A 57,671-nucleotide genomic window follows, 5' to 3' on the forward strand; every position below is an offset into this window, starting at 1 on the left:
GGGCTTACCCGTGAGTTTGCGGAAGGGGCATGCCCGTTGATCTGGCATGTGGCAGAGGTGGATACCGGTTACCGGGAGATCTGGAAGAAGGACTGGCGGCATCCTCAGACCGGAAGCTCAGGTATCGAGACTCTGCTACAGACTCTTACGGGAGCCGGTGACTCTGCAAGTCTGCGGGAAACAACCGGACTAGAATCCGATTTCTTCCTAGACGGCCTTAAAGCGAGCGGCACTAAGCTACTGATAAACCACGGCACGCATGATGCCTTTACCCTCAGCCGATTCAGCTTTGCCTTCGCGGCCTTAGTCCGGAGTCGCGGCATTCCACTTCGCCATGAGATCGGCTACCGCTTCGGGCATAACAACTGCACGGACCTTTACGAGCAGGCTGCTCTGTGTCTAAAAGCTATACTACAGGAACAGGAGCTTGAATTCACGGGGACTGTGCATTATCGCAGACGCAGTCCAGCTGCGGGCGAGTGGGAGCAGACGGAACGTTTTGTTCCGGTTCATCAGCCAGTTTTTCTGGAGGCACCGAAGTTCGTTGCGGTGGGTAGTCCAGTGGCTTGGACTCTTTATGGAGAGCCGGGAATGGAATACCGCCTAGAGCTGGGAATCCTAGATCAGCAGGCTTGGGAACAGAAGCAGCAAATAGTCCGGAATGAGCGCATTACACTCGCGTCCGGTGAATTGCCAGATAAACAGCATCCTCTTGAGCTCTGCTCGTGGCAGGATGGGGCAAGCCAACTCGCTGACGGGCAGCATGAGGGTTATTATCTATATGAGTTGTCTTATAGGCTCAAGGGTGAACAGGACTGGAACGTAGTATCTCCATCCCGTGTGCCACAGCCCGGCGTGGAGCCGCAGGCGATACTCCGCATATTGGAGGAGCAGCCCAATCCGGCGAGCGAAGCGTTCCGGGCGGAAGCGGCCGTCCTATGTATTAGCTCAGGGCTAAGTGAGGCCTAACCTAAACGTCATAACATGAACATAAGCGGTGTACGGCCATTTCGGTGCGTACATCGCTTTCTTTTGAAATATAAGAAAGTATAAGTTTCATACCATACTCTACCTCTTATATTTCTCGCATAAACACTCCAGCAAAATAAGTAGCTTTACAAACGCTTTCGCAGGGTTACCGGATTTCGAGGATTCGAAGGAAGCGCTATCATTTAAATATAACACTAACAACGCCTGACCGGAGTGAATCTTGGCTTCGGGAGGAAGGAAGGACAGGAGCATGATTGGAAAAACCACTGAACTAAATCCTTTAATGACTAAGAAAAAGAAAGGTTATCCTGTGCGGCGTCTATTTAGAGATTGGTCCTCTTGGATATTAATTGTCCCTACGCTTTTTGCCTTTTTCTTTTTTTCCTGGCAGCCGCTGATCAAGGGCATTGTGCTCTCTTTTTTCAATACAGAGGGTTATGATGCCGTAAGCTTTGCCGGACTGCAGAATTACAAGGATGTGATACAGAACTCAGCGTTTCAGCAGACACTGACCAACTCTTTTGTATATGTGTTTTGGTCGCTGCTGATTGGATTTGCTGTACCCATTATTGTCGCAGTTGTGATCAATGAGCTCAGGCATGGGAAATCGTTCTTCCGCTTTTCAGTCTTTTTTCCGAGCATGGTTCCCGGCATTGCTGCCTCGATGTTATGGATGTTTCTGTTTGAGCCTGGGAAGGGCGGCGTGCTGAATATTATGCTGAGCGCTCTGGGATTCCCGGTGCAGCAGTGGCTTCAGGACCCGGACATGACGATTATGCTGATTATTTTCACGATTACCTGGCGGAATTTTGGGGGAACGGTGCTGCTCTATCTAGCCAGTCTGCAAAGCATTAATCATGATCTGTACGAAGCGGCTTCCATCGACGGTGCGAATGTATGGCGAAGATTTAAAAGCATCACCATTCCGCAAATCTCCAGTATGATCGGATTGATGATGATTTTGCAGATTAGCGGTGTATTCCAGATCTTCAACGAGCCTCTGGTCATGACCGAGGGGGGGCCGAATAATGCCTCAATGACGTTGATGCTGCAAAGCTATTATTATGCATTCCGGAGTTTTGAAGCAGGGCATTCCATGGCGCTGGGGGTTATTACTTTTCTTGTTCTGATGGTGCTTACTATTATTTATTTCCGGCTGGATAAGAAATTGAACAGGGAGTAGAAGCTATGAAAACAAAAGAAGCATATGGCATTATCGGCAATATAGAATATAGATCACCTTGGGTGCGCGTGCTGTATTGGTGCATGTTCATTCTGATGATTGTGCTTGCCGCCGTCTGTATTCTGCCTCCGGTCTGGATTATGGTCTCGAGTCTTAAAGACATCAAAGAGTTCTATGCGATCCCGCCCACCCTGATTCCTCGCTCATTCAATGTTGGCAAGCTATGGGAGACCTGGCAGGAATTTAACTTTCTCAGTTATTATCTGAATACGGCATACTTAGCTGTCGGTTCTGTACTATTTTGCCTTACGTTTAACGGGCTGGCAGGATATTTTTTTTCCAAGCTTAAGCCTCGAGGGAGTGCACTGCTGTTTGCTCTGATCGTGTGGACCATGATGGTTCCGAATACAGTCGGGATGGTGCCGCTGTTCAAAAACCTGATTGATTTTCCATTGTTACACTTGAACCTGACCAATACTTACTGGCCGATGTGGTTTATGGCTGCTGTGAATCCGGTGGTAATTCTGATCTTCAAGAATTTTTTTGATACAATCCCTCTGGCGCTGCTGGAAGCGGCCAAAATTGACGGAGCGAGCACGATCGGTATCTTTATCCGGGTGATACTTCCGCTCAGCGGACCGGTTATGGCAACAATTACGATACTAACGATGAACAGTGTCTGGCAGGATTTCTTTTGGCCTTTTATGGTGCTGAAGGATAAATCGACCTGGTCGGTCATTGTGGCCATTTACAATCTGAAAGCGACTTTGCCGCAGGACATTCAGTTTATTGCGCTGACGTTTGCGATCCTGCCGCCGATTATCCTGTTTGTTTTTTTCCAAAAGTACATTATGAACGGGCAATCCTTTGGTGGAAGTATTAAAGGGTAACATCACCCGATCACAAACCATTTCACAGTTTTGCCCCGTAGGGTGCTGCAGAAGGTGCGTGGTAAGATGATTTCAGATTCAAAAGAAAGCGCTTTACATGTTGTGAAGAATGCTTTAACAATAAGCTTAGGGGGAATTACATTGAGAATCGAACACACCAAAAAAATTACAGCTACACTGGCGCTAACATTACTTCTTACGGCCGGTCTGGCTGGTTGCGGAGGTTCCAAAGAAGAGAACGCCGGAGGGAATACGGAAGAAGCGAGCAATAAACAAGTGACGATCAAGGTCAGTAACTGGCCGAAGCCGAATGAGGAAGCCAAAATCGCCCAGTATGAGCAGGTTATGGCGAAGATGAAAGCTAATTTTCCGGATATCATTGTGGACAAGGATGAATGGGGGTATGACGTCAGCTCTTTCCTGCCTAAAGCGGCCAGTGGTCAGCTTCCAACGGTTTACGAGACCTTTTTTACAGAAACAAGCAAAATTATCAAAGCAAATTACGCAGCTGATATAACGGATACTATGAAAAAATATGGTTATGATCAGGCGATCAATCCAGATCTGCTTAAGATGGTTACCAAAGACGGAAAATATTACGGGATTCCGAAGGACGGATATGTCATCGGCATGCTCTACAATTTGAATCTCTTTAAGGAAGCTGGTCTGTTGGACGATAAAGGCATACCAAAGTTCCCTAAGACATATGATGAGCTGGCAGAAACCGCGCAGATCATCAAGCAAAAGACTGGTAAGGCGGGAATGTTCCTACCAACAAAAAGTGGTCAGGGCGGTTGGATGTTCATGAATATTGCCTGGGCTTACGGCGCGGAATTCGAAAAACAGGTAGATGGCAAATGGCAAGCGGTGTTCAATTCTCCAGAAGCAGCGGCAGCACTGCAATATGTGAAGGACTTGAAATGGAAATATGATGTTCTGCCAGACAATAATCTGGTGGATGTTACGAATGATATGTTCCGCTTGTTCGGAACTGATCAAGTCGCTATGAGCTTCGGCACGAATGACTGGTCTCCAGTCATCCAGCAGCAGACTAAAATGTCTAAAGATAATGTGGCAATGTCCGCACTTCCAGTCGGACCGATCGGTAAACCTGTAACCCTGCTCGGCGGTGGTCTATATATGTTCTCGCCTAATGTAACACCTGAGCAGATTGATGCTGGATTCAAATGGCTAAAAACCTACGGATTCACTCCGGAATCCTCAGAGGAGGCGTTGACTGGTTGGGATATCGAGAAAAAGACACTGAGTGATCAGGGGCTGATCGTAGGCCCATACGGACTGCGGATTTGGACAGATGAGAAGCGGATCGGTGAAGAACAGAAGATTCTCGACAAATACAACAATGTAAACTTGGATTTGTTCCGTGATTATATGGACAACGGCAGTAAAGGCATGCGGGCAGAAGAGCCGGTCAACGCTCAGGAATTGTACCAGAAGTTGGATATTGTACTGCAAACCGTCCTAACGGACAAAAACGCAGATCCACTGGAGGTTTTGACTAAGGCTGCTGAAGAATTTCAACGTGATTATCTCGACAAGGTGAAATAAACACAGTCAAACGGCGGCGTCGTCCTTCTAAAGGGCGGCGATGCCGTTTCTGCGTACATTGCCAAAATCTACTCTAAGGGATAAAGGAGAGGTGCATTATATGGCAGCAAAAGAATGGGGAGACTGGAACGCGCGATGGATCTGGCCTTTGGACGAGGAAGGAACTGAAAGTTGGGAGCAGCAACACGAGCGGGTGTATTTTCGCAAAATGTTTGAGCTGCCAGCTGGAGCGGGGAGGGCCTACAGTCTGAATTTGGCCATTACAGCTGACAGCCGCTACAGACTCTTTGTTAACGGGCAGCGTTTATGGGCCGGTCCTTGCAAGGGTCATGGTCATGTACACTATTATGAGGAGTTCCATTTGAATGACGTTTTGCAACCAGGTATAAATGTGATTGCTGTTATGGTAGTTCATTATGCTGGGACTTCGCCATTTGAATTGGGTGAAGACGGTCCTCTATCGATTTGGCGCTCGCAAAAAGGCGGCTTGCTTGTAGAAGCGGATGTTATGAACAATGGGCAGATTGTACAGGAACTTAATACGGATACCTCATGGAAAAGCATTAGGGACCACAGCTACCGGCTTCAGCCGTTTCCGATTATGCGCTGGATGGGCGGATTGGAAGAGGTGGAGGGGGACATGTCGCTGCTGAATTGGATTCTGCCGGAATATGACGACAGCGCCTGGCTAGCCGCAGGGATTGTACAGCCGGTGCGGGATGATTTTGGTCAATTAACCCCCTGGCAATTGGCGGAGCGACCGATTCCGCTGCTGTATGAGCGGGATCAGCTCTTCCTGAAGCTGATGCGCAGCAGCAGTGGTGAAGGGGAAGCCCTTTTTGAAAACGGGCATAGTCTGGAGCTGCGGAATGAAGCTGGTGGAGCTTCGCGGCCATTAGCAGGAATACACGTGGAAGCGTGGCAGCAACTCTGGCTGGAGCTGGATGCAGGAGAGCTAATCACAGCTTATCCGCAGCTTAAGCTTCTTGGGGGGAAAGGTAGCCGGATCACCCTGCTGTACGCCGAGTGCTACGAGAAAGAGACTGGAGATGACGAGATCCGCCGCAAATCCATCCGTGATGATATGCAGGAGCATGTGTTAAGAGGAGGATATGACTGCTATCATCCTGCCGGTTATGGCTCCTCGGTGCAGATGGAAAGCTATGAGCCTTTCTGGTTTCGTACCTTCCGGTATATCCGGCTGGAGGTGAATACTGGAGCCGAACCTTTGACGATATCCGGCTTCAGTTATCGGGAGACCGGATATCCTTTGCTGCAGGCAGGAAGCTTTCATTGCAACGATGAACGATATAACCAGCTCTGGGAGCTGAGTGTCCGAACACTTCAACGCTGCATGCATGAGACCTACGAGGATACGCCGTATTATGAACAGTTGCAATATACCATGGATACCAAACTGATGATGGAATTTACGTACCTGTTATCAGGAGACGACCGATTGGCACGGAGGGCAATGGAAGATTACAGGGCTTCGCAGCTGCCAAATGGCATGTTGCAAAGCCGATACCCCTCCGTGCTGCCACAGGTCATCCCCTCCTTCTCTTTATATTGGATCGGGATGATTCATGACCACTACAGATCCTTTGGAGATCTGGCACTGGTAAATCGGTACCGACTGCCACTGTTATCCGTATTGGACTGGTTCGATCAGCGACTGACACCGCAAGGTCTGGTGGACAGAACGCCTCGCCAATATTGGAATTATTTTGACTGGGTAGAAGAATGGCCACTTGGTGCACCAGACTGTACGGATGATACACCTGCGACCATGCTTAGTTTGATGTATGCGGCCGCGCTGGAGCAAGCGGCTGAATTGCTTGCAGCCAGCGGCTGGACACAGATTGCTGGTGAACTACGTCAGCGAAAAGCCGCAGTCAACGCTGCAGTGCTGGATTGTTGTCGCCAAACGAACAGCCTGATGTTCCGCGACAGCCCGGCGGCAACAGCGGAAACACAGCTGAGCCAGCATACGCAGGTCTGGGCGATTTTAGCTGGCACGGTGGACGCTGTAGAGGGTGCAGCACTACTAGAGATTACAATGGCTGACACATCACTGGCCAAACTTTCGCTGCCGATGAGCTATTATCTTTTTCGCGCGTTGGAACATTGCGGATTGTATGACCGCTCCTTCGGACTATGGGCTCGTTGGATGAAACAGCTGGATTTGAACCTCACTACACTCCCGGAAATGGACTCTGTTGGAACCAGAAGTGACTGTCACGCCTGGAGCGCTCTCCCGATCACTGAGTTCACAAGAGGGATATTGGGTGTCCGGCAAGGGATAGAGGGAATAACCGTAAAGCCACATTGCGGCGATCTGCAACAGGCCAGTGGAATCGTAAGCACAAGTCTGGGTCCAATACATGTAAAATGGGAAATCCATTCAGAAGCGGGACATAAAAACTTCCATTTTGAAGCTAACTGGCCAGCCGGTTCGGCGATTACAATTATCTTGCCTAATCATGAAGTGCTGCTGACAGATGCAGGTTCTTTTTATAAGGCGATCGACATTAGTCACTTTAGCTGATAGTCTGATTTCAATTGATCTTCGTTTTCGTTGATTCATACACCAGAGGGGGATGGGGAGTTATATGTTCAGATCATTCGGCCGCAACATCCGCCTTGTCCTGGTGCTGTTTATTACCGTTTACATTGCCGCTTCGAGTTTCATTTTGTACCGTACTATGGAGCATAGAAGTTTGGATATGTTGCGGCAGTTGTCCGTTCAATACACTGGCCAGCAGCATAAGAACACTCTTTTGTTCATGAACTGGCTAGAGGAGACCTCCAAGCTTATCTCCAACAATCAGGTGGTACAGAATGCGTTGAAAAAACCAGCGTACGACGGAGCGATTTCTCCTATACTTGAGGGCATTCGCTCCTCTAGCAGTGACATTCTCGGCATTTATATTTGGGGTGAAGCAGGGGGGACCTACTCCTCGAGCAATGTGTCTGGGCTTCTCCCCTTTACAGAGATCAAGAAAGTTCCGGGGATGGAACAATTTCTGGATAATCGGGAACAGGCTTTGCGCTGGACGGTGCTGAACCGGGAACATCTGATGAACGCGCCTTCTGATCTGCGCGACCGTCTGCTGCTTGAGGTGAAAATTCAAAACACGGAGGGGCAAATTTTAGGTCTGCTCTCGCTCGAAGTTGAAATTGACAAGCTGTACAGCTTCTATCTGTCAGGTAAGAATACGATCTACGGCGAGAATGAAGTTTATCTGCTGACAAGTAACGGAAAGCTATTGAATGCGGCGGATGTTCCCATGAAGCGACTGCAAGAAATTAGAACTGCGCTGGCCACACCAGAGAAGGATAATCCAGCTATGCCGGAAGAACAAGATAGTTCTAGTAGCGGTGCTATGGATTTGTTGGAGCGTGAAACGGCCGACGGCTTGATTTTGCTCTATCCGCTGCCCGAATCGGACGAGCGGATTGTCACCTATATCTCTGCAGACGGAATGAATGCAGAGCTGCGGACGTTTAAGTATTTAATGATCGGATTAAACATCATGGTGTTCATAGTTTTCTGGTTGCTGATCTCAATGCTTAGTGGCAGTATTGTTAATCCGCTTAAACAGTTGTATTTGAAAATTAACTCCACGATGAAAGACTAAGATTGGCAGTCGGAATCTATGAAAAATAGCTGTGGAATTTCAGGCTACCCGCTAAAGTCAGCAAAAGGTCACTGACTTGCAGTGTTTATATCTACTCAGACATAGAGGTGTCCTCCAAAGTAATTTAATTGGTTGCTTATGCTTTGGACGCTTTTGGTGTTTTTAGTAGAATGAATGGGAGTAGAGGGAGATGGGATCCACAAAGTAACCTTTGTTTCACTAATATATCTCTCTGGCAGATAAAACTAGTGTGCTTTAGCTGAAGTGTATTTCATACAACTAAATGAGGGCAATTAACGTCTGAGGCAATGTTTAGTTGCATTCACTACACTTATTATTCGAGAAAACAGTCCTAGCCAACAAAATTGGAAACTATAGATGTACCAAATACACTTAAACGTCCGCTCTTTGCAAAATAGGGCGTTTTAGTTGTACGAAATACAACTAAAACACCTCTAATCGGAAGGAATCTAATTCGTCTGAGTCATCTGATTTACTCAGTATCACTATTTCACCAGCGACTTCCAGCTTTACGCTAGCCTCCTCATCATCATATTACATTCAAAACGTTTAACTTACGGGCAGATTCGTTACAATTTATGGTGCTATAGCGTTATGTCATTAGAATTAGGTTATGTAATGATACTCTGATATTCATGAATTGGAATAATGTGGTAAAGTGTAATAATGGGAGAAGTCATCAACAAAAATAGAGGAGGGAACAAATATTTCATGGGCAACGACTTATACAGAAAACTAGGTGCATCCTTTCTAATTTCCGCTGGAGTAATCTATGCTATCGAACGTGTGGGCTCTTTGAAAGCTCGCAGCCATGAAATTGTAGCGTTATACGAAGCAAAAATGTTCGAGGCCCTACCTGAAACTCATATTACAGGCTTCTTCGATAATATCTTTGTGCCAATCCTTTCGTTCTTTGGTATGATACTTTTCGTATATGGGTTCCCGAAAAAATAAAATGAGATTTTTTGTTTTGAAGCTATGGCAAAAAACTCAATTTTCATGGTACTTAATAAAGTGACAGAGGAGGTACTTAAATGGCGGAAAGAAGATGTGGTATTGTCAAATGGTTCAAAGAAGATGAAGGTTACGGACGAATAATGCTAGACGGGCAGGAAGGTAACCATGTTTTTGTTCACTTTAGCGAAATACTACCAGACCCTATTAAGTTACCGAACGGCTTTCGGTTTCTTAAAGAGGGTCAAAATGTTGCATTCGACCTATTCGAGTTCCCTAGTATAGTTGATTCTCAACGTAGGACAGCTAAGAATATGCAAATTTTAGAGGACTGAAGAAATCGAGACGTACTTCACAAATATATAGACTTTCGGGACTCATAATTAAGCTCTAACGGGACACGTTACTTAAATGAAATAGCGACAGTCTGGACTTTATTTTATAGACTTTTTATGTCGCTGTTTCAATTTCTAGGGGCAGTCTAAAACTTATATTATGGATTCTGATGCATGCATTTAAATTGATAATTATGAATACGTAATTTTTGAAAAAGAGGGATTACAATGGTTTCAATTGTTCAAATGATACTTTATGATTCTTATAAAATTCGCGACATAGACCGTTCGGAAACAATAGAATTGACGTACAAATTAAAGAACGGGGTACTTGAAGAAATAAAAACAGCATATGAATGTCCCAGATGGACAGAAGATATCTATCTAGAGATAATATCCCGATATGAATATGAACTCACCAATTGGTGGTACGGCTTTTGGAGCATTTGACGGAGATAAACTGGTCGGGTTTGGTGTTTTAGCTCATATGATCAGGGGTTATGATAATGACAGCCTTAAGATTGACCTTATGTATGTGACACGGGAATATCGAAGAAAAGGAATCGGTAGCCTTATTATGGAATCTCTGAGTACAGTAGCGATTGAAAAAGGGGCGAAGCACTTATATATTTCGTCTACCGAGACTGAATCTGCGGTGAAGTTTTATACTAGTCATGGTTCAGCAATTACATCAGAGATTGATTTGGAATTATTTGAAAAAGAACCTAATGACATTCACATGATAAAGAAATTATAATCACCAGAATAAAGTTGGATTTTAACTAAACGGGTAGGATAGTTGAATTATTCAGGGGCATGATATTACCAAAAAATTTGGAGGAATCGCCCTTGTTTAAATCGATTATTTCATTGATTTTAATCTTTACGCTGTCTGCTGGAATCGCATCAGCTAAGCTTACGTTAGCTTTTTCAAATGTGGGGTTGGACAAGCTAAAAAAAGTTGCGGAATTCAAACTACTAGTACCGTCTCACTCTGTTAAAGGTTATAAGTTAGAAATAAAGGAACCTTATCCGCTTGTTCTTAGTCAATCAGTTTCAAAAGTTAGACTTCATTTTTTTGATGAATCAGGAAAGACATATTTATTTGGCATTGAAGAACATAAGGCTGTTGGTTATAAAATAAACCGAGTTGTCACTAGTTTAGATGTTCGTAACCAGATAAGTACAACAAGAACTATAGTCGAGGATTTTAAATTTAATGAACGTGGAGAGAAAATTAACATAAACGGAATCGAAGGGCGTTTTGAACTATGGGCTAATCATACACCAGGAGGATACCTTCGATGGGTACAAGATGATACTTTCATTGAATTCGACAGTGGGGATTTGACTAAAGAGGAAATGGTCGCGTTAGCAAAATCAATGAAATGATTAAGTGGTTGAACAAAAGGATTATGATTTCTGAGGGCTTGCCATGGTAATGCTCCTCTTTTATTTATTGAAGTGGCATTTTTAATAGTGTGGAGGGAGAATGATCGATGAAAGGTCGAGTTTATGTAGAGTATAGGCGTTGAGGTTCGTAATGGACACCCTTCCTTTGGAGATGAACTAATCGGAGGGCTTAATTCACTTGGCGAAAAGTCAGAATAACTATCTACACTACTCACACGATAAAAAAAGAAATCGCACTTTATGAGTAAAGTAGATGTACCACCTACCTCTCAAAAAAGGAACGATTTCTTTGTAATGTCCGCATTCATTATCAATCTTAGCTAATTGGGCAGCTCCTTCTTCAAGCTAATCGTAACCGTAGTGCCTTGACCCGGAGTGCTGGAGATGCTTAGCCCATATTGAGGACCGTATTCCAGCTTAATCCGTTCGTCCACATTTCGCAGGCCATATCCGCTCTGGAACAGCACATCTTCCTTGGCTTGGCTAAGTGTCGCGCCGTTGGCAAAGCCGACTCCGTCATCTGCCACTGTAAAGCGAATCTCATCCTCCAGCAACTCGCCTTTGATCCAAATCCGGCCCATGCCACGTTTCTCACTGATACCATGTTTGATCGCATTTTCTGCGATAGGCTGAAGAATCAGCTTCAGAATGCGGACTTTGCGCAGCGATTCCTCAATATCGTATTCAATCTCGAATTTATTCGGAAAACGCATTTGCTCGACAGTCACAAAACTTTCCACTAGGCGAATTTCTTCGTCGACAGTGACGAATTTGTCGCCTTTATGCAGGCTAATCCGAAAAAAGGTCGCCAGAGAAGAAATTAGCCGCTCAATGTCGGGCTGCTTCTTTAGCCGGGCAATCCAGGCGATCGCATCCAGTGTGTTGTAGAGGAAATGAGGATTGATCTGCGATTGCAGCGCAGTCAGCTCGGCTTTGCGTTGCTTCTCTTTCTCTTCATCCTTTTCCAGCATTAATTGGCTGATCCGTTCTACCATCTGATAGTAGCTGTTCTCTAGCTGGAAAATCTCATCGACCTGTGCCCGCTGCTCATAGACAGCAGCTAAGTCTTTTTTGCCAAACAGACTCAGCTTCTTCTTCAAATTCAGTAGTGGACGGGTGATTTTGGCCGCCAGATAAAAGGAAAGAATCAGTAGGACAATGAAGGTAACACTGGCGAAAAGAAGGGCATTTCGGTTACCCTTGGCAATTCCCTCCAGCAATTTGTGGCTAGAAATCACACTGGTGAACTCCCAGCTAACGCCAAGCGTCTCCAACCTAGGATTCAAAGGATAAGTAGCAATGATGTAGGAGTTACCGTTATCTGACCAGGTGCGATAGCCTTCCTTCTGACCCGGATGAAGGGGGGCGTTCTCCTCCAAAAAATTGCCCAAGAGCCGCTTGTCGGGGTGAGATATAATCCGGTCGCTGGAAGTCAGGAAGGAGTAGCCAATGCCAGTGAAACTGGAGGAATAAAGATCAGCCAAGGCGGATTCTCTGACATAGATGATGACAACCCCGATATTTTGCCCCGTATTGAAGTTCCGGAATTGCTGTCCGAAAGGAATATAGGCATTGCCGTCACCATCCCGTTTGATCTCACCGACAACAGGCATGCTGCTCTCCTGTATCCGTTTAATAAATAAGGCTTCGGGAACCTCAAGCATCTGCTCCTTGGACTGATAAGAATAAAGCATATTGTCATTTGTGCTTATAATCACATTGCCCACGAGAGCATTCTGGGTCAGCATGCCGTCGATGATAGCTCCGATCCGTGATTCCTTGTCTGTTACCGGCAGGGAATCGTTATTAATGATCTGGTAAATATCACTGTTCACTAGAAAGCGCAGAAACAACATCTGAATATCATCGACCATCAACTCCACACTGAGACCAATTTGGCGCTGAGTCTGGACGACATGGCGGTACAGATCCTTTTGAAGATAGGTATAGGAATAGAAGTTGAAAATAACAAGCATCAGCACCAGATGCAGTGACAATCCCACTAACAGAACAACAACAATCCGACTTTTGATCTTGAACCTCCGCATCAAAGAATTAATCCGGTTGGCCATCGTTAGCTTAACCATAGGTTTTTGCATATTCGCTCGGTGGGATGCCCGTCATCTTTTTGAAAATCTGGCTAAAGTATTTGGAGTCAGTGAAACCAACCTGATTGCCCACCTCATAGACCCGGTACATCGGATTGCGCAGCATACGTTTGGCTTCTTCAATCCGATATTCCGTCAGACATTCATAGAAAGTCTTGTTCAAATCTTTGCGGAATAGATGCATTAAATGGGTTGGACTGACGAACACCGCAGCAGCAACCATCTCCACGGTAATGTTCCCAGCATAATGCTCCCGGATAAAAGCGAGGGCGTCTCTGATTTCACGCCGGCATCGAGCTCCGGCCTCTTCTTCAGCGTACAACACGCGTTCAATACCAGACAATGCACGCTGCGCAGCAAGCCAAGCCTGTTTGTATGAATCTACGATTCCGTTCCATTCTTGAGTTGGTTTGCCGATGCCTACGCTAAGAGCCTGGCCGAAGTGCTGCTGGCTCCATTCCGATAGCTGCTTACCTAATCTGCGGGCAGAATCACCGGCAAGCTCAGGTTCATCGGTTCGGAGAATCATAACCCACTCCAGATGACTATCGCGGAATAGACAGAGCTGTTCAAAAGAATACGCTTCCAGAATAACCGCTGCTTCATCCACCAACGCTTTGCCTACATCAGTTCCTTGAAGACCATTATCAGCAGGGAAGGCTATGGACAGCGGCAGCATAGCTTTTCCTGGTTCCAATTGCAGCTCCAGCAGCTTTATTTTGCTGGTAATGAATTCCTCACTATGCAGCTGGCCATGCAGTAAATCCTGCCAGAATTGTTTGGATATCGCGGCAATTTCCTCATTAAGCTGCGAATATCGCTTGGAGAGTTGCTTTTTCCCCAGGATTTCATCACCAACGCTTCTTACTGTATCTGCGAGTTCTTCTATGTTAATGGGCTTCAGCAAATAGGTGGAGGCACCATAACGTAATGCAGCCTGCGCATATTGAAATTCGTCATAACCGCTAAGTACGACAATGCCTACGAGCATGTCCTGCTCCCGTATTTTCTCGATGAGTTCAAGACCATTCATATAGGGCATACGGATATCGGTAATAATCACATCCGGGCGGTGTTGTAGTGCAAGCTCCAAACCCTCCTCACCATTGCTGGCTTCTCCTATGATCTCAACGTTGTATTCTGCCCAGTCTATGGTTTGAGTGATGCCCATACGGACGAGATATTCATCATCTACTATAAGCGCTTTCAACATTGGCCTCACCTCGAAGTAGTTTCTAATATGTCTTACAGCCATTATAAACATGAAACCTCTTTTAGAGGAGCGATAATTTCTTAGTTGTCAGGATCACAAACGATTTCGCAGTATGTTCCCCGGTGGCTTTGTACAACGATAACCTCATAGCGGATGTTCTAAATATTTCAACAGCTTAACAAACCGTTTCATAGGATTCCATCCTAACTTTTGCAAAATGTACTGTGATAGACTTTAACCGTAAAAGAGCGGTAAGCGCTTTTATAAATACATGACATCGAAATTGAACGCTGTAGGAGGAGTACCCTTGATGCAAAATTCATTTATTCCATTCGGGTTTCAATATTACCGTTCCCCGACCCCATTCCGGGATCAATGGGAAAAAGACCTGAGCAATATTGCCGGGCAGGGCTTCAATTGTGTGAAATATTGGGTGCAGTGGCGCGCCAGCGTGTCTAAAGAAGGGATCTACGAGTTCGATTATATTCAGGAGCTGATGGATATTGCTCAACGGAACGGCTTAAAGGTCATTTTGAACGTGATTTTCGATGTGGCGCCAGCCTGGTTTTATAAAAAATATCCTGATTCCAAAATGATCACAGCAGACGGTTCCGTACTGGAACCAAGGTCAATTAACTGCCGCCAGATTGGCGGAGCTCCTGGACCTTGTTATCACCATGCAGCTGCAGCCACGGAGAAGGCGAAATTTCTGTCGGAAACAGTGAAGACATTCAAAGATCATCCTGCACTCTGGGTGTGGGATTTATGGAATGAGCCTGAGCTGACGACAGGGATTAAGCGCAAGTTGTCATTTGACAACCAGGTATGTTATTGCGGGCACTCCGTGCTGGCATTCCAAGAATGGCTGAAAAATAAATATATTACTCTGGAAGCTCTGAACGAATCATGGCAGCGGACTTACGGAAACTGGGAGGAAGTAGAGGCACCGCGTGGGCAAGGCGTATTCAATGATTTGGTGGACTGGCGGCTATTCATGTCCGGTACTTTAACAGATGAGCTGCGGAGCCGGGTAGATACTGTGAAGTCACTAGATCTGCTGCATCCTGTTATGGCACATACTGTGCCAGCTCCTATCTTCAATATGATTACAGCAGGATCAGACGACTTTAAGCTGGCTGAGCCCTGTGACCTGACAGGCAATAGCCTAGGGTCCTCAGCTTGGTCGGCTGATCTACTGATCTCTGCCGCCAAAGGCAAACCGATCATCAACTCAGAGATTCATGCGCTGCCTGGCAATACGGCGATGAAACCGCACCAGCCGGAGCTGCGAGAAATGAAGGGGCATATTCTGACCCCGCTCGCCCGTGGCATCACGGGATATCTGTTCTGGCAGTATAGACCGGAGATATTAGGACAGGAGGCTCCGGCTTGGGGCAGTGTGTATTTGGACGGCAGTCCAACCCCATGGTACAAGGATATGGCCCAACTAAATAAGCTTGTGCAAGACAATAAGCAAGAGCTTTTACAGGCAAAACGGCGTGGGGACGGGATTGCTATTCTATTCAGCCCGCAGAACCAAATCGCAAACTTTGCTGCCCATGATCATTTGGACACCTATAACGATTCCCTGCAAGGTGTCCATAAACTGCTACATGATCTTAATTATAAAGTGGAATTTCTGCATGAGTCGGATGTTACGGAACAGACATTGGACCAATACCGCTGCCTGTGGATGCCTTATCCACTGTATCTGAACCGTAAACTGTGTAACCTCCTGCGTGAGTGGGTTGAAAAGGGAGGCATATTGATTTCGGAATGCTCCTTCGGAGCGCTTCAGGCAGAGAATGGCTGTCACAGCTATACAGTTCCCGGTTACGGATTTGATGAAGTCTTTGGGGTTCGGGAGACTTGGATTCATTCTGCCGAGAATCTGGATCATAGCTATCATCAGGTAGCATTCGAATCACGGACGGCGATCCCACTCCTTAATGTAATGGAGCACAGCAAGGAAGGGGAAGCAGCCGAAGATGATAAGGCACACGGCTCCTATTACAAATCAGATATTTCGCTGCAAAGTCATGTGAAGGTCCTAGCCGAATTTGCCGAGGACAACATGCCTGTGTTGACGGCCGCCGCTTATGGCAATGGGCGTGCTGTGTGGTTCGGTACCTTGCTTGCGGCTGCCTACTGGCAGGATGGACATACCGGAACGCTCCAGTTGGTGCGCGATCTTTTACAGCAGGAATTGAAGCTACAGCCGAATGTGCATGTAAGCGGCGGTGTCCGCGTCGACCTTTCCGAGTGGGAAGTTGCAGAAGACAGAGGTGCGTTCCTCTATGTGCATAATGAAGGGAACATGTTGGCAGAAGCCAAAGTTACGCTGCCTGCCAATTATACTTCAGCAGAGCCATGGTTTGACGATGGGAACGCCACAATCCAGCCAATAAATCCGTCTGAACCTTCACCAACTCAACTGTCTATACGGGTAGAAGCTGGAGATGTTCAAGTATTTCGATTATCTTAGCCGGCAGCAGTTAAGATCGAAGATTATAGAGCTGGTGTAAGCCAGCCAAAGGAGTGTATCCATTTGGGTTTGTTAGATTATGTTAATCCATTACAGGGGACTAAGTCGGATTTCCGCTACTCACACGGTAATACGCTGCCGCTTACAGCGATGCCATTTGGCATGGCGGCTTGGAGCCCGCAAACCCATGAAGCAGGGGGGACCTGGTTCTTCCATCCGCACCATCGCCACCTGGAGGGTATACGACTAACTCACCAGCCCAGTCCTTGGATCGGAGATTATGGACATCTTACACTGTTGCCGCAGACTGGACCGTTATTGCTCAGTCCTGGTTCGCGATCTTCTTCCTTTAAACCGGAAGAGATGCAAGTGTCCCCACACTACTTCGGAGTGACTCTTCAGCGATATCGTACCCGACTGGAGCTGACCCCTACAGAGCGCTGTGCGGTGATTAGAATTACATACGCTAAGGGACAGCAGAACAGGCTCATAATAACACCGCTAAAAGGCGAGTCTCAACTCACCTTTCAACCGGAGAAACGCAGGATCATCGGCTTTACAAGGGGGCATACCGCCGGGGTACCCGATAATTTCGCGATGTATTTCGTCTTCCAATTCGACACAGACATTCTCATGGAGGATTCGGGAATCTTTGACGGGGAGTACCAACCTTTAGGGACGTATGAAGGAACCGGCGATAAGCTGGGCGCATACGTAGAATTAAACATACCGGAATCCGGTGTAATAGAAGTGAAATGCGGCACTTCCTTTATTAGTGGGGAGCAAGCGCAATTGAATCTCGATCGGGAGGTTGGTGGGCACAGCTTCGGAGAGATCTTGAGCAAAGCAGAGGCAGGCTGGGAAGAACGGCTGAGCCGTATCGTAGTCGAAAGCGCGGATGAAGAGAACCTCCGTACCTTTTACAGCTGTATGTACCGGATCTGCCTGTTTCCTAGAACATGGCATGAATATAACGAGCAGGACGAGCAAATTCATTACAGTCCTTTTAACGGCAGCATTTGCCGGGGTCCAATGTATTCAGATATCGGACTGTGGGATGTATACCGGACTAGCTTCCCGTTATACAGTATCCTGTTTCCATCCTTGCTCGGTGAGATCATGCAGGCTTGGACATTAGCTTACGGTGAAAGCGGCTGGCTGCCAAAGTGGCTGTCACCAGGCGAACGCAGTGCCATGCCCGGCACTCTGATCGATGCGTCAGCTGCGGATGCCGTAGTTAAGGGCATCGGCGGCTTCGACGTAGAGCTACTATATGAAGGTTTGCTGAAGCATGCAGATCGTCCGGCTACAGACGAGAAGCTGGGTAGACGAGGGCTTGAATTGTATTTGCAGCACGGTTATCTGCCACATGATCGTTTCCATGAAAGTGTAAGTAACACGCTGGATTATGTATACGGAGATTTCTGTATTGCTCAGGTTGCCAAAGCACTTGGCAAAATGGATGACTATGAGCGTTTTATGGCCCGGGCCCAGAATTATAAGCTGCTATTTGATCCGACGGTTGGGTTTATGAGAGGTCGCAACGAGGACGGTACTTGGCAGGAGGAATTTGATCCCCTAACATGGGGTGATCCGTTCTGTGAAGGTGGGGCTTGGCAAGGGAGCTGGGCAGTTCCCCATGACTTCCCGGGATTATCCAGTCTGATGGGTGGCGAGGAAGCTTTTGTTCAGCGTCTGGACCAGTTAATGGCCGAGGAACCGATATTCAAAGTGGGTTCTTATGGCTTGGAAATTCATGAAATGTCAGAAATGGCCGCGGCCGATCTGGGGCAGTTTGCCATCAGCAATCAGCCCAGCTTCCATATACCTTATATTTTCGCCCGACTCGGGGCGTTGTCCAAAACACAGTACTGGGTTCGCAAAACCATGGCTAAACTGTTCAACAGTGGAATGGATGGGTTACCCGGTGACGAGGATAATGGCAGTATGGGTGCTTGGTATATTTGGAGCGCCATCGGCCTGTATCCGTTAAGTCCCGGAATTCCGGAATATGTGCTCGGAAGTCCCCTCTTTGATAAAGTAACGATCCAGCTTGAAAATGGGCGGCAATGGGTCATTGAAGCGGAAAACAACAGCTCCGCCAATGTATACAGTAAATCGATTCACTGGAACAATGCGCTTTGGAATCACCATTCTTTGCCTCATGAAGATATTATGAAAGGCGGCGTCCTGAGCTTCAGTATGTTTTCGGGGTTAGCCCCAACATAAGAGCAATGCTAAGCAGTCCGGAACATTCCGGGCTGTTTTTATATTTATAGATGGAGCATCTTGCTCTTTTTAGGCAAATGGTGAAATGGCAAACCATTTCGCAGCATTCCCGCCTGTTTTTTCAAAGGTAACATGTCTAAGATCGAAGAGAATGAAAGCGCTTAATATGAGTGCGGAGAGGAGGAATCAACTTATGACTTTAAGACTTCATTCCAAAAGAAATCGACTTATCACTATTCTGTTCGCAATGATTGCTGGAAGCCTGCTGCTGATTGGCGCGATGAATGTGCAGGCTCCACAACAAGTAGAAGAACCACTTCTGACCCTTAACGGACAGGAGGTCACTGCAGCGGAGTTCAACTGGCATCTTCAAATGAATCGGGCACTGACTGCTGATTACTTCAAACAGACCTACGATGCCGACTACTCAGAGAAATTCTGGTCTACCGACTATACCGGCGAAAAACCAATCCACAGGTGGATAAAAGAATCCCAGACGCAGCTACTGACGAAGCGGATGGAGTTGCAGCTTGCTCAAGAAGCAGGAGTGGTATCGGATATCAGCTTTGAAGGTTTTCTAAAAGGAATGGGGCGTGAGAATCAACGGCGGAGTCAGGCGGTAGCGAATAAAGAAGTGGTGTATGGTCCTCTTCATCTGGAAGCGCAGGCCTATTACAGTTATTACATGAGCGACCTTGAGGATGCCACGATTGAGGCAATGCGCAGCAACGGAGGTATCGTGATTTCAGATGAACAGGTAAGGCTGGAATATGAAGCAAATCTAGCTGCTAAATATTCTCGGCCGGGAGCTATACGTCTTGAATGGGCGTCACTTCCTTTTGGTCCGGAAACAGAATACAAGGATCAGCAGGAGGCCTTGGAGAAAATGGAATTGCTCAGGGCAGCAGTAATAGCAGCAGAAATAAGATCAGACACTGGCATCCATCAGCAGGCAAAAGAGCTGGGTATAAACCTGGGCGAAGTCAAAATAACAAGTGCTTCACGACGAACAGCAGCTCTGGAAAATCCTAAGGCATTGCTTGCTGCAGATCAGCTTGCACCGGGACAGATTAGTGGCTTGTTTGCTGAAAATGGGGCCATTCATCTACTTTACTGTCTATCGGTAGAGGATGCAGGAGTTGAACCTTTCAATCAAGTGAAGGATGCCATCACACTTCATTTGGCGCAGCAAAAATTTAGATCCATGGTGGACGATCAGTTAGGCAAAGCTGTCGCAGAATGGAATTACCCGATGGCCGAAAGACTCGCAAACCAAGCCAATCAATAAATATTCAAGGGGGAATCCTACAACAATGTTAAAAAAACTCGCAAAATCACTGCTAATGATAGTGCTGATCTTCACGGCAGTGTTCCCTGTAATGGGTGCTTCTGCCCATGCTGAAGAGACGTATGCCGATGATTTCTCTGCTCTGCCAGCAGCGGAGCTGCGTTCGGAGAATTGGCTGATTGACAGTAGCAATCCTCAATTCTTCGGCGGGGATGCTACGCGGTTGGTCAGGACATCCACGGATACTGGTTATGCTGTTTATTCATTAACAGGGGTTCAGTCGTTTACGCTTCAGGCCTATTATTTCTCTGGCTCAACAGCCGTAATCAAGTTCTACGGATCGAGTGATGCGACAGCGTGGACGGAGATTCCGGCCATTAATGACAGTCCCACAGCAACTGGTTCTGGTTGGTATGGAACAGTATACACGCCCACAGGTGCACTTCCGAATGATATCAATTATCTCAAAATCGAGATCAGCGGCGACCTCGACACCTGGTTGATGCAGCTTGGACATCTTACGCTCTCCAATATATCACTTGTACCCCAAAGGATTAACGATGAGATTGATGACGTTTCACAGCTCTATGCATTTAGTACAAATTGGTCTTTAGATACGAGCAACCCTACTTTTTTTGGCGGAGATCACTCTCGTGCGGTGAGAACAGCAGATTCGGCAGAATCACTTGTGTACCATTTGCATAATTTGCAGCATTTCATCATCCGTCTGCATTCCTTTGCCGGCTCTAGCGGAAGCATCAAGTTCTATGGGTCGGCGGATGCATCCTCGTGGACAGAGATTTCAGCGATACATGAAGCTCCACAGGCCACAGGAGATTCAGCTTGGACAGGGACGAATTATACCCCAGCCCAAGGGGTTCCTTCCGGTATTCATTATTTAAAAATCGAGCTCAGTGGCGATTCCGCCCCTTGGCTTATGCAGCTAGGTTCAGTCTCCATATCCAACCAGTTGCCTGAAGGTGGAGGGAACAGCGGAGGAGACGGTGATTATTACGTCGATTCAATTGCGGGCAGCGACAGCAATGATGGAAAAACACCAGAGACCGCCTGGAAGTCCTTCTCTGTAGTTAACCAGACTACCTTTGAGGCTGGAGACCGAATTTTGTTAAAGAAGGGCGGAATCTGGAACGAACAATTATATCCTAAGGGTAGCGGAACAGACGATAAACCGATAACAATCACTGCCTATGGCAGCGGAAGTAAACCGACTATCAATGGTGGAGGCATGGCCGGAGCAGCTGTATACCTGCGCAACGCCTCAAACTGGAGCATCCGGGATTTGGAGGTCACTAACTATGCTTCCGAGAGAGGAACCGTTTACCGGGAAGGCATAATGGTGGAGAACGCAAACGGTGGAACATTAAGAAATATCCGCATCCAGGATAACTATATACATGATGTATCAAGCAGCTTCCGTTATCCGACAGTTTCCGGTGCAGAAGGTGGTCCACATGCGTTCGGTGGAATCTCCGTATATGTGGGCGGAACGACGGGCACGGACAAATTTGATGGGGTATGGATCGAAGGTAACACGGTCGAACGAATTGGACGGACAGGAATTGTGGTATGGGATCAGCGTTTCAACGGAGCCGACTATGCTACGGTCAATGTTACGATCCGCGGAAATTATGTCAAACAAGCAGACAGCGACGGCATCCTCACCTTCGGTGCGGACGGAGCGTTAATTGAGCATAACATAGCAGAAGAAGGTGGGAACTACTCCGAAGAAGGCGAGTTTAACGGCTCAGCCGCAATCTGGCCGACCCGGGGCAAGAATAATATCGTGCAGTTTAATGAGTCCTTTAACACAAATAAACCAGAGGGAGATGGTCAGGGCTTCAATCTGGATATCGATACTATGGACAGTGTAGTTCAATATAATTACAGCCATGGCAATAAGGGCGGATTCATGCTTTTTGTCGATGCCCGTTTAACTCCAGGAGTGCTGACCGGCTCCTCTAACAATGTAGTCAGATACAACATCAGCCAGAATGATCTGACGCATACGTTTAATTTTGCAGGCGGGGTTACGCCGGATACGCAAATCTATAACAATACGATCTATATCGGCACTGGGCAAAACACCAAAATAATCGACCATGAATGGGATGACGCAGGAAATATCAACGCTCCCTATACGTTCAGGAACAATTTGGTCTACAACCTTGGACAGGGGGGTTATAATCTGCCCGGGGTAAATGGCAGCTTCGACCACAACCTGTTGTATGGAAATCATCCAGTAAGCGAGCCGGAAAATACGAATTCCGTCACAGCGAATCCGCTCTTGGTTGCTCAGGGCAACGGAGGAATTGGCTGGAATACAGTGGACGGTTACAAGCTGAGAGAAGGTTCTCCTGCACTTGGTGCTGGTGCTATTATTGCAGGTAACGGCGGTCGGGACTATTGGGGAAACGCTGTTTCAGCAGAAAATCCACCGAATATCGGAGCCTATAATGGACCCGGACTTGATCCTGCCATACTGCCTGAAGCACCTGTAGATGATCTGCGATTATATTTTCAAGGCTTAAAAATTGCTCCTCATATTACAGATGGTAGAAACGGAGGCCTATCCCTTCAACTTCAGTTTACAAACAGTTCTGGAGTAGACCCTCTGAGAATTAACAAAATTTCCTGGAAAATAGGAGAAGGAAGTGGCCAGATTAGCGGGAGTCAGCTGCAACTGGCCGAAATCGCTCCTAATAGCCGATTTACTTATCCAATTCCTTTGCCGGGATTCTCTGAAGGCGTTAAATATCCCCTAGAGTTGACTGTTGACCTTGAAGGCTATGAGTCAGTTCACCTCAAGCAAAACATAGATATTAACCGGATGCAGCATCAGACAGATACAGGAACTCCCGCGCTGATTGATCTTGCAGACGGAACCCCTTTGCTGAGCGGGTATAACGGTGTGGATGATCTTAGCGGAACAGCACAACTACGCTGGGACGCGGATAACATCTATTTGACCACCGACATCCGTGATGATGTATTCAACCATAACGCTTCCGGGATTAATATTTGGCAAAATGACAGTATTCAGTTCAGCCTTGCTCCCGGTGTACCGGGCGATAGCCAATCCTGGTATGAATATGGAATTTCGCAGACACCAGAGGGGCCACAAATTTACCGTTGGCTGTCTATGAAGGGAGCCGCTACCGGATTGTTGACCAAGGGAACACTAAGTGTAACCCGAAATGAAGCGACTAAGATTACCTCATATGCACTGGCACTGCCGTGGAGCGAAATAAGTCCAATTCGAGGAGCGGGAGGCAATGTCTTGAGCTTCTCGATGTTGGTCAACGATAATGATGGTGCGGGCCGAAAAGGATATATTGAGTGGGGATCAGGCATTGGCGCTGCGAAAGATGCGACACTCTTCCGTACCTTCCAGTTTATGAATGTCGAAGATGAGGAGGAGACGCAACCGAGTGATAATGCTGATTTAAGCCTTTTGAGTATAGAGGGTTCAGAAATTCCCGGGTTTGACCGTAACACACTTTCCTATACAATTAACGTGCCCTTTTCTAAAACAGCCGTGACTGTAACAGGGATACCTTTAGATCCGAAAGCCAAATTAACAGTAACAGGCGGAAGTGAACTTAAGGTAGGAGAAAATAGAGTCGATATCAAAGTTACGGCTGCAAACGAAACTACAACAAAAAGCTACATTTTGAATGTGGTACGGAGTGAAGACCGCGGGGGAACAGATACACCCGGCAGTTCGTCCGGCAACAATAATGACGGGAACAATAGTAACAGTGGAAACAGTGGAGGGAAAATAGTTCATCCAGTGAATATAATCTCAGCCGGACGTATTCAGATTCAGGATTCACCTGATACTGAAGGAATGCGCCTTGTACAGCTTCCCACTGGAGAAATTAACAAAGCGATGAAGGGAGTGCAAGATGGTGCATTGGTACTTGAGCTTACTGCGGAGGAGGCCATTGCCCGTAGTGTTACTTTTCAAGTGCCCGTTACCGAACTAAAAGAGAAGGTTACCTCCCTTAAAATAAAAGCAGGAGCCACCATCATAACGCTCCCTATTGAGAAGATGGGTGGCAATATTCCGGAAGGTTCCAAGCAGGTGGAGCTATCCATTCATATTGTTGATCCTTCAACCCTTTCTGTTGCATTAAAAGAGAAATGGCAAACGCATGCCGTGTACCGGATCTCCTTGATGGTAGACGGAAAGCAAATAGAAACACTAGGTCAATCTGCGGCAATGAAGGTCTCGTTTGGATATAAATTGAATCCTAGTGAAGCGCCGAATCAAGCCATCGTCTATTCTATTACCCGCGAAGGGCTGGCGGAAGTGGTCAAAAACTCCAAATACGTTTCAGGTACAGGGAGCATCACGTTCACAACACGGAACTTCGGATTATACGCTGCGGCGAATGGAGATATACACTTCTCTGATATCAATTCGGACTTAGCTGTTATCCTAGAAGCATTGGCTTCCCGTGACCTGGTGCACGGCACAGGCGATGGCAAATATGAGCCTGCCCGCCAAATCACCAGAGCGGAGTTTGTTCAACTGCTGGTATCGGCACTGGAGCTTCAGGCTGAGAACAGCAATACTTTCGAAGATGTGAGTCCAGACGCTTGGTATTCCCAAGCTGTCTCAACAGCTCAGGCACTAAAGCTGGTTAACGGACGCAGCGAAAGCTTATTTGGCGCAAAAGAACCGATTACTCGCCAAGAAATAGCTGTTATCTTATACCGCGCTCTGAGCTTAGTTTCACTTCAGCCGGATTATTCCAGCAAAACCGTAGTATTTGCTGATCAGAAGCAAATCGGAGCTTATGCCAGAGAAGCGGTTGAGCACCTGCAGCAGTCAGGAATTATCAATGGTTATTCCGACGGCACCTTCAGACCACTGAATCTGACCACCCGTGCGGAGGCTGCAGCTTTGATTTATAAAATTTTGGGATTGTAATCATCACAAAAAAGCTTGAGCCAAGTGTATTTGGCTCAAGCTTTTTTTCTTTTGTGAGTATAATATATTATTTCTTCAGGTTGGCCACGCAACATATCTCATGTCCGCGACGTTCGCCTTGCCATTTGGCTAATAATGCCATTCGTTCTACAAATGGAGTATTCGGCCCATAGTAAGGATGCGCATCGATCAATACATCGGAAGCGGGAACCAGCTGCCGCGTGAATATCGAACTGATCTCAAATCCAGCCTGATTGAGTAAATCACGCACATTAGCCTCCGTGTAATGATACAGGTGATCGGGTTCAATAAATAACGGTGATTCAGGTCCGTAGACTTCATTGGTTATTGAATGGCTATTGGGAATACTGAAATAAATTTTCCCTTGTGTTGTCAAAAGAGTACGAATATCTTTCAAAAATGCAAATGGATCGGAAATATGCTCAAGCACATGCCAGAACACTACCGCATCATAACGAGGAAGATCAGGATTTTCAGCCGAGTCCGAGTCATCGTCTTGAGTTCTTTTCCATTCATCTTTAACCAAATCCACACCATATTTATATTTTGCATAGGCTCGAGACATTTGTGAGGGTTCAATGCCCATCGCTCTCCAGCCGCCATTTCCAGCCGCATGTAAAAATTCACCTGTTCCAGAGCCAATCTCTAGCAATGCTCCTTTTTCTGGACTGAACATTTCCAGCAGCATTAAATTAAAGAGAGCATGATCTGAATAGGTAGCTTGAGCATATTTTTCACGCATTGCAATCCATTCTGTATTATAAATATCTGCGATTAAGCCGGTTGTATCAATCTCTGCAATATTCGCTCTAAAGATAAGACCGCAGTTGCTACACCGCATCAACGTAAACGAATGATACTCATGGAATACCGTGATAGCTGGGGCAGGACCACACAAAATACATTGCATATAAAATACACCTCCGTTATTCGTTTCACATACTCCTCCCAGGCTACTAGCTTGGGGTTAGGGCATCATAGTTCAATTGGAGTGCTTGGAGTGGGTTTTATTTCTTTCATTTTATTATCAATCTCGATAGAATATGCTAGTCTCACTAATCCTAGACAAGGTCAAACTTCAATAGATTTATAGTATAGCTTTCTAGGAATTTAATATTAGGTGGCGCGGATATTGGGAATCCTTCCGTTGTCGTTGTGCTTGATTGTAAAGGATGAAGAAGCAAGCACATTGTTACAATCCATGATTACGCCAAAAGATTGTTGGCTTCGGAAATGCCTGTTACTATTGGAATTAGAATCGTCTCATAGATTGGAGTGACAATGTTATGAAGGTCATTATTTTTGGAGCAACAGGTATGGTTGGTCAAAGTGCGTTGCGTGAATGTTTGATAGATGATAGAGTTCAAGAAATACTTACGATTGGGCGTAAAAAGACGGAGCATCACCATACAAAACTAAGACAAATTCAACTATCCAATGTATCTGAATTATCAAGTATACAAGATGAAATCACAGGTTTTGATGCATGCTTTTTCTGCCTTGGGGTTTCCTCTGCTGGTATGAAGGAAGATGACTATAAAAAAGTAACATATGATATCGCGCTATCCGCCGGAACAACATTAGCAAAATTGAACCCTCAAATGACCTTTGTATATGTTTCTGGAAGTGGGACGGATAGTTCAGAAAAAGGACGCTCTATGTGGGCGAGAGTGAAAGGGAAGACAGAGAACGATTTGTTGAATCTACCTTTTAAGGACGCATATATGTTCAGACCGGGTGTGATTCTACCCCTATATGGCATACAATCCAAAACAAAACTGTATCAGATTTTTTATGATGTGATGAAGCCACTTTATCCCTTGCTAAAGAAGTTAAACAGTGTCATTACATCTGAACAATTGGGACGAGCCATGATTCAAGTAACGATTAACGGTTATCCAAGACCCCGAATAGAAAGCAATGAGCTCAAATCCACGATCAGGAGGTTAAATCAATGAACATTATCATTAGACAAGAAAAAGTTCAAGATATTAACGAAGTCTACCATTTAATCCAAAAATCATTTGAAAATGCGGAACATTCAGATCATGATGAACACAATTTAGTAAATAGACTAAGGAGCTCGACAAAGTTTATTCCAGAGTTATCACTTGTAGCAGAATACGAGAATAAGATCGTCGGTCATATCCTTTTTACAGAAATACTAGTGGGTGATCAAACTCTGGTTGCGCTTGCACCTGTTGCAGTTCTGCCAGAAATGCAAAGCAAGGGCATAGGGAAGCTACTGATTATTGAAGGGCACAAAATCGCAAGGCAGCTAGGATATAAGGGCGCTGTCGTTTTGGGTCATGATAAGTATTATCCGAAGTTTGGTTATAAAAAAGCTAGTCAATATGGTATAAAAGCACCCTTCGAAGTAAGTGACGCTAATTTTATGGCTATTGAGCTTATGAATGGTGGTCTCTCAGATGTCCAAGGTGTTGTAGAATACGCTAAAGAGTTTTTTGGAAATTAGATTAAACGTAAAAAGTGGAGCAAATGCTACGGCAGTTGCTCCACTTTTTTATTTGTTTACAGAATCATTTAGCACCTTTAAAAAAAGGATTGTGGAAAAGCCGAACTGAAAACGGCTTGACGAACAACTCTATCCTGTATAAAATTAAGCAGTGATTTAGTAAATTAGTAAATTAGTAAATTGGAGTGAAGCAATGAAAATATCAAAAACGTTAAAGCATAATCCTATAGCCATGTTGGAGAGTTTGAGAAAATAAAAAAAACAGAAAAGGATTTGGGGTATTACTATGTTTTCTAATCGTTATGTTCGAACAATTATCCTCTCCCGTGTGTTGTTGCAGCTCGGAATATGGATACGGAATTATGCCGTCCTTCTTTATGTTTCTGAATTGACAAATAATAATCCAGTAGATGTATCTTTAATATCGGTAGCTGAATTTGCACCGATCTTTATATTTGGCCTGATTGGTGGGACCTTTGCCGACAGATGGCGGCCGAAGAGAACCATGGTATGGAGCGATTTGTTATCTGGCCTGTCCGTTGGGGTGGTGCTGATTGCGGTCATGAATGGCGGATGGGTTGCGCTTCTTGTCGGATCTTTTGTATCTGCCAGCTTATCTCAATTTTCTCAGCCTTCGGCGATGAAGCTGTACAAAAGACATGTGCCAGCTGAACAGCTGCAGGGCGTCATGGCGATGTCCCAAACCCTTGTCGCTGTCTTTACGGTTTTGGGACCCGTTATTGGTACGTTTATTTTTATTAAGTTTGGAATTATCGTATCTCTGATCCTGACAGCCGTTATGTTTCTGGGCTCTTCGCTTATATTGTCTTCCCTTCCTCGGGATGAAGAAGAATCGAGGTCAGGTAAAGCCAGCGGCTTCCTCAAAGAGTTAACGGCTGGCTTACGCTACATCGGGTCGAGTAAACCCTTAAGAACACTTAGTTTAACTTTCTCGGCGGTGGGATTGGCATCAGGACTAACTCAGCCGCTTCAGATTTTTCTTGTCATTGAGAATTTAGGTAAGGACAAACAATTTCTTCAGTGGCTTGTGATGGCTAGTGGGGCAGCCATGTTAGTAGGCGGAGCTGTAATAATCGGGATAGCCAAAAAAGTAAGGCCACAGCTATTGCTTTTAATAGGCTTACTTGTCAATGCCGTCTGTACGGTTGGAATGGGTGCTTCCAAGCAAGTTTGGCTGACGATTATTTTCTTGGTGATCAGTGGTTTGTTTTACCCTTGCATTCAAGGGGGGATTCAGACACTTCTTGTGCGAAATACCGAAGGGGCCTTTATTGGCCGAGTTTCAGGAGCAATCATGCCTATTTTTATGGGGATGATGGTGGTTGGCATGTTCATTTCCGGCTACCTCAAGGATACGTTCTCCTTGATGGGCGTATTTATGGCGAGTGGTGTATTTGTGATTATCGGTGCGCTTTTTCTGCTTCCTATTGTGGTTAAGAAACGAAGAAAAGTGGAGCTGGAATCGCTGGGAAATTGAAATTCCAATTACAATTACCATGAATTAAATATCTACGATAAGGAGAGAAAAATATGGATATGAATAAACGCAAAGAGCTGATCGAGGAGTATAAACAAATTAAGATTTATATGGGTGTTGCTCAAATCAAAAACCAAATCAACGGCAAAATATTTATCGACAGCTATCCTAATTTGAAAAACAAATGGCTTACCCTGCAAATGCAGTTGGATTCAGGGAGATTTGCAAATGCACAGCTCCAGAAGGAGTGGAACGAATTCGGTGCGGATGCGTTCACCTATGAGGTAATAGAGCAGAAGGACATAGATAAGGTAACTGATATTCGCTGGGAACGGAAGAAAATCTTAAAGCCATGGTTAGAGAAATTACAGCCTTACGGAGACAGAGGGTATAACAAACCGCGAATTGACTAACGATGAGATCCAAGATAAAATGAAACCGTCGTTTAGTAAATTAGTAAAATAGTAACTGGAAGGAAGAAAAAAATATGAAAATACCTACAACTTTAAAACATAAGCCTGTTGTCGTGTCGGAGAATTATGAGAAGGTTGACGGCCGAATGGCTGGAAACACAGATGCGAAAGGTCTTTCCTTGGGATTGGCGCAGTGGAATGATAGAGGAAAGGTCGATATTTCGGCTAAGGTATGGAGATATACCGGAGAAAAATGGTCCAGACAATCTGAGGAACTGCCTCTTCATCGCGTGCTAGATTTGTCCATTCTAATTTGCCGGTCGTTGGAACATTTCCGCGAAGCATATCGATATGAGAATTTATATGACCCGGAGCAGCCCGTCATCGACAGAGTTGGCCTGCAAGGGGATGCTATGACTGTAGCGGTATGTACAGATAATGAGCGAATTAATGAAGATATTAAGCTGTTTAATCAAGCTCTTAGCGATGATGATGAAATGATCGGTGAGCGTCTGAGCACATTATCCAAAATATTAAAGGATATGGGATATTAATTAGTAAAGTGGTAGTCAATCGAGGCAAATAAGCCTTCGTGACTGCCACTTTTTTTATATAGTTTTAAACAATTCCGGCCCCCGTCCAGGAGTATATCTATGGGTAAGTATTTTGTAACACTTAAATGAGCAGCATCAGTTCCAAAAGCATTTTTAGTACATCTCTTTGCCATTAAGGAAGTATTCGTATAAGGGTACGTAATTTATATTCTGTTCGGAGTCCTAAAAAATTGCGTTGCTCAATAAGGGATTGTGCGGATAATTCAATTATAATTATTTTTACTATCCAGTTTATCAATACCATCTTGTAAAATATACATAAATTGATCGTATTTGGAAACAAAGATTAAGAAATTTACTCGTGTGAAAAACCGGAATTAACCATAAGTGAAATTGAAAATGTATTAGGAAATCATCTTGGACCCGGTGCGGTTGAGATTACACCGCTGTCTGGTGGCAACATAAGCAAAGTGTTTTCTTTCAACCACGAAGGAAAGGGCTATGTTGTGAAATTCAGTGATCGATCATGGAACGAATGGAAGGACGCAACCTAACCGATTGCACTTCAGAGGAACAAACCCTTCAGTTGCCTGAAATTATCGACATTTTGACAAGAATGGCTGCAGCGGATATTGGGTCAACTAACGGCTATGGGTGGATCGCTGTTGACGGCAACGGGACCTATGCATCTTGGAAGGACTTCGTCGTTGCCGTAAATGCGGAGGATCAAACAGGGACGTTTTGGGAAAACTGGCATGATCTCTTCCACACCTCTTGCTTGGAGAGAGAGGTGGATGGAACGAAGCTTATCAGAACACACGGCAATTTCTTTTAAACCTGAACGCTTAACACTGTAGGTATCTAGGAAAAAAATCTATTAGTACATACATGAAACCCTGAACAAAGCCAATCGTGATTCTAAGAATAATAAAAGATTGAGAGCACCTGTTGGTTTAAATGGGGGTTTTTTTTTATTTATGGAGCCAAAGCGGATGCATGCACTAAAGCTTCAGACTTACAATCTGTAATATTTGCACCTGGACTTGTCATTAATCCACTATCTAGAGCTTCGTCCAACTTGATAAAATGTAAGCGCAATCATAAAACTATCGATTGGAGGAGTACGGCATGAAAAAGATTGGTGCAGGTTTTATATTCTTATTTGTGATGTGTGTAGCAATATCCACTACTGCGTTCGCTAAACAGCCTTATTCATCCTACTGGTTTCCAGAGCAGTTGCTTCAGTGGAGTCCTGCATCCGACCCGGATGCGGCATTCAACCGAAGTACAATTCCGCTGCAAGACCGCTTTGTGACAGATGGAGTCAATGCTCATGCGACAAAAGCGCCGAAAGTTATGGCTTTATCAGCACTGAACTCAGGAACAAGTGGTGTGCCATCACAGGGATCAGACAAATTTGGAGCTAATACGTTTACTTATTGGCAATATGTTGACAAGCTGGTCTATTGGGGCGGATCTGCCGGTGAAGGAATCATCGTACCGCCAAGCGCCGATACAATCGACGCAGCACATAAGAATGGCGTACCGATCGTCGGAACGGTGTTCTTCCCGCCAACTGTTTATGGAGGGAAATTTGAATGGGTGAAGCAAATGCTTCAGCAGAATAGCGACGGTTCCTTTCCTGCCGCAGATAAGCTGATCCAGGTTGCGAAGTATTACGGATTTGACGGTTGGTTTATTAACCAGGAGACAGAGGGTGGAACACCAGCTGATGCCCAGAAAATGAAAGCTTTCCTAAGTTATCTAGAATCGCATAAATCTGCATCTATGCAAATCGTATGGTACGACTCCATGACCAAGGAGGGCAGTATCAGTTGGCAAAATGCGCTAAATGATAAGAATGCAATGTTCTTGCAAGACGATAATAAGAAAATAACAGACAATATGTTCCTGAACTTCTGGTGGAAAGATCTTAAAAGCTCAGCAGATAAGGCCAAAAGTTTAGATAGAAGTCCGTATGACCTGTATGCAGGGATAGATGTTGAAGCCAAGGGCTACGATACGAATGTGAACTGGAATCTGCTATTTCCGGTTGGTCAGCCTGCCGTCACTTCCCTTGGTATCTACCGTCCAGACTGGACTTTCAACAGCGCAGAAAGCATGGAGGATTTCTTCGCACGCGAGAACAAATTCTGGGTGGGGCCAAACGGGAATCCAGGTAACACCGTGAGCGATCAGGCCTGGAAAGGAATCGCGGACAATGTGGTAGAATCATCCCCTATAAATAAGCTACCTTTCATCACCAATTTCAATACAGGAAGCGGGCAGAAATATTATGTCCGAGGGCAGCAGGTACGAGATAAGGGGTGGAATAACCGGAGCCTGCAGGATATCCTGCCAACATGGCGCTGGATCGCAGACAGCAAAGGAACTTCACTTACTCCAGAGCTCGATTGGTCCGATGCGTATTACGGCGGCAGTTCGCTGAAGGTTTCAGGTGATCTGAGCCATAACAATGCAACGCATCTGAAGCTCTACAAGACAGACCTTAAAATCGAAGCAAGCACTAAGCTATCGGTTACTTATAAAACGCTGAACAAGCCCAGCTTGAAGGTAGGTCTTGCTTTTGCAGACCAACCAGACCAATTTATCTTTCTAAACGTGAAGGATAAGACAGCGCCAGGCTGGACTACTGAAACTTTGAATTTGACCCCATACAAAGGGAAACGAATCGTAGCATTGTCACTATATTTTGATACCAAGGATACGATTAATAATTATAGCATTCAAATTGGCCAGCTCTCCATCCAAAATGCCAACGACCCGGTTAAAACGCTACCGGCGGTTCACGATCTGAAGGTTACTCAATCCGATTTTCGCGATGGAATTTATGGAGATGCTAGATTGGAGTGGAAGCCACTTGATCAGCAGGTGAAGCAATACGAAATCTATAGAGTACTGCCAGATGGCAGTGAGGTATTATTGGGTGCGACATCAAATCATGTGTTTTACGTTCCTGAGATGAGAAGAATAGACAAAGAAACACTTACAGCATTGAAGGTCGTTGCAATCAATGGAAGATACGAGCAAGGTCAGGCCTCCAGCGTGAAGATCAGCTGGCCAGCTTATCCGAAGCCGATTGCAGAGTTCAAAGCTGATCGAACCTTGGTAGCTCCAGGTGAGAGCGTAAACTTCACCGACCTGTCGACCGAAGTGACAGAAGAATGGTCATGGAGCTTCGAAAGCGGTAGCCCAGCTGTCAGCACATCGAAGAACCCGGTTGTAACGTTCAATCAGGAGGGTGTATATAACGTATCACTAACAGCAACCAACAGCTCGGGCCAAGACACAATTATGAAAAAGGCGCTCATTACAGTGAGTAAGGAAGCTGGTGCGGTGAAGAATTTAGCACTTGGAAAACCTGCAACAGCCGATCATGCATGCGGAGACAAGGAAGGCGCACCAAACGCAGTTGACGGTAAAGTGACGGATAATAGCAAATGGTGTGCACTTGGGAATCTGCCTCATTGGCTACAAGTCGATCTAGGAGCCGAGCATCAAATCAGCACTTTTATCGTCAAGCATGCTGAGAGTGGTGGAGAATGGTCCGGGTTTAATACAAGCGACTATACCATTCAGGTGAGTAACGACGGAACGAACTGGACGGATGTTGTAAACGTGCAAGGAAACTCGGCAGCTGAGTCGACAGACGCGATTGCTTTGGTGAAAGCTCGCTATGTAAAATTAATAACTCTTAAGCCCACCCAAGGAGCCGATACAGCAGCACGAATTTATGAGTTTGAAGTCTACGGGTTGTAGTTGGATTCGAACCATGGCTTTTGAATAACAAATAATAGCGGGAGACACAAAAAAGAACCTGAATAGTATTCAGGTTCTTTTATATTGCATATAAAAAGACACGATGATATAATCGGATCACAACTATAAAAAATATAAAGACATAAATAACGCATCTTATATTCATAATATACCATGCAGCTAAACTCTTGTCAAATTTTTTCTCATTTTAATGGTTAGGAGAGATATTGTATGCGTTCAATGATTCTTGGTTTTCGGGAAATAGATACAACACAGCTTTTGCTCGTGGGCGGAAAAGGGTTGAATTTAGGGCGATTATCAACTATCGAAGGAATAAAAGTACCTGAAGGATTTTGTGTTACAACAGTGGGCTACCAAAAAGCCATCGAAAAGAACGAAAAGTATCATACTTTATTAGATCAACTATCCATGTTAAACGTAAACGATCGAGAGCAAATTGGTGAAATCAGTAGGAAGATTCGACAACTCCTTATGGAAGTAGAAATTCCTTCCGATGTTGTGACAGCAGTTACTCACTATCTCTCCCAACTTGGTGAAGAACAGGCTTATGCAGTACGTTCTAGTGCAACTGCTGAAGATTTACCACATGCCTCTTTTGCTGGTCAACAGGACACCTATTTAAATATCATCGGAAGAGAAGCAATCATGCAGCACATAAGCAAATGTTGGGCATCTCTATTTACGGATCGCGCGGTAATCTACCGTATGCAAAATGGATTTAACCACAGACAGGTATATTTATCTGTTATCGTGCAAAAGATGGTTTTCCCTCAGGCTTCAGGGATTTTATTCACAGCGGATCCGATGACTTCTAATCGAAAGGTGCTATCTATTAATGCCAGTTTTGGGCTCGGCGAAGCTCTGGTCTCTGGCTTGGTATCTGCCGATTGCTATAAAGTACAAGAAGAGGAAATCGTCGATATGATGATAGCAACCAAAAATTTGGCTATCTATGGATTAAAAGAAGGTGGAACAGAGACCCTGAAAATCGATCTCGATCAGCAAAAGGCTCAAACCCTTACCGAACAACAAATTTTACAACTGGCACGCATAGGTAGAGAAATCGAAGCTTATTTTGGTTGTCCACAAGATATCGAATGGTGTTTGGAGCGTGATACTTTTTATATTGTTCAGAGTCGGCCAATCACTACTTTATTTCCGATCCCTGAAGTGAATGATCAAGAAAATCACGTTTACGTATCTGTCGGTCATCAACAAATGATGACGGATCCCATGAAACCACTAGGATTGTCTTTTTACCTGTTAATCACTCCTGCACCCATGCGAAAAGCCGGTGGAAGGTTGTTTGTTGATGTTACACATATGCTGGCTTCGCCTGTCAGCAGAGAAAATTTCATAAATACCCTTGGGAAATCCGATCCGCTTATAAAAGACGCATTTATGACCCTAATAGAACGAGAATATATAAAATCGTTACCAGATGATAGAAAAGAACGGAATCCCGGTAATAGCAGTAAAGATAGTTCATCAGAAGGTTTTCAAGCACTAATCGAAAATGATCCGGCAATCGTTTCTGATTTGATTAAGAACAGTCAAACATCGATAGAAGAATTAAGACAAAACATCCGAACGAAATCAGGGACAGATCTATTTGATTTTATTCTTGAAGATCTCCAGGAATTAAAGAAGTTCTTATCTGACCCACAAAGTACAAAGGTTTTTATGACTGCTATGAACGCTTCGTCATGGATCAATGAAAAAATGTACGAGTGGTTAGGTGAAAAAAACGCAGCAGACACGCTTTCTCAGTCTGTACCAAACAACATTACCTCGGAAATGGGTCTGGCGCTTTTGGATGTTGCAGATGTAATTCGTCCTTACCCGGAAATAATTAATTATTTACAACATGTAAAAGATGATAATTTTTTGGATGAACTGATTAAGTTTGATAGTGGACAGGCAACTCAAGACGCAATTTATGCTTATCTCAACAAATTCGGAATGCGATGTGCCGGTGAAATCGATATTTCGAGGACGCGCTGGAGTGAAAAACCGATTACACTTGTACCTATGATTCTCAGTAATATCAAAAACTTTGAGCCTAATGCTGGCAAACGGAAATTTGAGCAAGGCCGACGAGAAGCTTTAGAAAAAGAACAAGAGTTATTAGATCGATTAAAGCAATTACCGGATGGTGAACTAAAAGCTGAAGAGACAAAACGAGTTATCAGTTTAATCAGGAATTATATCGGTTACCGTGAATATCCAAAATACGGCATGATTAACCGCTACTTCATTTATAAGCAAGCTTTACTGAAAGAAGCCGAACAACTCGTACAAACTAGCGTTATTCATGAAAAAGAAGATATATTCTATCTCACTTTTGAAGAACTTCACGAAGTCGTACGTACAAATAAACTGGATGATCAGATCATCAGTAAACGAAAAGACGATTACAATTTTTTTGAAAAACTTACTCCGCCACGTGTAATCACATCTGATGGTGAGATTATTACAGGTAAATACAAACAAGAAAATCTGCCAGACAAAGCAATAATAGGTCTCCCTGTTTCTACCGGAGTTATAGAGGGACGAGCACGTGTCATCTTAAACATGGAAGAGGCAGATCTGGAAGATGGCGATATATTAGTTACCGCCTTTACTGACCCAGGCTGGACTTCATTGTTTGTATCTATTAAAGGCCTGGTCACCGAAGTTGGCGGACTGATGACCCATGGAGCCGTTATCGCTCGTGAATATGGCTTGCCAGCAGTTGTCGGAGTGGAAAATGCCACCAAGTTGATAAAAGACGGGCAACAAATTCGTGTGAATGGAACAGAAGGGTATATCGAAATATTGTAGAGGTATTTAAAAATAAAAATAATTATCGATGTTCTCTTTCGCTGATCTGAAATTCGGTTTAATGTAGGAAAAGAAAGTAAATAATATGAGGATATGGACAATCTCCAGAAACTAAGTCAACTTGTATTTGAAAAGGGAGTTCAATTTATATTCCTTGACGGGAATATTCGTAATGAGGTATATTTAACAAGCAATAAATTTTCCCGACTAAGGAGAGTATAAATTATGATTAATAAAATCGGACAAATTATGTTATATGTAAATAACCAAGAGGAATCCAAAGAATTCTGGACAGAAAAGCTAGGGTTTGAGGTGATTTTGGACGAAACAAATGGCCCTATGAGATTTATCGAGCTTGCTCCGAAAGGTGCAGCGACTAGCATTGTTCTTCATAATAAAGAGTTGGTTGCCCAAATGAATCCTGAAATGAATCTCGGAACACCTTCTTTAATGTTCTTTTCGGATAATTTTGATCAATTGAATCGAGAGTTGAAGGACAAGAATGTTACGGTTGGAGATATTGTAGAAATTCCCGGTGGAAGAGTATTCAATTTCGCAGATGGTGAAAATAACTACTTTGCTGTAATGGAAAAAGGACAATAAAATAGAGTGAAACATGCAATAAGGCTGTAGCTAAATAAGCTACTTAAGCAGCTAATCAAAATGATTAGCTGCTTTTTCATTACCCTAATAATCGTTATAAACTTCAAAATCTTACTTGTTAAGTAAAGAATATCATGTTATTCTGCAAAAAGAGGAGATGATCAGATGTTTGAAAAGGGGGCATTCCAACCTGTTCAATCCACTAAGTTAGTGGACGATGTTGTTAATCAAATACAACAAAAAATTTCAACAGGAACAATCCTGCCAGGAGACAAATTACCTCCAGAACCTGAATTAATGAAATTATTTAATGTAGGGCGATCAACGATAAGAGAAGCAGTGCGTGTGTTAGTTCATGCTGGTCTCTTAGAGAAAAAACAGGGTTTTGGAACCTACTTAAAATCCAGTCCTATTATTCAAGAACCACTTACCCATCGTTTACATCGTGCAGAATTGATTGAGGTCTTCGAAGCTCGAAAAATGATTGAATTAGAAATCGCAAGATTAGCAGCTCTACGTCATGATGACACTGACTTATTCAACATGCGAAAACATTTAGATACAAGAGATATGGCTCTAAAGCAGAATGATCGTGAACTGTATGCCAAATCGGATATAGAATTCCACATGGCTGTAGCAATGGCATGTAAAAACGCTGTAATCATTGACTTATATAGAACGTTTACTCATATTTTGTCAGATGCAATGAGCAAATTAAACCGTAATTATAGTTCTCATGATCCTCAATCCGATTACCATGAACAAGTGTATGAATCTATTAAAAATGGCGATCCAGATCAAGCAGTACAATCGACCCTCAAAATTTTAAATGGAACTCTTTCTGAGCTTTAAGTTCAATATAGACATTCATGTAGAGGAGGAATTTGGGCATGATTATATCACTCAAAAATGTATCATGGCAACGTGATAAAACAATGATCTTACGCGATATGAATTGGGAAGTGAAACAAGGGCAACACTGGTGTATCGTCGGACTAAACGGTTCAGGCAAGACGACGATGCTGAACGTAGTGAACGGCTATATATGGCCGACGACTGGGCAAGTCGAAGTGCTAGACCACCGCTTTGGCGATGTGGATCTTAGAGAGTTACGGAAACGAATCGGTTGGGTCAGCACCTCGCTGCAACAGAAGCTATACGGCCACCAGACTGCACTGACTATCGTCCTCAGCGGAAAATTCGCAACTATCGGTTTATACGACAAGACGAATGAAGAGGATCAAAAGCAAGCCGAGGAGTTGATGGAATTTCTAGACTGCTTTTCCTTAGCTGCTCGTACATACGATACCTTGTCGCAAGGTCAGCGTCAGAAAGTCCTCATTGCACGCGCACTTATGGCCAATCCAGATCTATTAATTCTTGATGAGCCTTGCACAGGACTCGATATTTTTGCCCGGGAACAGCTGTTGCAAATGATTGAGAAGATTACGAAGCAACCCAGCGGACCAACTTTGCTGTATGTAACGCATCATATCGAGGAGATAACACCATGCTTTACGCATACTTTATTGGTGAAGAACGGAGAAATCTACAAAGGGGATGAGACAGACAATTGCTTGCAGTCAGATGTGTTGAGCGATTTCTTTGATACCCCCGTTGAAGTTCAGGAGCATCACAATCGCAAGTGGCTTACACTTGCCGGTGATAAGTAGGATACACTGCCTGATCATCTTATACGATAACAAAAGCTACTTCTCGCTTCGTATAGAATTACTATATTGTTTGGGACTCATTCCTATCTTTTTCTTAAATATATGGTGAAAAAATTTGAGGTCAGCATATCCAACTGCAGAGGCAATTTCACTTACACTTCTATGACCTCCCGAAAGCATACGACACGCAGCATCTATTCGAATACTTTGCATATAATCTGTAAAGTTCATTCCAGTCTGATGCTGAAAAAGGCGGCTGAATTGCCGTTCACTAAGGTTCGCTTTATTAGCAAGATCGCCAAGTTTAAGCCCATTGGCATAGTTATAAGTTATAAATGCAATCGCTTCATCTACTGCCATCCATTGCGGCTTAGCCCCTGCTGGCGCAACATTCTGCAACCGATGTCTAAACAAGCCTGTTAATATTTGTACGACTAGAGCATCGAGGACAGCTAGATATCCTGGCGGTTTCGCTGAGAATTCACGAAACAGTTCACGGAACATAATATGGTATGCGCCATTGACATCTTTCATAGAGAACCATTGCAATTGCATGTCTGTGAAAAATTCACAAATATCTGTGGTGTGAGGAAAGGTAGCCTGAAGTTCTGATAAATACTTTACTGGAAATAAACAGTTATAAACGATGAGCGGGCGGGTTTTCATCGAGGTCTTAGGTCGAAATACATGACTGCGCCCAACAGGTATATAAAATAACGTACCGTGCTCGACAGGAACAACCTCATCGTCAATATAGTGAACCCCTGCTCCTTCACTGATATAAGTAATTTCGATAAACTCATGGGAATGCGCATTCAATTCGAACGTTTCATAAGCCCTGTTCACATAAATTGGCACACCAGGCTCGAAAAAGCTATCTCCAGACATGACAAAAGTGCTGCGTCTGATACTCATAATCGTGGCCCCTTTCAAATTGCTAAGGCTAGACATATCGTACGAAACTAATGAATGAATGTCTAGATCCACCTATAAAAATGTCTGAACTACCCCCAATTCTATTCTCTCTCAACTCATACAATAGAAATAGCTGCCGTATGAATATGGGAGGTAAATACAAATGTCCAATTTTGAAGTTTCAAATCTAAAAGTGAACTATAGAAAGAATCCGTTGGGAATTGATGATTTATACCCGCGGCTTAGTTGGTGGATCATTACAGAAATAAGGGGATTTATCCAATCTGCCTTTCAAGTTCAAGTCGCAAATGATCACAAATTCTTTTCAGAAATCATATGGGATTCTGAAAAGGCAGAGTCGGATAGCAATGTGCATATTGAATACGAAGGTCCCGCCTTACAGTCACGCACACGGTATTACTTTAGGGTTCGAGCTTGGGACAATCAAGGGATGGTTTCGGAATGGAGCAAACCTGCGTATTGGGAAACGGCATTGTTATCGGTAGATGAGTGGCAGGCAAAATGGATAGCAGCACCTCCGAGTCAACAAGAGAATGGGGCAGATCCTTGCGACTATATTCGTACGGAATTTTCAATCCCTGATAATGTTGTATCAGCGCGTGTGTATGCAACGTCTCTTGGGATGTACCGCCTATATATAAATGGTATACCAGCAGATAATACGTTATTTAACCCTGGTTGGACCAGTTATAATAAACGGCTTCAGTATCAGACCTATGACGTGACTTCTTTGGTTGCTGCTGGTAATAACGCTCTTGGTTGCATAGTGGGAAACGGGTGGTATAAAGGATATTTAGCTTGGGAAGGGAAGAAAGACATCTTTGGTGAAGATCGTGCTGTGCTTATCCAGCTACACATCACCTTATCCGATGGTTCTGAACAAATCATTATATCGGATGACAACTGGCGTACTTCTACAGGTCCACTTTTGATGTCGGAGTTGTATCATGGCGAAACGTATGATGCGAGGCTCGAGGTAGAAGGTTGGTCTTCTCCCGGTTATGAAGATGTAAAGTGGGAAAGGACTATTCTCAAGGACCGTCCAGACACTTCATTAATTGCTCAGGAAAACGAACCGACCAGGATTATAGAAACCATCAAGCCTATCGCAGTCATTACTACACCTAAAGGCGAACACGTGCTGGATATGGGACAAAATATGGTTGGATGGGTAAGATTTACGGTTCATGCAGAGGCTGGAACGATAATCACTTTAGAACATGCTGAGGTGTTGGACCTCGAAGGGAACTTCTACACCGGAAATTTACGATCTGCAAAGCAGACTGTTACTTATATATGCCATGGCGGGGAGGTAGAAACGTTTGAACCGTATTTATCCTTCCAAGGATTCCGTTATGTAAAAGTGACAGGCAGCATACCGCTAGATCAATTATTGGAACAATTCATCGGCTGCGTCATCCATACGGACTTGGAGCAAACGGGGAATTTCAACTGTTCAGATGAACTCTTGAATCAGCTTCAGCACAACATCTTATGGGGACAAAAGGGGAATTTTCTAGATATCCCGACAGATTGCCCTCAACGGGACGAAAGATTGGGATGGACGGGGGATGCTCAAGTCTTTATTCGCACATCTGCCTTCAACATGAATGTCGTCCCGTTCTTTGAAAAGTGGCTAAAGGATTTGGCCGCGGATCAGGAAGAGAACGGAAGAGTTCCTCATGTTATTCCCGATGTGCCAACGGCAGGATATGGCTCTGCTGCTTGGGGAGACGCCGCAGTAATTTGTCCTTGGACGCTTTATCAATGTTATGGAGACAGCCGTGTGTTGAAAACGCAATATCCCAGTATGAAAGCATGGGTCGAGTATATTCGGGTGCAAGGTGAAGACGAAAATCTATGGAATACAGGTTTTCACTTCGGAGATTGGTTAGGTCTGGATGCAAAAGAAAACAGCTACGTCGGAGCAACACCCAAAGAGTTGATCGCTACCGCGTTCTATGCTTATTCAACGGAATTGCTAGCTAAGACAGCGGCTGTCATTGGAAAACCCCAAGATGCCTTAAAATATGAAGCATTGCATGAGAAGATTGTTCTGGCATTTCGTCAAGAGTTCGTAACACCAAATGGTCGGGTAGCCTCACCGACACAAACTGCGTATACAATTGCCCTTATGTTTGACTTATTAGAGGAAAAGGATCGTCATCGAACGGCCAAGATGCTAGCCGACCACATCGAAGAAAATGGAGTGCACCTAACGACCGGCTTTGTGGGCACTCCCTATTTGTGTCTAGTCCTCTCTAGATTCGGTTATACGGATGTAGCCTACCAATTGGTACTGCAGAAAGAGTATCCTTCCTGGTTATATTCTGTAATCCAAGGGGCGACAACCATTTGGGAACATTGGGATGGAATAAAACAGGACGGTTCGTTCTGGAGCGATGATATGAACTCCTATAACCATTATGCTTACGGCGCTATTGGAGATTGGCTCTATCGCACTGCCGGTGGCATCGAACTATTAGAACCAGGCTATAAAAAAATACGGATCCAGCCGCAGATCGGGGAACATTTGACATGGGTTGATGCTTCGCTTGAATCTGTCTATGGAACGATCAAGGTAACTTGGAAAAAACAGAACGAAGATTCAGTAGAAATGCATGTGCTGATTCCATCCAATACAACAGCTGAGATTATTATTCCAACGATGAAGCAGGACAGTATTTTGGAGTCTGGGACACCAATAGAACAAGTCATAAGTCTATCCAGAGTGGAACAAATTTCAGAAGGGCAAAAACTAATGGTTGGATCCGGGGATTATCACTTTACGTTTTCTATTAGTTAAAGTTTGTATATGGAAGAGGATTAGTCTTGATTCTTCTTCATTAGCTGATGCTGAAGATTTCTATATCATTGGGGGTTAGTTGACATTTAGTCTAATTAGACTAATAATATAAACAGTCTAATTAGACTATTGAAGAGAGGATGAGAATAATGATCAAATCATTTTTAATGATTGGACAGTCAAATATGGCTGGACGAGGATTTATACATGAAGTACCCCCAATTTATAACGAGAGAATCCAAATGCTACGTAATGGTAGATGGCAAATGATGGCTGAACCTATTAATTATGACCGTCCTGTTTCAGGAATAAGTCTGGCTGGATCATTTGCGGATGCATGGTGTCGTGAAAATGAAGAAGACATCATTGGCTTAATTCCTTGTGCTGAGGGTGGGAGCAGCATTGATGAATGGGCTGTAGATGGGGCGCTTTTTAAACATGCATTACAAGAAACTAAATTTGCTATGCAAAATAGTGAATTATCAGGGGTTTTATGGCATCAAGGAGAAAGTGATAGTAGTAATGGCAACTACAAAGTCTATTATCAGAAATTACTTTTAATATTTACGGCGCTTAGAAAAGAGTTAGATGCTCCAAATATTCCATTTATAATGGGTGGCCTAGGGGATTTTTTAGGCAAAGAAGGGTTCGGGAAACATTGTACTGAATATGAGTTGATGAATCAAGAGTTACAAAAATATGCTTTTGAACAAGATGATTGTTACTTTGTTACAGCTTCAGGTTTAACTTCTAATCCGGATGGTATTCATATCGATGCAATATCTCAAAGAAAATTTGGGTTGCGATATTTTGAAGCCTTTATTAATAAGCAACATGTACTTGAGCCGCTAATTAATGAACATGAGTTGTTAAGTCGCCATAATGCAAGAATACACACTAAAGCGGAAAAAATGTATATATTGAGCATGGATTTTGCATTAGGAAAAATATCATTTGATGAATTTCAAGCCCAGTTTGTACAAATCAACAATGAGTAAAATACAATACCTAGTAGCATTTTGACGGAGGCGCTGAGTTGATAATATTGCTAATTTTAGGATTATTAAAACAAAATCCAGGGGCTCACGGTTATGAATTGTTATCCTTAATGGAAGAAAAACACTATAAATATATAGTGAATTTCACCAAAGGGTCTTTTTATTATAATCTTGGGCAATTAGTAGAGAAAAAGTATATTGTAAAAGTTGACCAAAGAGACAACACCAGAGAGACGCATAATTATAACATCACTGAATTAGGGGAAAAAGAGTTTGAAAAGTTGATGTTCAAATATGGGTCTAAGACAGACTATATAAACCTATCTTTTTATGTAGCCATGTTATTTTCAGATGAATATAAAAAAGAAGAGCTAACTAAATTAATAGAAATACAAATTGAACAAACTAAGAATAAGATATCTTTAATACAGCTATCTCTTGAGAACGATGAAAATATCACTGCTTATTTTAAAAAAATGTTAGAAAATTCACTTTCCCACCATATAGTAAATGTTCAATGGTTTGAAGGATTGCTTGAAGATATAAAAAAGTGAAAACTGATCACTAAATAGTCCTATAAGAAACCCGCGCTCCGTGTGGGTTCTTTATTTTGTTTGCAAGTTTTTTAGACAAGGCTCCGGTAACAATCAGCAACATACTAACGGTACCTGTAAAAAACATTTTGACATATCTAACAGGTACCGTTATAATAAAAACCAACAGGTACCGTCACAAAGATTAACAGGTACCATAAAAACTTTATGGAGGACCCAATATGGACATGAATACTGAATTATATGAAAAACTCGCGAAACTGCAATGGCTGCTGCAACGACAACACTTAAAAACACACGCTGCTGTGGGCCCTATGGCTGACACATCCCGCGGGCAAGGCAGGATACTGGCATTTCTCCGGATGAAAGATGGTATCAGCACCAAAGATTTATCCTATATGCTGGACATCCGTGTATCATCCCTCAATGAATTGCTTGCAAAATTGGAGAAAGCTGAATATATCACCCGTAAGCCATCAGAAACAGACAAACGCATCATGTTGATTTACCTAACCCAAAAAGGACAAGAGGAAGAGGGGCAAGAGATAGACAATGTCAACATATTTTCTAGCCTATCTTCAGAAGAGCAGGTTGCTTTCGGGGATTACTTAACCCGCGTAATTATGGCTTTAGAAGAAGAGCTTGGAACGGACGGAGAACGTGATGTAATGGCAATGTGGATGGAGGCCGCAAAGGAGCGTATGGGTACAGAGGAATTCGAAAAATTAATGGCCATGCGTGGACAAATGCAAAGAATGTGGGGGAATTCTAGGGACGAACGCTTTAGCGGAAGGTTCCCTGGCTTTGGCGGGGAAGGGCATCGAGACATGCGCGGATTCGTCTGGCCTTCCAGAGATGGCAGAAATTCATCACCAGACAAGTCACCTGATTCGGACGATAAGTAAGCAGAGTCTTTTCCACAAACAGTAGCAGTGGCTTAGCCTTTCACAAGAGAAAGATGAACGGCAAAGGAAGCATAATGACGTACTTTCTTGGATACTGAAGAACAGTCCAATTTCGCACACCAACCCTGTAAAGTTGTTGTTACGGTATGGGGTTGGTTGTTGCTGCGTTATGGTTCATATTTAATTAATAGTTAGAATTCTAAGTAATTTAAGTACCCAATAAATGAAGAAAGTGGTGACCCACATGGACGCAGAAAACCTCCATTACTTTGAAAAAGCACCTATCGCAAAAGCCGTCGCTCACTTCGGTATACCGATGATGTTAGGCATGTCAATGAGTGTCATATATTCAATATTGAATGCCTATTTCCTTGGCACACTGGGCAATACGGCTATGTTAACCGCACTTGCACTAACCTTGCCGTTATTCGCGATCATTATGGCGCTAGGAAACTTGATTGGCATGGGCAGTGGTACATTTATCTCCCGCTTGCTAGGGGAGAAAAAATATGATGATGTAAAGCATGTATCATCATTCGCTTTTTACAGCAGTTTAGTAATCGGTCTTATCGTGATGGCTGTTGGCCTCCCGTTGATTGATCCAATAGTTCATGGCCTGGGAGCGACGCCCGACTCCTTCGGATTTACAAAGGACTATGTAACGATTATGCTTATCGGCTCACCATTCGTTGTATTATGCTTCACACTTGAGAATATCGTGCGCTCGGAAGGTTCAGCAATCATATCGATGATCGGGATGATTCTAAGTGTCGTCGTGAATATTATTCTTGATGCGCTAGTTATCTTCGTCTTCCATTGGGACGTGATTGGTGTTGCGACGGCTACGGTCATCTCTAACTTGGTTGCTAGCACATTCTACGCCTACCATTTGGGTTATAAAAGCCAATTCTTAACTATCTCTTTAAAATGGTTCAAAGCTACCAAGGAAATACTGAGCAATGTATTCAAAATCGGAGTTCCCGTCTTTATTATGAGTATCTTCTTGGGTGCAATGTCACTCGTATTGAACCATTTTCTTGTCGAATATGGAGATCAAGCCATAGCCGGCTTCGGAATTTCATCACGTTTATTGCAATTACCTGAGTGCATTCTGATGGGTTTATGCGAGGGTGTCGTACCGCTCATTGCCTTCTCTTTTACAGCGAATAAATTACGCATGAAGCATACCATCGGATTCACGATCAAAGCGATTATAGCTTTAGCTGTCGTGTTCGGCGTTATCGTCTATCTGATTTCCGACCACTTAATTGGCTTATTTACGAATGACCTGCAATTAATTGAAATGGGCAGCTATATTCTGCATGTGACATTCTTATCGTTGTTCATTACAGGAATGACTTCGTTGTTTACCGGGATCTTCCAAGCTACAGCGCAAGGAACTGCTGCGTTTATAATGTCAATTATTCAAGGGGTTACTCTGATCCCTGTGTTGTATATAGCCAATCAAATGAATGGTTTTCATGGTGTGATCTGGTCGCTCGTCATTTCGGATGCCGTTGCCTTCCTGGTTGGTGCCATCATGCTGTATGTTCTTCGGAACAAGATGCAACCAGATTTAGATGCTTTAGCATAGTAGAATAAGCGAAAAAGGAACCGATTTATTTAAACTCCGTTTTTTTTTTGCCCGTAGGAAGAATCGCTGCTAAAATAATATGCAATAATAATATACACAAAAGAAGCCATCTTGTAGGTGGCTTCTTTTGCGAAAACGTCATAAGCTAGCCTATCTTAAAAAGAACAACAGCTAAATTTTAACGCTGACTTCTCCATTTGAAAGATATTCCTCGTCACCATTCTCATATCTGACTTTCAAATGGCAATCGTTATCGATATCAAGGGCTGTTGCCTTAAGCTGTTCATTATTCTTTATCACTGTTACGGGTTTGCCAAGTGAAATTAACCGTTTTCTATATTCGGAAAGAAACAATCTGTCCTTTAATTGCTCATAATATCCCATAAAATTGTTCAGTACTTCTGCTACCAGTCGGTTGCGGAGATCACCATAAGAATTATTTTCAGAAATTACAGTTGTTGCAATCTCGGTAAGGTCGTTAGGAAAGCCGTCGAACGGTAGTGCTACATTGATACCAATACCAAGTACGGCATAATCAAGCCAGCCGTTTTCCAGTGACACGGATGCTTCAGTAAGAATCCCGCACACCTTTTTACCTTCCATGAAGACATCATTCACCCATTTAATCTGTGTTTCTTTACCGGATACACTCTCGATAGAAAGGGCAACAGCAACAGCGGCGCAAGTGGTTAGCAGAGCGGAATCTGTTGCTGACAACTTGGGACGCAGCAGGATGCTCATATAGATTCCTGTTCCCGGTGGAGAAAAGAATTTCCGGCCCATTCTCCCGCGCCCAGCGGTCTGTTCTTCGGAAAGGATTACCTTACCCTCAGCTTCTCCATTTGAGGCAAGGCTTTTCACGGCTTCATTCGTTGAAGATATTGTCTTAAAGACTTCTACTCGTAACTTTTGCCCCTGGGTATTCAGATATTTTGAAATTGCACTGGCAGATAGGATATCTGTTTGAGGTGACATGGAATACCCTTTATTGGTTACAGCTTGTATGGAATATCCGTCTGTCTGTAACGATTTTATGGCTTTCCAGACCGCACTGCGCGTCACGGATAACTGAACGGCTATTTCCTCGCCGGAAAAGTATTCACCCTTATTACTGTCGAGCAAGGCAAGAATATGTTCTTTTACTGTCATGAACTTAACCTCCAAAAGTATAACTCTCCGACCAAAATCCATCGAATATATTAACATCCAATAATTGCGACTGAATACTCTAATTCTATATAACAATTGGAAAAACTCAAGTTTAGTATTTTATTCGATTGTGAACTATAAATAATATTATGGTTTACAATCATGAATATCTCCATTATAATTCAGCTTACTGGACGTATTTACTAACCAGAATACAATTATTTATATCCAATGGAGGTCAATTTTTTGAAGACAAAAGAACTTATTTATGCTGCATTATTCGCAGCACTTATCGCGGTGCTGGGCATGATTCCACCCATCCCCCTCGGTTTCATCCCCGTTCCGATCACTGCCCAGACGCTTGGTGTAATGTTAGCTGGATGTTTTCTGGGGAAACGGATGGGCGCCCTCAGTCTAGTCATTTTCATTATTCTGGTAGCCATTGGACTGCCTGTACTGACTGGTGGCCGCGGCGGAATCGCAGTGCTCATTGGTCCTTCTGCTGGATACATATTTAGCTTCCCGATCGCGGCCGGTCTTATCGGCTGGTATTCTGAAAAAATCTGGCCGAAGGTCCGAACTTGGAAGCTGATAGTAATCAACCTGATCTTTGGTGTATTACTAGTGAGTCTGATTGGCGCCCCTATCATGGCATTGATAACAAATACGTCGATATGGGCCGGTCTTGTCGGAGCATTGGCCTTTCTTCCGGGAGACATCATCAAAGCCGTTATTGCAGCCGTTATAACGATGCAGCTGAAAGCAATTAGCCCTATTGAAGAAAAAACACAAATATAATGTGATGTGAAACTCGGGTAAATGAAACCCGAGTTTTTTTATTGAAAAATATTAGGGTTATAGATGTGAATTTGTTTATACTATAAAAATTAAAATGAAATTGAAATAGGGTGGATAACCATGGATAAGGGATTTAATTTAGCCAGCCAACTATTAACGCTGCTTGATACGGAACAAAGATGGTATACCTTAGCCGAAGTGGAAAAAAGTTTAGGGATCTCAGATAAGACAATACGGAAGATGGTGGAGGAAATCAGCAAGCAACTACCCTCTACTGTAACCATTGAAGTGTCTAGAGGAAAGGGAATTATTCTTCGACGTGATGGGCGAAGTACGATTAGTGAAGTGATTTCTTCTATGTTCAGACAAACCATTTTTTATCGGCTGATGAATTTATTGTTTACGAATGCTGGTCGAATGTCTGTGGAAGAGCTTTCTGAAGCCATGTTTATGAGTACCTCATCTTTGAAGAAGCTGATTGTGGAATTAAATAATAATGATCTAAAAGCGTATAAGCTACGCATTAGTTACTCTACACCTGCGATCAAAGGGAATGAAATGAATATTCGATATTTTTATTGGAATTTATATTGTGATGCGTATGAGTTTACAGGATGGCCCTTTGTGAATCTCGATTTTGCCTATATAAATCAGTTGATCACAAATATAGAAAATGAGAATAACATAGTATATTTTATCAATTCCAAAAGGAAATTGTCCTTTTTGTTGGCAATTGTAATAGAAAGAGCTGCTAAAGGAACTTGTGTAACAATCGACGAAAATGCTTACCCATGGAAACAGGGGATGTTTTATATACCAGTGAAAGCCATAGCAGAGCGTCTTGAAGAAAAGCTGTTCATCGAATTTCCAAAGAGTGAAATATTCTTTATGCAATCCATGGTTAGTCTCAGCCAATATCATTATTATGAGGGGTCAGAGATCACTCCGATTAAAGAAGTCGAATTACATAAGGATAAAGAAGAATATCAAATGGGGAATCTGCTTCTCCTGTTGTTGGCAAAGGTATACCCGAACTTGGATATGCATGAACGATTTATCTTGGAGATTTACGGGTTCTTTGACAAGCTGTTAATCGAAAATGCCATTCCGGAATGGATGATGATTTCTAAAAGTCATTTAACAACGTATGTCGAACAGGAGTGCCAGCAGATTTATCAAGAAATGCAAACCTGTATGCAAACGTGGAATAAAACTTACCCATCCGTTCTCTTCAATAATTTCCATTTAACAAAACTAACCTTAATTGTTCGTTCGAGTTTACGTTATACAAGTAAGAGGGCTTTCTTAGTGATCGGGGAGGAATTTTCAATTCGTCATTACATAGCAGATTTGATAAAGAAGGAAATAGGAGATCAGTTGATCCTTAATACTTCCATTATGAAAGGGCTAACCGACGAGATCATGCAGCAAAATAATATTGATCTTGTCATTAGTAATATCCCGGTTGCACTAAAGACCGTGCCTGTTGTTATTATTTCTACGATCCCCTCTAAAAGAGATTTGGACAATATTCGTAAAGAATTGCTTTTATAATTTGACCAATTATTTTCCGTTAGCTACGTAAGTTTTTGGTCTAGTTTGTAATGTCAAAAAACCTTATGCTCAATCTAGTTTCGAAACTGATTTTACTTGAGGGCAAGTGGAAAGCGATTTCGGTAAACCTCAGTTTACTATTAAAAGTTGGAGGAAGAACTATGAGTAGGCATCTAGGTGCAAATAAGGGAGAAATAGCAGAGCGCGTTTTGCTCCCGGGAGATCCTTTACGTGCAAAATTTGTAGCAGAACACTTTTTAGAGGAGGCTAATTGTTATAACGAAGTAAGAGGGATGTATGGATACACTGGATTATACAAGGGTGTGCCGGTGTCGGTGCAGGGGACAGGGATGGGAAATCCATCGATGAGTATCTACGCTACAGAATTGATCGTCGATTATGAAGTTAAAAAATTGATTCGCATTGGTACTTGTGGTGCGATGCAGAGTGAAATTAATATCCGTGATATTATAATAGCCCAAGCGGTGTCTTCAGACAGTAATATGACAGAGAAGATCTTTCATGGTTGTAATTTTGCACCTACAGCAGATTTCTCATTGTTAATGAAAGCGTATCAACAAGCACAAGCTAAAAATGCAAATGTTTTTGTTGGCAACATCTATAATTCTGATGAATTCTATCGTGAAAATTTAGATCGGCTTCACAAGTTTATGGATTTTGGTGTATTAGCAGTAGAAATGGAAAGCACAGCCCTATACACTTTAGCCGCTAAATATGGTGTAAAAGCGTTATCGATTTTGACAGTCGGCAGTCAATTGTTAAGACAGGAACACCTGACTCATAAAGAAAGTGAACAATCCTTTTATGAAATGGTCGAAGTAGCTCTTAACACAGTCATTGATGGCTGATTTATGGATAAGAGCAGTGTTGTTAGAGAAGAGAGTGAGAAAGAAATGAAGGTAATACTGTCAGGATTGCAGTGGATGATTTTTATGATCGCTGGTGCAATTGCTGCCCCCATTGCTATCGCAGATTTATATAACTTAACACCCATAGAGACTTCCTGGCTTATCCAGAGCACAATGATTACTTTAGGGATAGCTGGATTTTCACAAGGCGTGATGGGTCATAAATTCCCTATCCATGAAGGTCCGGCAGGGCTATGGTGGAGCATTTTTACGATTTACGCAAGTTTAGTGGGGGGACTTTATTCTTCTAACAATGGTGCTTTACAAGCTTTAAGTGGGGCAATGATCATTAGCGGTGTGTTATTTATCCTAATTTCAGCATTTAAGCTAATGGATAAAATCGCTCGTCTATTTACTCCAACCATCACTTTTATTTATTTACTTTTATTGATCTTTCAATTAAGTGGATCTTTTATGAAAGGGATGATGGGGATTAGCATAGCCCACTCCATGTTAGATGTTAAAGTATTCATCCTTAGTGTGATTGTGGTATGCATTACCTTTTGGTTAGGAAAAAGTCGCTTTGTAGTACTCAGCCAGTTTTCAATAATTTTCAGTATATTGATAGGCTGCCTATTATTTATTATCTGCGGTAATATACCTGTGTTTTCTCATGCGGATACTCTATTTAAGCTACCGAAAATATTCCCATTTGGCAGACCACGATTCGATGCCGGGACGATCACTACTGCATTTTTATTAACTCTGTTATTAATAACCAATGCAGTTGCGTCCATCCGTTTGATGGAGACCGTTATGAAACAAAAGCAAGTGGATCATCGTCGTTATTTGCGCGCCGGGTTTACTTCTGGAATTACGCATCTTATTAGTGGCGGTTTAGGAGCGGTCGGTTCTGTCCCTATCTCGGGAGCGGCGGGATATGTTGAACAAACAGGGATGAAGGAGCGCAGATCATTTTTAATTGGATGTTGCTTTGTGATCTTAATATCCTTATTTCCGCCAATGATGAATGTTATATCAGCGATTCCAGCTCCCATAGGCTATTCCGTTACCTTCGTCATTTTTGTGAAGATGGTCGGACTAGCACTAAAGGAATTGAAGAAGGTCATTCATGAAGAACGAACATTTATCGTTAGTGGAATTTCCCTTTTAGTGGGTGTGGGTTTAATGTTTATTCCTTCATCAGCTACGGCCCATTTATCTCCGATCGTGATAGCCATTTTAAATAATGGATTAATATGCGGAAGCCTGTTGGCGATTATTTTGGAACAAGGGTTAATGTGGAAAGATTCATTCCGATATGAGGATTCCGAAAAAATTAACCGATAATTTGGAGGGCTAAAAATGCATTATCTAATTTCTATTGCTGGTTTGGTTATTGTTCTATTACTAGCATGGCTGGGAAGTAACAATAAGAAAAAGATTAAATATCGACCCATCATTGTAATGATTGCTATTCAGATCGGTTTGGGATTAATTATACTAAAAACAAGTATAGGTGAATTCTTAATTAAAGGGTTTGCCGATAGTTTTGCAAAATTGCTTGGATACGCCAATGAAGGGACTGACTTTGTTTTTGGTGGGATTGCAAATGAAGGGGCCCATACATTTTTCCTTTATGTTTTGATGCCAATTGTTTTTATGTCGGCATTAATTGGGATATTGCAGCATTACAAAATACTCCCGTTCATTATCAAATATATTGGTTTGGTACTAAGTAAAATAAATGGCATGGGCAAATTGGAATCTTATAATGCAGTTGCAGCCGCAATTGTAGGACAAAATGAAGTGTTTATTTCAGTGAAAAACCAGCTTGGATTATTACCAAAACATCGATTGTATACATTATGTGCATCTGCAATGTCGACGGTATCCATGTCAATCGTTGGTTCATATATGACGATGCTAGAACCTCGGTATGTCGTGGCTGCGTTAATATTAAACCTATTCGGCGGATTCATCATCTCATCCATCATTAATCCGTATGAAGTTACACCTGAAGAAGATATTGTTGAGGTTCAGTTAGAGGAAAAACAAACGTTTTTTGAAATGCTAGGCGAGTATATTATGGATGGCTTTAAAGTAGCCATAGTAGTCGGTGTAATGTTGGTTGGTTTCGTTGGGATCATTGCTTTAATTAACGGGGTCTTCAGCGGAGTATTCGGTATCTCGTTTCAAGGAATTTTAGGGTATGTCTTTGCACCCATTGCCTTTCTTATCGGTGTCCCATGGCATGAAGCTGTTGATGCAGGCAGTATCATGGCCACAAAGCTTGTTGCGAATGAATTCGTTGCTATGCTTGACTTTGTTAAGATCCAAGATGGTTTAAGTGGGCGTACTACCGCCATTGTCTCCGTGTTTCTAATCTCATTTGCTAACTTTGGATCAATCGGTACGATTGTAGGCGCTGTGAAAGGATTGAATGAAAAACAAGGGAATATTGTGGCACGATTTGGTTTAAAACTGTTATTTGGTGCCACACTTGTAAGCGTTTTATCTGCTCTGATCATCGGTATCATTTTTTAATTGAACCTGTAGGTCAAAATGAAGCTAAAGCTTAAAAAACTAAATAAAAAATAGGAACAGGATACCTTACTTGTATTAAGAAATAGGTATCCTGTTTTTTTGTACAATTTCAGGTAGCCGCTCAAAAAGCGGCTTTTTGTCTGTCTAGTCTAATGAATTTAACGCCTGAAGAAATCATCGATATCAAATGGGTTAATAAAAGAAGAACCGTCAGAAGGTTTGATAGCAAAAGTATTGACAACCTGTATATACAGGTTTAAACTGTGTGAAGTGTTTGAACTTGTATATACAGGTTTAATGTTTGACATAAAGTATTTTTTTGGAGGTGTTCAACTTGAGTCAGTCCCAGTATTCGGAATGGTGGCGCCGATCTACGGTGTATCAGGTATACCCAAAGAGCTTTAAGGACACTACAGGCAACGGAACAGGAGATATTAAAGGACTTATTGAAAAATTAGATTATTTGCAGAAGCTTGGAATTGATATCGTCTGGTTGCAGCCGGTCTATGTCTCGCCACAACATGATAACGGTTACGATGTTGCGGATTATGAAAATATCAACCCGGATTTTGGTACGATGGAGGATTTCGACGAGTTAGTACAGGAACTACACAGACTTGGAATGAAGCTCATGATCGATATCGTGGTTAACCATACTTCAACAGAACATGAGTGGTTCAAACAATCCATTTCTAGCAGGAACAATCCCTACCGTGATTATTATATTTGGAAGGACCCGGCTCCGGACGGCGGCTTCCCCAACAACTGGCAGTCAAAGTTCGGGGGGCCAGCCTGGCAGTTTGATGAAGCTTCGGGACAATATTATCTTACTCTCTTCGATAAAACCCAGGCGGATCTGAATTGGGAGAACGAGAAGGTACGTAGAGCAGTGAATGATATGATGCTATTCTGGGCTAAAAAGGGTGTAGACGGCTTCCGAATGGATGTAATTAATTTAATCTCCAAGGATCAGCGCTTCCCTGATGATGACGGAAGTGTTTCACCGGGGGATGGACGTAAATTCTATACTGACGGTCCACGGGTCCATGAATACATCAAAGCGATGTATGAAGAGGTATTCGGTCCGTATGAGATGGTGACGGTCGGAGAGATGTCCTCAACTACACTGGAGCATTGCATCCGGTACTCGAGTCCTAAAGAGCGGGAATTTTCCATGACTTTTAATTTTCATCACTTAAAAGTCGATTATCCGAACGGACAGAAATGGGAGCTAATGCCCTTTGATTTTGAGGCGCTGAAAAGCTTGTTCACAGAGTGGCAGACGAAAATGCAGAAAGGCCGGGGTTGGAACGCATTATTTTTTAATAATCACGATCAACCGCGTGCCCTCTCCAGATTCACTGATGATAAGGTCTACCGTGTAGAGAGCGCCAAGCTGCTTGCAACAACTCTGCATGGACTTCAGGGAACACCTTATGTGTATCAAGGGGAAGAAATCGGGATGCCAAATCCGGTATGGAAGAGCATCGATGAGTTCCGTGATATTGAGTCACTGAATATGTACCGTATTTTGTGCGAACAGGGGAAAAGCCCTGAGACTGCTCTGAGTATTCTTCAGGAACGTTCACGGGACAATTCCCGTACGCCGATGCAATGGGATGAAAGCCGAAATGCCGGATTCACCACAGGTACTCCATGGCTGAAAGTTGATGAGCGGTATTCGGACATTAATGTGCAGAAGGAGCTAGCAAATCCCGATTCCATCTTTCATCATTACCGCAAGCTGATTGCACTACGCAAGGAGTATGAGATATTCCTTGAAGGTGTTTTCAAGAGACTCGATAATGGTCATCCTGAAGTGTTCGCTTATGCCAGAACAGGAGATGGAGAGTCGCTTGTAGTGGTCTCGAACTTCAGCAGCAAAGAGATTACCTTCCGTTTTGAAGAAAGTCACTGGGCAGAGTTATCATCTGGTAAAGACAAGCTTCTGATTGGAAATACAACAGAAACACCTGCATTAACACAAGAGCTTCAGCTTAGTCCTTATGCTTCCTATATGTGGTTAACCCGCTAACGAAGTGTACTTGAGTAGGAGCACAAATCAAATATGTAAGGAGTGAAAATATGGCTATAGACCGCAAAAATGTTGAGGATATTGTGCGCGCAGTTGGGGGCAAGGAGAATATAGAGGTTGCGACACATTGTGTAACCCGGCTGAGATTCTCGCTGTATGATGAAAGCAAGGTGGATTCGGAAGCCTTGGACCGCAACGAATTAGTAAAAGGACAATTTTCTAGCCAGGGGCAGTTTCAGATTGTTATCGGACCGGGAACAGTAGATAAAGTATACGATGAAATGATTCAAATCACTGGCGGTTCTCGTTCTTCCAAAGATGAAGTGAAATCCGCTGCTGCCCGAAAACAGAATCCTCTGCAGCGTGCGATCAAGACGCTGGCTGATATATTTATTCCTATTCTTCCGGCTATCGTAACCGCAGGTTTGCTGCTTGGGATCAATAATATTTTGACCGGACATGGTATCTTCTTTGATAATCAGTCGCTGGTGGATGTCTATCCCGCATGGAAAGACATTGCTGCGATTATTAATACGATTGCCAGCACAGCCTTTACCTTTTTACCAGCACTTATCGGTTGGGCAGCTGTTACACGTTTCGGCGGCAGTCCTCTGCTCGGGATCGTTTTAGGTCTCATTCTCGTGCACCCAGATCTATTAAGTGCCTATAACTATGCAAGTGCTTCCACTGAGGGAACTGTTCCAACTTGGAATTTGTTTGGCTGGCATTTGGAGAAGATCGGTTATCAGGGACAGGTATTACCAGTGCTGGTTTCGGCCTATATTCTGGCAAGGCTGGAGAAATTCCTCAACCGCCGGGTGCATGATTCCATTAAACTGCTGGTTGTTGCGCCAGTGACTCTTTTGATTACAGGTTTTCTGGCCTTCACCATTATCGGACCGGTTACGTTTGGCATTGCCAATGCCATCACCTCCGGCCTGATCTTTGTATTTGATCATTTTGCGCTTCTTGGTGGCTTGATTTACGGCGGATTCTATTCGCTTCTGGTCATCACTGGTATGCATCATACCTTCTTGGCGGTTGATTTGCAGCTCATCGGCAGCGAGGGCGGCACTTTCCTCTGGCCGATGTTAGCGCTATCAAATATTGCACAAGGTGCCGCGGCACTGGCAATGATGTTCGTAGTCAAAGAACAGAAGGCAAAAGGCTTGGCGGCTACATCTTCCGTCTCTGCATTCCTCGGCGTGACGGAGCCGGCGATCTTCGGAGTGAATATCCGCTACCGTTATCCTTTCATCTTCGGGATGATCGGCTCAGGGATTGCCGGTATGATTCTTACCGTTAATCAGGTTCGCGCTTCTTCCATTGGCGTAGGCGGGATTCCCGGCTTCCTTTCGATATTCCCTAACCAGTGGGGCGTGTTCTTCATTGGCATGCTTATTGTTCTCATTGTGCCATTTGTCGCCACTGTACTCTACGGTCGTTCTGTAGTGGGGCGTTCTGAAAAGAACCCAGCTACAAAGTCTGCTAGTACTGTGAGCGAAACAAACGATTTGAATAACCGCCCTACAGTACAAGAGACACAGGAATCCGTGAATATTCTGGAGCTTATCTCTCCACTCAGTGGAACTGCAGTATCTCTAGATCAGGTGCCTGATCCTGCCTTTGCTGAGAAACAGATGGGCGAGGGAATTGCAATCGAACCTTCTGAGGGTAAAGTATATGCACCTTTTGATGCTACAGTAGCTCATGTAATCAAGAGCAAACATGCGCTTATATTGGAGCATGCAAGTGGTGTACAAGTACTTATTCACGTTGGAATTAATA

The 57,671-nt window shown here is 43.6% G+C and carries 42 protein-coding genes (2 of these 42 cut by a window edge); 37 read left to right on the forward strand and 5 right to left on the reverse strand.

Going from position 1 to position 57,671, the window contains the following annotated elements; all coding sequences use genetic code 11:
- From CA598_RS00955 to CA598_RS01000, 10 genes are all read left to right on the forward strand, one after another.
- Positions 1 to 969: the end of a hypothetical protein gene (locus CA598_RS00955; RefSeq protein ID WP_094874996.1), read on the forward strand. 1,137 nt of this gene lie to the left of the window's left edge; the window shows 969 of its 2,106 coding nt (coding positions 1,138-2,106); the start codon falls outside the window, past its left edge; the stop codon is at positions 967 to 969.
- A gap of 271 nt (positions 970 to 1,240) precedes the next feature.
- Positions 1,241 to 2,173, forward strand: coding sequence for a carbohydrate ABC transporter permease (locus CA598_RS00960; protein ID WP_218832573.1), 933 nt, complete (start codon positions 1,241 to 1,243; stop codon positions 2,171 to 2,173).
- A 5-nt stretch (positions 2,174 to 2,178) separates the two neighbouring features.
- Positions 2,179 to 3,063 carry a carbohydrate ABC transporter permease gene (locus CA598_RS00965; RefSeq protein ID WP_094874997.1) on the forward strand — a complete coding sequence of 295 codons (885 nt, stop codon included), beginning with the start codon at positions 2,179 to 2,181 and terminating at the stop codon, positions 3,061 to 3,063.
- A gap of 141 nt (positions 3,064 to 3,204) precedes the next feature.
- A complete protein-coding gene (locus CA598_RS00970) occupies positions 3,205 to 4,632 on the forward strand; it encodes an ABC transporter substrate-binding protein (RefSeq protein ID WP_143812369.1) in 1,428 nt (475 codons plus the stop codon).
- 100 nt (positions 4,633 to 4,732) lie between these two features.
- Complete coding sequence (locus CA598_RS00975; RefSeq protein ID WP_179283550.1) at positions 4,733 to 7,180, forward strand: alpha-L-rhamnosidase-related protein; 2,448 nt, start codon at positions 4,733 to 4,735, stop codon at positions 7,178 to 7,180.
- 64 nt (positions 7,181 to 7,244) lie between these two features.
- Complete coding sequence (locus CA598_RS00980; protein WP_094875000.1) at positions 7,245 to 8,273, forward strand: cache domain-containing protein; 1,029 nt, start codon at positions 7,245 to 7,247, stop codon at positions 8,271 to 8,273.
- A gap of 732 nt (positions 8,274 to 9,005) precedes the next feature.
- A complete protein-coding gene (locus CA598_RS00985) occupies positions 9,006 to 9,248 on the forward strand; it encodes a hypothetical protein (protein WP_094875001.1) in 243 nt (80 codons plus the stop codon).
- 80 nt (positions 9,249 to 9,328) lie between these two features.
- The gene (locus CA598_RS00990) at positions 9,329 to 9,583 is read left to right on the forward strand and encodes a cold-shock protein (protein ID WP_094875002.1); all 255 of its coding nucleotides are present in this window, start codon (positions 9,329 to 9,331) and stop codon (positions 9,581 to 9,583) included.
- A 403-nt stretch (positions 9,584 to 9,986) separates the two neighbouring features.
- Positions 9,987 to 10,340: a GNAT family N-acetyltransferase gene (locus CA598_RS00995; RefSeq protein WP_256990296.1), complete on the forward strand. Its 354-nt coding sequence runs from the start codon at positions 9,987 to 9,989 to the stop codon at positions 10,338 to 10,340.
- Between the two features lie 92 nt (positions 10,341 to 10,432).
- Positions 10,433 to 10,975, forward strand: coding sequence for a DUF4367 domain-containing protein (locus CA598_RS01000; protein ID WP_179283551.1), 543 nt, complete (start codon positions 10,433 to 10,435; stop codon positions 10,973 to 10,975).
- Positions 10,976 to 11,316: 341 nt separating this feature from the next.
- Here CA598_RS01000 and CA598_RS01005 read toward each other — a convergent pair whose 3' ends face one another.
- On the reverse strand, positions 11,317 to 13,095 hold the full coding sequence (locus CA598_RS01005; protein ID WP_094875004.1) for a cache domain-containing sensor histidine kinase: 1,779 nt from the start codon (positions 13,093 to 13,095) through the stop codon (positions 11,317 to 11,319).
- The gene (locus tag CA598_RS01010) at positions 13,076 to 14,317 is read right to left on the reverse strand and encodes a response regulator (RefSeq protein WP_179283552.1); all 1,242 of its coding nucleotides are present in this window, start codon (positions 14,315 to 14,317) and stop codon (positions 13,076 to 13,078) included. The genes CA598_RS01005 and CA598_RS01010 overlap by 20 nt, the downstream gene beginning before the upstream one ends.
- Positions 14,318 to 14,627: 310 nt before the next feature.
- On the opposite strand from CA598_RS01010, the gene CA598_RS01015 reads away from it, so the two are divergent.
- The 4 genes from CA598_RS01015 (at position 14,628) to CA598_RS01030 (ending at position 25,276) form a co-directional block, all read left to right on the forward strand.
- A complete protein-coding gene (locus tag CA598_RS01015) occupies positions 14,628 to 16,802 on the forward strand; it encodes a beta-galactosidase (protein WP_179283553.1) in 2,175 nt (724 codons plus the stop codon).
- Positions 16,803 to 16,859: 57 nt separating this feature from the next.
- Entirely contained in the window at positions 16,860 to 19,031 is a 2,172-nt protein-coding gene (locus tag CA598_RS01020; RefSeq protein WP_256990301.1) for a GH92 family glycosyl hydrolase, read from the forward strand.
- Between the two features lie 193 nt (positions 19,032 to 19,224).
- Positions 19,225 to 20,319 carry a peptidyl-prolyl cis-trans isomerase gene (locus CA598_RS01025; RefSeq protein WP_179283554.1) on the forward strand — a complete coding sequence of 365 codons (1,095 nt, stop codon included), beginning with the start codon at positions 19,225 to 19,227 and terminating at the stop codon, positions 20,317 to 20,319.
- A gap of 25 nt (positions 20,320 to 20,344) precedes the next feature.
- Entirely contained in the window at positions 20,345 to 25,276 is a 4,932-nt protein-coding gene (locus CA598_RS01030; protein WP_094875009.1) for an S-layer homology domain-containing protein, read from the forward strand.
- Positions 25,277 to 25,343: 67 nt separating this feature from the next.
- Here CA598_RS01030 and CA598_RS01035 read toward each other — a convergent pair whose 3' ends face one another.
- On the reverse strand, positions 25,344 to 26,207 hold the full coding sequence (locus CA598_RS01035) for a class I SAM-dependent methyltransferase (protein ID WP_094869001.1): 864 nt from the start codon (positions 26,205 to 26,207) through the stop codon (positions 25,344 to 25,346).
- 376 nt (positions 26,208 to 26,583) lie between these two features.
- Between CA598_RS01035 and CA598_RS01040 the strand changes: the two genes are divergently transcribed.
- The 11 genes from CA598_RS01040 to CA598_RS01090 all read left to right on the forward strand — a co-directional run bounded on the left by CA598_RS01040 (position 26,584) and on the right by CA598_RS01090 (position 39,138).
- On the forward strand, positions 26,584 to 27,255 hold the full coding sequence (locus CA598_RS01040; protein ID WP_094875010.1) for a Rossmann-fold NAD(P)-binding domain-containing protein: 672 nt from the start codon (positions 26,584 to 26,586) through the stop codon (positions 27,253 to 27,255).
- Positions 27,252 to 27,773, forward strand: coding sequence for a GNAT family N-acetyltransferase (locus tag CA598_RS01045; protein ID WP_094868999.1), 522 nt, complete (start codon positions 27,252 to 27,254; stop codon positions 27,771 to 27,773). The genes CA598_RS01040 and CA598_RS01045 overlap by 4 nt, the downstream gene beginning before the upstream one ends.
- 286 nt (positions 27,774 to 28,059) lie before the next feature.
- On the forward strand, positions 28,060 to 29,271 hold the full coding sequence (locus tag CA598_RS01050) for an MFS transporter (RefSeq protein WP_094875011.1): 1,212 nt from the start codon (positions 28,060 to 28,062) through the stop codon (positions 29,269 to 29,271).
- 53 nt (positions 29,272 to 29,324) lie between these two features.
- On the forward strand, positions 29,325 to 29,684 hold the full coding sequence (locus CA598_RS01055) for a GIY-YIG nuclease family protein (RefSeq protein WP_094875012.1): 360 nt from the start codon (positions 29,325 to 29,327) through the stop codon (positions 29,682 to 29,684).
- A 74-nt stretch (positions 29,685 to 29,758) separates the two neighbouring features.
- The gene (locus CA598_RS01060; RefSeq protein ID WP_042188373.1) at positions 29,759 to 30,238 is read left to right on the forward strand and encodes a DUF6530 family protein; all 480 of its coding nucleotides are present in this window, start codon (positions 29,759 to 29,761) and stop codon (positions 30,236 to 30,238) included.
- Positions 30,239 to 30,764: 526 nt separating this feature from the next.
- A complete protein-coding gene (locus CA598_RS01065) occupies positions 30,765 to 31,073 on the forward strand; it encodes a hypothetical protein (protein ID WP_094875013.1) in 309 nt (102 codons plus the stop codon).
- A gap of 293 nt (positions 31,074 to 31,366) precedes the next feature.
- The gene (locus tag CA598_RS01070) at positions 31,367 to 34,018 is read left to right on the forward strand and encodes an endo-beta-N-acetylglucosaminidase (protein ID WP_094875014.1); all 2,652 of its coding nucleotides are present in this window, start codon (positions 31,367 to 31,369) and stop codon (positions 34,016 to 34,018) included.
- Between the two features lie 231 nt (positions 34,019 to 34,249).
- Positions 34,250 to 36,862, forward strand: a complete 2,613-nt coding sequence (gene ppsA / locus CA598_RS01075) for a phosphoenolpyruvate synthase (protein WP_094875015.1) — start codon at positions 34,250 to 34,252, stop codon at positions 36,860 to 36,862.
- Between the two features lie 225 nt (positions 36,863 to 37,087).
- The gene (locus CA598_RS01080; protein ID WP_094868992.1) at positions 37,088 to 37,465 is read left to right on the forward strand and encodes a VOC family protein; all 378 of its coding nucleotides are present in this window, start codon (positions 37,088 to 37,090) and stop codon (positions 37,463 to 37,465) included.
- A 165-nt stretch (positions 37,466 to 37,630) separates the two neighbouring features.
- Entirely contained in the window at positions 37,631 to 38,317 is a 687-nt protein-coding gene (locus CA598_RS01085; RefSeq protein ID WP_094875016.1) for a FadR/GntR family transcriptional regulator, read from the forward strand.
- A 38-nt stretch (positions 38,318 to 38,355) separates the two neighbouring features.
- Positions 38,356 to 39,138, forward strand: a complete 783-nt coding sequence (locus CA598_RS01090) for an ABC transporter ATP-binding protein (RefSeq protein ID WP_094868990.1) — start codon at positions 38,356 to 38,358, stop codon at positions 39,136 to 39,138.
- A 36-nt stretch (positions 39,139 to 39,174) separates the two neighbouring features.
- Here CA598_RS01090 and CA598_RS01095 read toward each other — a convergent pair whose 3' ends face one another.
- Positions 39,175 to 40,053, reverse strand: a complete 879-nt coding sequence (locus tag CA598_RS01095; RefSeq protein WP_094875017.1) for an AraC family transcriptional regulator — start codon at positions 40,051 to 40,053, stop codon at positions 39,175 to 39,177.
- 163 nt (positions 40,054 to 40,216) lie between these two features.
- Here CA598_RS01095 and CA598_RS01100 point away from each other — a divergent pair, with 163 nt between their 5' ends.
- From CA598_RS01100 to CA598_RS01120, 5 genes are all read left to right on the forward strand, one after another.
- Entirely contained in the window at positions 40,217 to 42,880 is a 2,664-nt protein-coding gene (locus CA598_RS01100) for a glycoside hydrolase family 78 protein (RefSeq protein ID WP_094875018.1), read from the forward strand.
- Between the two features lie 149 nt (positions 42,881 to 43,029).
- Entirely contained in the window at positions 43,030 to 43,878 is an 849-nt protein-coding gene (locus CA598_RS01105; protein WP_094875019.1) for a sialate O-acetylesterase, read from the forward strand.
- Between the two features lie 38 nt (positions 43,879 to 43,916).
- The gene (locus tag CA598_RS01110; RefSeq protein WP_094868986.1) at positions 43,917 to 44,432 is read left to right on the forward strand and encodes a PadR family transcriptional regulator; all 516 of its coding nucleotides are present in this window, start codon (positions 43,917 to 43,919) and stop codon (positions 44,430 to 44,432) included.
- A gap of 221 nt (positions 44,433 to 44,653) precedes the next feature.
- Positions 44,654 to 45,337 carry a MarR family winged helix-turn-helix transcriptional regulator gene (locus CA598_RS01115; RefSeq protein WP_094875020.1) on the forward strand — a complete coding sequence of 228 codons (684 nt, stop codon included), beginning with the start codon at positions 44,654 to 44,656 and terminating at the stop codon, positions 45,335 to 45,337.
- 244 nt (positions 45,338 to 45,581) lie between these two features.
- The gene (locus tag CA598_RS01120) at positions 45,582 to 46,931 is read left to right on the forward strand and encodes an MATE family efflux transporter (protein WP_094875021.1); all 1,350 of its coding nucleotides are present in this window, start codon (positions 45,582 to 45,584) and stop codon (positions 46,929 to 46,931) included.
- A gap of 171 nt (positions 46,932 to 47,102) precedes the next feature.
- Here the strand turns inward: CA598_RS01120 and CA598_RS01125 are convergent, their stop codons facing one another.
- Complete coding sequence (locus tag CA598_RS01125) at positions 47,103 to 48,080, reverse strand: biotin--[acetyl-CoA-carboxylase] ligase (RefSeq protein WP_094875022.1); 978 nt, start codon at positions 48,078 to 48,080, stop codon at positions 47,103 to 47,105.
- 246 nt (positions 48,081 to 48,326) lie between these two features.
- On the opposite strand from CA598_RS01125, the gene CA598_RS01130 reads away from it, so the two are divergent.
- The 7 genes from CA598_RS01130 to treP all read left to right on the forward strand — a co-directional run.
- Positions 48,327 to 48,878 carry a biotin transporter BioY gene (locus tag CA598_RS01130; protein ID WP_094875023.1) on the forward strand — a complete coding sequence of 184 codons (552 nt, stop codon included), beginning with the start codon at positions 48,327 to 48,329 and terminating at the stop codon, positions 48,876 to 48,878.
- A gap of 120 nt (positions 48,879 to 48,998) precedes the next feature.
- Entirely contained in the window at positions 48,999 to 50,432 is a 1,434-nt protein-coding gene (locus CA598_RS01135; RefSeq protein WP_094875024.1) for an AcpB/EbpR/MafR family transcriptional regulator, read from the forward strand.
- A 161-nt stretch (positions 50,433 to 50,593) separates the two neighbouring features.
- Positions 50,594 to 51,301 (forward strand): purine-nucleoside phosphorylase, encoded by a 708-nt coding sequence (gene deoD, locus CA598_RS01140; protein ID WP_094868977.1) that lies wholly within the window; start codon positions 50,594 to 50,596, stop codon positions 51,299 to 51,301.
- A 3-nt stretch (positions 51,302 to 51,304) separates the two neighbouring features.
- Positions 51,305 to 52,651 carry a purine/pyrimidine permease gene (locus CA598_RS01145; protein WP_256990297.1) on the forward strand — a complete coding sequence of 449 codons (1,347 nt, stop codon included), beginning with the start codon at positions 51,305 to 51,307 and terminating at the stop codon, positions 52,649 to 52,651.
- A 15-nt stretch (positions 52,652 to 52,666) separates the two neighbouring features.
- A complete protein-coding gene (locus CA598_RS01150) occupies positions 52,667 to 53,848 on the forward strand; it encodes a NupC/NupG family nucleoside CNT transporter (RefSeq protein WP_094875025.1) in 1,182 nt (393 codons plus the stop codon).
- A gap of 334 nt (positions 53,849 to 54,182) precedes the next feature.
- Entirely contained in the window at positions 54,183 to 55,883 is a 1,701-nt protein-coding gene (gene treC / locus CA598_RS01155; protein WP_094875026.1) for an alpha,alpha-phosphotrehalase, read from the forward strand.
- A 50-nt stretch (positions 55,884 to 55,933) separates the two neighbouring features.
- Positions 55,934 to 57,671, forward strand: the 5' portion of a protein-coding gene (treP, locus tag CA598_RS01160) for a PTS system trehalose-specific EIIBC component (protein ID WP_094875027.1). It continues 233 nt past the right edge of the window; 1,738 of the gene's 1,971 nt are visible here — the first part of the coding sequence; the start codon lies at positions 55,934 to 55,936; its stop codon lies beyond the right edge, outside the window.

The organism is Paenibacillus sp. VTT E-133291 (genome assembly GCF_002264395.1).
GTDB lineage: Bacteria > Bacillota > Bacilli > Paenibacillales > Paenibacillaceae > Paenibacillus_AQ > Paenibacillus_AQ nitricinens.

What these genes read in the sequence shown, in the direction of transcription:
- CA598_RS00960 (WP_218832573.1), top strand. Translation starts at nt 1,241, where the DNA reads ATGATTGGAAAAACCACTGAACTAAATCCTTTAATGACTAAGAAAAAG.
- CA598_RS00965 (WP_094874997.1), top strand. Translation starts at nt 2,179, where the DNA reads ATGAAAACAAAAGAAGCATATGGCATTATCGGCAATATAGAATATAGA.
- CA598_RS00975 (WP_179283550.1), top strand. Translation starts at nt 4,733, where the DNA reads ATGGCAGCAAAAGAATGGGGAGACTGGAACGCGCGATGGATCTGGCCT.
- CA598_RS00980 (WP_094875000.1), top strand. Translation starts at nt 7,245, where the DNA reads ATGTTCAGATCATTCGGCCGCAACATCCGCCTTGTCCTGGTGCTGTTT.
- CA598_RS00985 (WP_094875001.1), top strand. Translation starts at nt 9,006, where the DNA reads ATGGGCAACGACTTATACAGAAAACTAGGTGCATCCTTTCTAATTTCC.
- CA598_RS00990 (WP_094875002.1), top strand. Translation starts at nt 9,329, where the DNA reads ATGGCGGAAAGAAGATGTGGTATTGTCAAATGGTTCAAAGAAGATGAA.
- CA598_RS00995 (WP_256990296.1), top strand. Translation starts at nt 9,987, where the DNA reads ATGAATATGAACTCACCAATTGGTGGTACGGCTTTTGGAGCATTTGAC.
- CA598_RS01005 (WP_094875004.1), bottom strand. Translation starts at nt 13,095, where the DNA reads ATGCAAAAACCTATGGTTAAGCTAACGATGGCCAACCGGATTAATTCT.
- CA598_RS01010 (WP_179283552.1), bottom strand. Translation starts at nt 14,317, where the DNA reads ATGTTGAAAGCGCTTATAGTAGATGATGAATATCTCGTCCGTATGGGC.
- CA598_RS01015 (WP_179283553.1), top strand. Translation starts at nt 14,628, where the DNA reads ATGCAAAATTCATTTATTCCATTCGGGTTTCAATATTACCGTTCCCCG.
- CA598_RS01025 (WP_179283554.1), top strand. Translation starts at nt 19,225, where the DNA reads ATGACTTTAAGACTTCATTCCAAAAGAAATCGACTTATCACTATTCTG.
- CA598_RS01030 (WP_094875009.1), top strand. Translation starts at nt 20,345, where the DNA reads ATGTTAAAAAAACTCGCAAAATCACTGCTAATGATAGTGCTGATCTTC.
- CA598_RS01035 (WP_094869001.1), bottom strand. Translation starts at nt 26,207, where the DNA reads ATGCAATGTATTTTGTGTGGTCCTGCCCCAGCTATCACGGTATTCCAT.
- CA598_RS01040 (WP_094875010.1), top strand. Translation starts at nt 26,584, where the DNA reads ATGAAGGTCATTATTTTTGGAGCAACAGGTATGGTTGGTCAAAGTGCG.
- CA598_RS01045 (WP_094868999.1), top strand. Translation starts at nt 27,252, where the DNA reads ATGAACATTATCATTAGACAAGAAAAAGTTCAAGATATTAACGAAGTC.
- CA598_RS01050 (WP_094875011.1), top strand. Translation starts at nt 28,060, where the DNA reads ATGTTTTCTAATCGTTATGTTCGAACAATTATCCTCTCCCGTGTGTTG.
- CA598_RS01055 (WP_094875012.1), top strand. Translation starts at nt 29,325, where the DNA reads ATGGATATGAATAAACGCAAAGAGCTGATCGAGGAGTATAAACAAATT.
- CA598_RS01060 (WP_042188373.1), top strand. Translation starts at nt 29,759, where the DNA reads ATGAAAATACCTACAACTTTAAAACATAAGCCTGTTGTCGTGTCGGAG.
- CA598_RS01065 (WP_094875013.1), top strand. Translation starts at nt 30,765, where the DNA reads ATGGAACGAATGGAAGGACGCAACCTAACCGATTGCACTTCAGAGGAA.
- CA598_RS01070 (WP_094875014.1), top strand. Translation starts at nt 31,367, where the DNA reads ATGAAAAAGATTGGTGCAGGTTTTATATTCTTATTTGTGATGTGTGTA.
- ppsA (WP_094875015.1), top strand. Translation starts at nt 34,250, where the DNA reads ATGCGTTCAATGATTCTTGGTTTTCGGGAAATAGATACAACACAGCTT.
- CA598_RS01080 (WP_094868992.1), top strand. Translation starts at nt 37,088, where the DNA reads ATGATTAATAAAATCGGACAAATTATGTTATATGTAAATAACCAAGAG.
- CA598_RS01085 (WP_094875016.1), top strand. Translation starts at nt 37,631, where the DNA reads ATGTTTGAAAAGGGGGCATTCCAACCTGTTCAATCCACTAAGTTAGTG.
- CA598_RS01090 (WP_094868990.1), top strand. Translation starts at nt 38,356, where the DNA reads ATGATTATATCACTCAAAAATGTATCATGGCAACGTGATAAAACAATG.
- CA598_RS01095 (WP_094875017.1), bottom strand. Translation starts at nt 40,053, where the DNA reads ATGAGTATCAGACGCAGCACTTTTGTCATGTCTGGAGATAGCTTTTTC.
- CA598_RS01100 (WP_094875018.1), top strand. Translation starts at nt 40,217, where the DNA reads ATGTCCAATTTTGAAGTTTCAAATCTAAAAGTGAACTATAGAAAGAAT.
- CA598_RS01105 (WP_094875019.1), top strand. Translation starts at nt 43,030, where the DNA reads ATGATCAAATCATTTTTAATGATTGGACAGTCAAATATGGCTGGACGA.
- CA598_RS01115 (WP_094875020.1), top strand. Translation starts at nt 44,654, where the DNA reads ATGGACATGAATACTGAATTATATGAAAAACTCGCGAAACTGCAATGG.
- CA598_RS01120 (WP_094875021.1), top strand. Translation starts at nt 45,582, where the DNA reads ATGGACGCAGAAAACCTCCATTACTTTGAAAAAGCACCTATCGCAAAA.
- CA598_RS01125 (WP_094875022.1), bottom strand. Translation starts at nt 48,080, where the DNA reads ATGACAGTAAAAGAACATATTCTTGCCTTGCTCGACAGTAATAAGGGT.
- CA598_RS01135 (WP_094875024.1), top strand. Translation starts at nt 48,999, where the DNA reads ATGGATAAGGGATTTAATTTAGCCAGCCAACTATTAACGCTGCTTGAT.
- deoD (WP_094868977.1), top strand. Translation starts at nt 50,594, where the DNA reads ATGAGTAGGCATCTAGGTGCAAATAAGGGAGAAATAGCAGAGCGCGTT.
- CA598_RS01145 (WP_256990297.1), top strand. Translation starts at nt 51,305, where the DNA reads ATGGATAAGAGCAGTGTTGTTAGAGAAGAGAGTGAGAAAGAAATGAAG.
- CA598_RS01150 (WP_094875025.1), top strand. Translation starts at nt 52,667, where the DNA reads ATGCATTATCTAATTTCTATTGCTGGTTTGGTTATTGTTCTATTACTA.